Source organism: Bacillus sp. cl96 (assembly GCF_900100505.1).
Taxonomy (GTDB): domain Bacteria; phylum Bacillota; class Bacilli; order Bacillales; family Bacillaceae_G; genus Bacillus_A; species Bacillus_A cereus.
In genome coordinates this window covers 1-57,671 of the sequence record NZ_FNDM01000012.1, presented here as the reverse complement: position 1 = coordinate 57,671, position 57,671 = coordinate 1, and the positions used below count along the sequence as shown (strand labels likewise).

Genomic DNA, 57,671 nt, shown 5'->3' with positions numbered 1-57,671 from the left:
TGGATTCTCTGTTTCAACTTTAAATAATCCCTTCTTTGTAACTTTGAAAAAGGGGGCAGAAAAGAAAGCGAAAGATAGTGGCATCGAATTGATTGCTGTTGATGCGCAAAATGATGCAGCAAAGCAAACGAACGATGTTGAAGATTTAATTCAAAAGGGTGTCGATGTAGTTGTTATTAATCCGACCGATTCAGATGCTGTTGCTTCAGCAGTAAGTGCAGCAAACGCAGCAAATGTTCCTGTTATTACAGTAGACCGCGTTGCGAATTCAGGTAAGGTTGTTTCTCACATTGCATCTAATAATATCGAAGGTGGTCAAATGGCTAGTGATTACATTCGTGAATTAGTCGGCGAAGGAGCAAACGTTGCTGAGTTAGAAGGAATCCCTGGATCGTCTGCTGCTCGTGAACGTGGGAAAGGATTCCATAACGTAGCTGATAAGTCTTTAAAAGTAGTTGCCAAACAAGCGGCTGATTTTGATAGAGCGAAAGGATTATCTGTTATGGAAAACATTTTGCAAGCAAATAGCGATATTAAAGCCGTGTTTGCTCATAACGACGAGATGGCATTAGGTGCACTTGAAGCATTGAAGTCTGCTGGAAAAACAGATGTAGTAGTTGTTGGATTTGATGCAACAGAAGATGCTGTGAAAGCGGTTAACGATGGGCGTATGGCTGCAACAGTCGCTCAAAAACCAGAATTAATCGGAGAGAAGGCGATGCAAACAGCAAAAGAGATAACACAAGGTAAAAAAGTGGACAAATCTATTCCGATTGAATTAGAGCTTATTAAGAAAAATAAATAAATATAAAATGAAAATTAGGAAGGAAGAACAACAAATGAAATTCTTTATTGATACAGCAAACATTAACGAAATTAAAGAGGCAAATGAATTAGGCGTATTAGCTGGAGTAACGACAAATCCATCACTTGTAGCAAAAGAAGGCGTAGATTTCCACGAGCGCATTCGTGAAATTTGCAACGTTGTAGAAGGACCTGTAAGTGCAGAAGTAATTAGCTTAGAAGCTGATAAAATGATTGAAGAAGGAAAAGAATTAGCGAAGATTGCTCCAAACGTTGTTGTAAAAGTTCCAATGACAACAGAAGGTTTAAAAGCAGTAAAAGCGTTCTCTGATTTAGGAATTCGTACAAACGTTACATTAGTATTCTCAGCAGTTCAAGCATTACTTGCTGCTCGTGCTGGTGCAACGTACGTTTCACCATTCTTAGGTCGTTTAGATGATATCGGTCATAACGGTATGGATTTAATTCGTCAAATCGCAGAAATCTTTGCAATTCATGGTATCGAAACAGAAATCATCGCAGCATCTGTACGTCACAGCGTTCACGTAACTGACGCAGCATTAAACGGTGCACATATTGCAACAATCCCAGCAAACGTAATTGCTTCATTAGTGAAGCACCCATTAACAGATCAAGGAATTGAGAAATTCTTAGCTGATTGGGAAAAAACACAAGAGAAATAATAGAAAAGTAAGAATCCTAGTTTAATTGACTAGGATTCTTTTTTATTTAAAAGAATTTTCATGCAATTTTGCATATTGTCTTTTAAATTTGTTATATAAGATATTTAATATATATCACATAACTCTTTATTTTTAATATTTCGACATAAAGTGAAACTTTAATCAGTGGGGGCTTTGTTCATCCCCCCACTGATTATTAATTGAACCAAGGGATAAAAAGATAGAGGGTCTGACCAGAAAACTGGAGGGCATGATTCTATAACAAAAAGCTTAATGTTTATAGAATTATGTCTTTTTATATAGGGAGGGTAGTAAACAGAGATTTGGACAAAATGCACCGATTTATCTGAATTTTAAGTTTTATAAAGGGGAGAAATGGAATGAGAAGAAAAGCACCATTTAAAGTGTTGTCATCATTAGCAATTGCGGCAATTATCGGATGTACATCTGTAATGAGTGCTCCGTTAGCATATGCAGAAACGGTAGCAAAAGAGAAAGATAGTGTATCTACAACACCAATTGATTACAATTTAATTCAAGAAGATCGTTTAGCGGAAGCTCTGAAAGAAAGAGGAACAATTAATCCAGCATCTTCTAAAGAAGAGACGAAAAAAGCTGTTGAGCAATATATTGAAAAGAAACAAGGAGATCAGGCGAATAAAGAAATTCTTCCAGATGCTCACTCACAAGAAACATCTGATTTCACAAAAAAAGTAAAAGAGAAAAAGATGGAAGAAAAGGAAAATGTAAAAAAGGCTGAAAAAAATGTTAGCCTTGAGCAAAAGCCAGAACCAAATAAAAAGCAATTGAATGGGCAAGTTCCAACTTCAAAAGCAAAGCAAGCTCCATATAAGGGATCTGTTCGATCGGATAAAGTATTAGTGTTACTCGTTGAATTTAGTGATTATAAACATAATAATATTGATCAAACACCAGGTTATATGTATTCGAAAGACTTTAGTAGAGAACATTATCAAAAGATGTTGTTCGGTAATGAGCCGTATACTTTATTTGATGGTTCAAAAGTAAAAACGTTTAAACAATACTATGAAGAGCAGTCTGGTGGTAGTTATACGACAGATGGATATGTAACGGAGTGGCTAACTGTTCCAGGAAAAGCATCTGATTATGGAGCTGATGGTAGCAGTGGTCACGATAATAAAGGTCCAAAGGGTGCACGTGATTTAGTGAAAGAAGCTTTGTATGCAGCTGCTGAGAAAGGACTAGATTTATCTCAGTTTGATCAATTTGATAGATATGATACAAACGGGGACGGGAATCAAAATGAACCTGACGGTGTAATTGATCATTTAATGGTAATCCATGCTGGTGTTGGTCAAGAAGCTGGTGGCGGTAAATTAGGTGATGATGCGATCTGGTCACATCGTTCAAAATTAGCAGTAGATCCAGTAGCGATTGAAGGTACGAAATCAAAGGTAGATTACTTTGGTGGTAAAGTAGCAGCACATGATTACACAATTGAACCAGAAGATGGAGCTGTAGGTGTGTTTGCACATGAATTTGGACATGATCTTGGATTACCAGATGAATATGACACGAAATATACTGGAAATGGTTCACCAGTCGAAGCTTGGTCATTAATGAGTGGAGGTAGTTGGACAGGGAAAATCGCAGGAACAGAGCCGACTAGTTTTTCACCACAAAATAAAGACTTCTTACAAAAGAATATGGGTGGCAACTGGGCAAAAATATTAGAAGTAGATTACGATAAAATTAAGAGTGGTGTGGGAGTTCCTACCTATATTGATCAAAGTGTTACGAAATCAAATCGTCCAGGCGTTGTACGTGTTAACTTACCAGGTAAAAGTGTTGAAACGATTAAACCGGAGTTTGGAAAGCATGCATATTATAGTACAAGAGGCGATGATATGCATACAACGTTAGAGACACCATTCTTTGATTTAACAAAGGGAACAAATGCAAAATTCGATTATAAAGCAAATTATGAGTTAGAAGCAGAGTGCGATTTCGTCGAAGTACATGCAGTAACAGAAGATGGAACGAAAACATTAATTGATAGACTTGGGGAAAAAGTAGTCCAAGGAGATAAAGATACAACAGATGGGAAATGGATTGATAAATCATATGATTTAAGTCAATTTAAAGGCAAAAAAGTGAAACTACAATTCGACTATATTACAGATCCGGCTGTAACATATAAAGGTTTTGCGATGGACAATGTAAATGTAACTGTTGATGGACAAGTTGTATTTTCTGATGATGCAGAAGGACAGTCTAAAATGAATTTAAATGGTTTTGTTGTTTCTGATGGGACAGAGAAGAAAGCTCATTATTACTACTTAGAGTGGAGAAATTATGCGGGATCAGATAATGGTTTAAAAGCAGGAAAAGGTCCAGTGTATAATACAGGTCTTGTCGTTTGGTATGCAGATGATAGTTTCAAAGATAACTGGGTTGGGGTGCATCCAGGTGAAGGATTCCTTGGTGTTGTAGATTCTCATCCAGAAGCGCTAGTTGGTAATTTAAACGGAAAACCAGCATACGGTAATACAGGCATGCAAATTGCAGATGCAGCATTTTCATTTGATAAAACACCAGCATGGAGTGTAAATTCATTAACACGTGGTCAGTTTAACTATTCTGGATTACAAGGTGTTACAACTTTTGATGATTCAAAAGTATATAGTAACAAGCAAATTGCAGACGCAGGAAGAAAAGTTCCAAACCTTGGACTTAAATTCCAAGTTGTTGGACAGGCAGAAGATAAATCGGCAGGCGCTGTTTGGATTAAACGTTAATAACATAAAAGCACATTCTTCATATGAAGAGTGTGCTTTTTAATTTGTACAGTAAGTTATTATTTTAGTTTATCCCGCATTAACGGTCAGTAAGATCCCCACCTCAAAATTCAGTGGAAGTAAAGAAGTTAGTTGGGAGATCAACTGCCCGTAAAAGCCCGATTGGTTCAACTAATAATCAGTGGGGAGGAACAAAACCCCCACTGATTAAAGTTTCACTTTATGTAATACAAGTGTTTATTCATGTGTACTGTATCAAATTATGTGGGGAAAGGAAATATTTCCGAGGAAATTGTCGAAGTATCGTCAGTATTTATAAACTTTCTGTTTAAAAGAAGAGATGTATTATTGCCTTTACGGCTCAATTTATTTACATTGTTATTTGGTTATACACAAAAGTAATATATTGGGCAAAAAGAGTTCTATTCGATAGGGCTCTTTGGTTTTGTATTTGATATACAAATATTAACCTCGATTGTTTGGAAATGTATCTTCTTGTTTAGCGTCAGTTGGACTTTAACTGCAGTTTTTGTTTTTCGTTTATATGAAGAGCGAGATGAGCCATTACCTTTTATATTTATATTAATTGGCATTATTCCAACGCTTCCATTGTATTATGGATTATATAAATATGCATTTTAAAAAAGACAACGATGGATTATCCCATCATTGTCTTTTTTACTTTACTTCTTACATAAATCATCCCAGCAAATGTTAATAAAAATGCTGTCCCGATAATGAAGCTGATGCTAGGTGATGCTCCGATTGCGCCGACTGTAAAGGAGCCAGCAACAACTCCTAATGAGAAGAAGGCATAAAATAATCCGAATGCCTTTCCGCGATTATCGTCTGTAGTATTTTCAACAAGTAAAGCGTTAATAGACGGAAAGAGGATTGCGAATCCAATTCCATAAATCATCATTACGATAAAGAGCATACCTTTTGTAGCAAATAATCCGAGTAAAGATAATGCGAATGCCATAACTGCAATTCCGATTAGCATTAGTTTCGAACGATTAAATCGATCATAAATACGATTTGTTGGAAGCAAGAAGAAGAGGATAGCAGTTATACCAAATACACTTAACATCATGCCTGTTGTAGATGCTTTAAGCGCTAATGCCTCAACTTTTACTGGTAACATATAAGTGACAATTCCTTGTGAAAACATTAATGTGAAAGCACCAATATATGCTTGTAATAACGGTTCTGATTTTAAAAGTTCAACCATATCTTCTTTGTTCATCATTTGTGTTCTTGATGTATCTTTTCTTGATACGTTATTTGGTAAGAAGAATAGAGATACGATCGTACCAAGAGCCATTAAAATAGAAATAGTAATGAAGACCCACTCTACGCCAGCTGTTGCTTTCATAATACCGCTGAAAGCAGGTCCTACGATTGCGGCTGTTCCAACAGCAGCACCAGATAGAGCCATTGCTTTTCCTTGTCTTTTTGCATTTGTTTGTTTTGATAAAAATGTAAAGGCAGCAGGAATTAAAAAGCCATCACTAAATCCATGCATAAAGCGCACAACTAATAGTTGTTCACCACTTTGAACAACGGTGTATAACAAGACTATGAAACTCGTAATTCCCATGCTTATATAAAGGATTTTTTTTGCACCAAATTTATCGACAGCGGCTCCAGCAATAATATTACCGATCATATTAGCGAATGAGTACATACCGACAACTAGCCCGATAATAAGAGGAGTTCCTCCAAGGCTTTGAGCGAAAGTACTCATAATAGGTAATTGTGAAAATGTATCTAAAAATGCCACGATAACGATAAAGTAAATAAAATATTTCAAGCGATATTCACCTCTCCTATGCTATTATGGCACAATGCTAATTTCACCTGCAATGAAATTGAATTAACAGATGTGGAAAAAAGTACAAAGTGACAAAATATTGAACGTTATTTGTAAAAAATTAGTGGGGATGTGATTGTTTTTTTGAAATATATGGATAGAAGTATTATAATAGAATTGTAAACTTCACCAGGTTAAGTATATACATAGAGAGGGATGTATAAAATGAAAGCACTACTTTGGCATAATCAACGTGATGTACGAGTAGAAGAAGTACCAGAACCAACAGTAAAACCAGGAACAGTGAAAATCAAAGTTAAATGGTGTGGTATTTGTGGGACAGACTTGCATGAATATTTAGCAGGGCCTATTTTTATTCCAACAGAAGAACATCCATTAACACATGTGAAAGCACCTGTTATTTTAGGTCATGAGTTTAGTGGTGAGGTAATAGAGATTGGTGAAGGAGTTACATCTCATAAAGTGGGAGACCGCGTTGTTGTAGAGCCAATTTATTCTTGTGGTAAATGTGAAGCTTGTAAACATGGACATTACAATGTTTGTGAACAACTTGTTTTCCACGGTCTTGGCGGAGAAGGCGGCGGTTTCTCTGAATATACAGTAGTACCAGAAGATATGGTTCATCACATTCCAGATGAAATGACGTATGAACAAGGTGCGCTTGTAGAACCAGCAGCAGTAGCAGTTCATGCAGTACGTCAAAGTAAATTAAAAGAAGGGGAAGCTGTAGCTGTATTTGGTTGCGGTCCAATTGGACTTCTTGTTATCCAAGCAGCTAAAGCAGCAGGAGCAACTCCTGTTATTGCAGTTGAACTTTCTAAAGAACGTCAAGAGTTAGCGAAATTAGCAGGTGCGGATTATGTATTAAATCCAGCAACTCAAGATGTGTTAGCTGAAATTCGTAACTTAACAAATGGTTTAGGTGTAAATGTTAGCTTTGAAGTAACAGGTGTTGAAGTTGTACTACGCCAAGCGATTGAAAGTACAAGCTTCGAAGGACAAACTGTAATTGTTAGTGTATGGGAAAAAGACGCAACAATTACTCCAAATAATTTAGTATTAAAAGAAAAAGAAGTTATTGGTATTTTAGGATACCGTCACATCTTCCCAGCCGTTATTAAATTAATTAGCTCTGGTCAAATTCAAGCAGAGAAATTAATTACGAAAAAAATTACAGTCGATCAAGTTGTTGAAGAAGGATTTGAAGCACTTGTAAAAGATAAAACACAAGTGAAAATTCTTGTTTCACCTAAATAAGATAGAATCGAATAGAGTAGCCCTTTTCTAGAAATAGAAGAGGGCTACTCTTTTTCTATACTGAAAGGTGATAGACTTTCCTTTGACTCAATGTATTTTTGTTTGGAAGGGAGAATCTAATGCTTTCATTTTTGTTAACTTTAAAGCGAATGTTAAGAGCCTGTTTACGAGCGTGGAAAGATAAAGAATTTCAAGTATTATTTGTATTAACAATTTTGACTTTAATATCGGGTACGATTTTTTATAGTACAGTTGAAGGATTACGTCCTATTGACGCTTTATATTTTAGTGTGGTCACGTTGACGACTGTCGGTGATGGGAATTTTAGTCCGCGAACTGATTTCGGAAAGATATTTACAATCTTATACATATTTATTGGGATTGGACTAGTGTTTGGATTTATTCATAAGTTAGCAGTTAATGTACAATTGCCAAGTATATTATCGAATAGAAAAAAAGAGTAAAGCATTCAGATGCTTTACTTTTTTTTTACATTAGTTTAGACAAGCCTTAATAATAGTTTATTAAAATGAAAGTGTATTCATTCATTATATTCACTGTGTATAAAGTTATAATGATATGAACATTTGCATATTTTAATTTATTGATAGAAATTTCATGAAAGGTGGGATATTCTAGTCATAGGTTAACCGGACGACATCATAGGATCCTAACAAAATGTTTACAATAATTCAATTATAAAATGGAGGATTTTATATGAAAAAGAAAGTACTTGCTTTAGCGGCAGCTATTACATTAGTTGCTCCATTACAAAGTGTTGCATTTGCTCATGAAAATGATGGGGGACAGAGATTTGGAGTTATTCCGCGCTGGTCTGCTGAAGATAAACATAAAGAAGGCGTGAATTCTCATTTATGGATTGTAAACCGTGCAATTGATATTATGTCTCGTAATACAACACTTGTAAAACAAGATCGAGTTGCACTATTAAATGAATGGCGTACGGAGTTAGAGAACGGTATTTATGCTGCTGACTATGAAAATCCTTATTATGATAATAGCACATTTGCTTCACATTTCTATGACCCTGACAATGGGAAAACTTATATTCCGTATGCAAAGCAAGCAAAGGAAACAGGAGCTAAATATTTTAAATTAGCTGGTGAGTCTTATAAAAATAAAGATATGAAACAAGCGTTCTTCTATTTAGGATTATCTCTTCATTATTTAGGGGATGTAAACCAACCGATGCATGCGGCAAACTTTACGAATCTATCGTATCCACAAGGATTCCATTCTAAATATGAAAACTTTGTAGATACGATAAAAGATAATTATAAAGTAACGGATGGAAATGGATATTGGAACTGGAAAGGTACGAATCCAGAAGATTGGATTCATGGAGCGGCAGTAGTTGCGAAACAAGATTACGCTGGCATTGTAAATGATAATACGAAAGATTGGTTCGTGAGAGCTGCTGTATCACAAGAATATGCAGATAAATGGCGCGCTGAAGTTACACCAATGACAGGTAAGCGTTTAATGGATGCACAACGTGTTACTGCTGGATATATTCAGCTTTGGTTTGATACGTACGGAAATCGTTAAGTATTTAAAAAAGGTCAAATCTCAGAATAGAGTATTTGGCCTTTTTATCACTATACAATACATGGAGGTATGAAACGTGAAAGGTAAATTGCTAAAAGGTGTACTTAGCTTAGGTGTTGGTTTAGGAGCTTTATATAGCGGAACGTCAGCTCAAGCAGAAGTGTCTACAAATCAAAATGATACATTAAAAGTGATGACGCATAATGTATATATGCTATCAACAAACTTATATCCGAACTGGGGACAAACTGAGCGTGCTGATTTAATCGGGGCGGCAGATTATATAAAGAATCAAGATGTAGTTATATTAAATGAAGTGTTTGATAATAGCGCTTCAGATCGTTTATTAGGGAATTTGAAGAAAGAATATCCAAATCAAACAGCAGTATTAGGTCGTAGTAGTGGAAGTGAATGGGATAAAACGTTAGGAAACTATTCATCTTCAACTCCTGAAGATGGTGGCGTTGCGATTGTGAGCAAATGGCCAATCGCTGAAAAGATTCAATATGTATTTGCAAAAGGATGCGGGCCAGATAATTTATCGAATAAAGGATTTGTATACACGAAAATTAAGAAAAATGATCGTTTCGTTCACGTGATTGGGACGCATTTGCAGGCTGAAGATAGTATGTGCGGAAAAACTTCACCAGCATCTGTACGTACGAACCAATTAAAAGAAATTCAAGATTTTATTAAAAATAAAAATATACCAAATAATGAGTATGTGTTAATTGGTGGTGATATGAACGTAAATAAGATAAATGCAGAGAACAATAATGATTCAGAGTATGCATCTATGTTTAAAACATTGAACGCTTCTGTACCATCTTATACTGGACATACAGCGACTTGGGATGCAACGACAAACAGTATTGCAAAATATAATTTCCCTGATAGTCCTGCCGAATATTTAGATTATATTATTGCAAGCAAAGACCATGCGAACCCATCGTATATAGAGAATAAGGTGTTACAGCCGAAATCTCCACAATGGACTGTTACATCATGGTTCCAAAAATATACGTATAATGATTACTCTGATCATTATCCAGTAGAGGCGACTATTTCTATGAAGTAGTTTCAAAAAGTTTCTTCGTAAAGAAGAAACTTTTTTTATTTGCAAACAGGAAAATCATACTTTCTTTCCAATATGTATAAGACATATTGAAAAGAGGAGAGAAAAATGTGGATCGAGGAATTTTTAAAGAAGTTCCATTACCGTGTGCATTTTTGGATGAAGTGGCTTTAGATAGAAATATTCAATCGATTATAGAGTTAAGTGGAAATAAGAAGATTCGTATAGCGAGTAAATCGTTACGTTCTGTTCCGATTATGCAAAAGATTTTAGCTACAAATGATCGATTTCAAGGTATTATGTGCTTTTCACCTAGAGAGGTTTTATTTTTAATAGAACAAGGATTTAATGATTTATTGCTCGGATATCCTGCTTATGATGAAAGAGCTTTGTGTGAAATTAGTTTGCTAACAAAGAAAGGTTTCATTATAACTTGTATGGTGGATTGTGAAGAGCATATTGTGTATTTAGAAAAAATTGCTGAGAAATCTAAAGGATGTTTTCGTGTTTGTTTGGATATTGATATGAGTAGTCGTTTCTTTCAATTTCATTTTGGTGTACAAAGATCCCCAGTAAAAAATGTGCAGGATGCGTTGAAAGTAGTAGAAAAGGTGAGAAGGTCATCATATTTAATGTTAGATGGTGTGATGGGTTATGAAGCTCAAATTGCTGGGGTGGGAGACCATATACCGAATCAATGGCTGAAAAGTAAAGTGATTTCGTATTTAAAGCAGAAATCAGTGCTAGAAGTGAAAGAAAGAAGAGAACATATTGTAAAAGCAATACAAAAACTTGGTATTGAGCTAAGGTTTGTAAATGGAGGCGGAACAGGAAGCATAAAAACAACTGAGAAAGATAATTCAGTTTCAGAGATTACAATAGGTTCTGCTTTTTATTCTCCGAAGCTGTTTGATTATTATAAAGAGGTGAAATTTCATCCAGCGGTCGGATTTGCTTTACCAGTTGTGCGTAAACCAGTCCCGTTTATTTACACTTGCCTAGGTGGTGGATATATTGCTTCAGGAGCAGTTGGAAAAGATAAAGAGCCTGAAGTTTGGAGACCGAAGGGTGCAAAACTATTAGCTTTAGAAGGTGCTGGCGAGGTACAAACGCCAATTTTTTATAGCGGCGAGGAACGAGTGGATATAGGAGAGTCCATTTTGTTTCGTCATAGTAAGGCTGGTGAATTATGTGAGCGCTTTCCTTTTTTGTATCGTGTTAAAAAAGGAGAGATTGTTGGGGAGTATTCAACATATCGGGGGGATGGCCAATGCTTTCTATAAAGGGACAAAAGTGGAGGAATTGGACAGGGAATGTAGAAGGAACGCCGCATTATACGATGTATCCAGAAAGTATACAAGATGTAGTAGAAGTAGTGGGGCTTGCACGAAAAAAGGGGCGGAAAATTCGTGTTGTTGGTTCAGGACACTCGTTTACACCCCTTGTGCAAACCGAAGAAGTTTTAGTTTCTTTAGATGAATTGAAGGGCATTGTGAATATTGATGAAGAGAAGATGGTCGCTGAAGTGTGGGCAGGAACAAAGTTATATGATTTAGGGAAGTTACTTGAGGAAAAAGGCTATGCGCAAGAAAATTTAGGGGATATTGATTCACAATCTATTGCAGGAGCGATTAGTACGGGGACTCATGGAACGGGTATTACCTTTGGGGGTTTATCAACACAAGTTATAGAGATTACGGCAGTTTTATCTAATGGTGAGAGTATAGTTTGTTCGGAAACTGAGAACGTAGAATATTGGAGAGCGTTTCAGTTGTCACTTGGAATGTTAGGTATCATTGTAAAGATAAAATTAAAGGTTATTCCAGCGTATTCACTCGTTTATGAAAGTGAAAAACAGTCATTATCCACTGTAATGAACAAACTAGAAGAATATAAGAAGCATCGTCATTTTGAATTTTTCGTTTTTCCTTATTCTGATGAAGTACAAGTAAAACTTACGAACGAAACAACGAATACAGGCAGTGATTTGAAATGGCATAAATTAAAGGTGGAGTTACTTGAAAATAGGATGTTCTCTTTACTATCTAAAGGGTGTAAATGGTTTCCTTCTATAAGTAAAGGAGTGAGTCGATTATCAGCTAAAGCTGTACCAAACACAAAAATAATTGGCCCGAGCTATGAAGTATTTGCTACATCACGTACGGTACCATTTTATGAAATGGAGTATAGCATTCCTTCAAAGTATATGAGGACGGTTGTAGAAGAAATCTCAAATCTTATTGAAAAGAAAAAGTATAAGGTGCACTTCCCGATCGAATGCCGCTATGTGAAAGGTGATGATATATGGCTTAGTCCAGCCTATGGAAGAGATTCAGCGTATATCGCTGTTCATATGTATAAAGGTATGAAATATGCTGCTTACTTTGGCGAAGTGGAAAAAATTTTTCTGAAGTATGAAGGGCGTCCGCATTGGGGGAAAATGCATACATTATCGTATGAGCAATTACAAGATATATATCCAGAGTTTCATTCGTTTTTACAGGCGAGGAAGTCTCTAGATGAACTTGGAATGTTTTTTAATCCTTATGCAGAAAAGTTATTTATCCCGCTATTTGCCGGGCAGTAAGACCCCCACTGATTAAATTTTTACATTATGTATATAAAAAAGCTGACAAATAATTATTTGTCAGCTTTTTTTAGTGTAATTGCATTTCTTGTATGACTAATATGTTCATAAAATAGTAGTTTATCACGGCTAAATACATGCAGTAAAACATGAATAATGAATAGGCCGTTAATGATAAATAGGAATAACAATGTAATGAGTAATACTAAAGGTTCTGTATGATTTAACATAGAGCTACTAGAAAGAATATAATTGATTCCGCCTAACGCAAAATAAAATATACCGTAGCGAATAAATAGTTCTTTTAATGTAATACGATCTGATTTTCCTTTCAGATGAATGCGAAGCAATGCTTTCCCAATTGTTTTTCCATTCGTAAAGTATGGAATAAGAATAAAATAAATAAGGATTGAACACGTAATGAAAATGAGTTCATACATATTCGTGTAAGATTGCATATTAGAAACGAAGAAAGAATTTCCTTTGTTTTTAACGACAGGTACGACGATAGATAAGAAAATCCAATCAATTTGCATCGCGATAAGGCGACGAATGAATCCGACTGGTTTCGTTTCCAAATCAATATGACTATCTAACTCGTTTGTCTTCGGAAGGAAGTACGTAAATATTGGTGCAATGATAAAACCAATTACGCCACCTAATGTATTTAAAAACAAATCATCGATATCAAATAATCGGTATGCACAATTGTATATACCGTATAATCCAGTCACTTGTGTTAGCTCGAAAAATAGTGAAAGGAAAAAGGAAATGCAAATTGTTTGTAAGAAACTACGTCGGAAATAATAACGTAAGTAAATACCGAATGGAACAGTTAATAGAACATTAAATGCAACTTGTAAAAACGCAGACTCTTTTAATAAGTAGAAATAAGTAGCTGGTTTCGTTAAAACTGCCGATGTATGACTACTAATCTCTTGTATGAAATAAAATGGTGAGAGTTGCATGTGTTGTGTATTAGCTGGTTGTAGGCTACAAGTATCAAACGTTTGTGGTAACGGCAAAATAACAAGAAAATAGGCATTTAATAAGTAAAGTAATAATGAGTATAAAATAAATGAGCGCCATTTATTTAAATAACCGTATTTTCGATAATTAAATATTAAAAAAGGGATTAAAAGAAACATTGCTAAAAAGGGGAATAAAATAAATGCTGTTTTTACTGGAAATAAATATGCAGTCAAAGTAAAACTCCTTTCAATGAAAATTCGTTTATCATTATAGCGCTAAAAATATTTAAATACAAAGTTAAAATCTTTCGAAATAGAAATAATTACTAATTTTATAGGAATTAAGTTATAATAAATTTAATATGAGGATATTATGATGATGTAAGTTGAGAGAGGGTACAAGAGATGCGATATGAACTTTTTTCTGTAAGTGGGGATCATATTACGACTTTTGAAAGTGCATGGCGTTTTCAGGAGGGAGAACAGATTTTTGTTCATGATGATCAAACAAAAAGAAACTTTATTATTATTCGTCTGACGCATGATGTATTTCAACAAAATAAACATGTTATTCGTTTGTATTGTCAAGAGAAGAAAGTGTATGCATAAGAGAAGCCCTCTTACAGTAGGAAAAGTAAGAGGGCTCTTTATCCCGCTATTTGTGGGAAGCACAATTGGTGAGGATTAAAGTTTCACTTTATCATTTTGCCCCTTGTAAGGAATAAAAAGAGAAGGGTTAATGCACATAGGTAGCATTTGATTTGGAAGAAAGTATATAGCCTTGTATTTTGTGCTTCAAAGTTACATGGCCTTCTCTTTGAGAAAGCCATGTATGGTAATCTTGTTGTGTTTTCCATAACAGACGAATCATATATTCTGCCTTATCATTTGTACGATGAACATGTGAAAACTCTATGTTAATACAACCGTTCGTTCCAGGGGAAGGATAATATTGTTTAAGCCCATAAAGTAGCTCATTTTCATATTCGTACTTAATGTGAATGAGTTTAGTAACTATAAACATATAAACACCTCTTTTACGATAATAGTAGGAAAGATAGAATTACTGTAATAGTAAACTTAAATAATATTATACTATTCAGAAAATTCTAAGTAAATAATAGATTTTAACTTAATAGAGGTATAAAAAAGCGAGTCATTCTATTACACTAGATGACTCGCTTTCAATTTGTAAGTTTTACTTTATAAGAAAATAAGAGTAAGTACACCTACGATAATACAATAGAAAGAGAAATATTTTAAATTTCCTTTTGCCATAATGTTCATAAACCATTTTAGTGAAATATACGTCATGATAAATGTTGCGATGAATGCAACGACATATGGTACGAATAATGTGTCTAGATTTGGATCATTTGCAATGTCTGTAATGCTTAACAATAAGCCACCTAAGCTAACAGGAATGTATAGTAAGAATGAGAAGCGAAGTGCTGTTTCTTGCTTCATACCAAGTAACATTGCTGCTACGATTGTGGCACCAGATCGGCTTATTCCGGGAATCAGTGCGCAAGCTTGTGCTAATCCGACGATGATTGCATCTTTCATAGAAAGGTCGCCATCATTTTTACGACCGCGTAAATTTCTAATAATCCAAAGGCCGACAGCAGTAATAAGAAGGGAAATCCCAACCATCTTCACACCTTTTAAGTACTGATCGATGTAATCTTTAAATAAAACACCAATAACACCTGCTGGAATGGTTGCAATAACAAGATAAATAATAAAGAAGAAATCTGATTTTGCGTCTTCTGCTCTTGTAAATATATAAGAGAGACCATTCTTCGTTAGACGAATTAAATCATTTCTATAAATAAGTAATACAGCTAATAATGAAGCTGAATTAACAAGTAGTTCGAAGCTAAACCCTTCTATTTTTAGTCCTAGCAAATGTTGTGCTAAAACGAGATGACCACTTGAAGAAATCGGAATTGGTTCTGTTAGTCCTTGGAACAGACCGAGAATTAAATATTTTAAAACGTAGTAAAATTGTTCCATAATAACCTCCTTGTTTATTAGTTGAAAGAAACAACTTTTCCATTATAACAAAGATATGGATGAATATTGAAAAGAAATAAATATTCAAAATAAAATAAAAATCCCTTATAGCAGTATAAGGGATTTTTATTTTTAATTAAGAAGTTACTGTTTCTTGAAGACTTTTAGACAATTGAACATCGACTTTTTCAGCATCATGAATATGATTCATAATAGTAGTATTTAATTTTTGGAACATTTGTTGTGTGTTAGCGAATTCTCGTAATATGTCATCATTACAAGACTTTTGGTTTTCGATAGCCTTAATAACATTTGTAGCACCATTTTGTAACGTTTGAATCATAACTAAAATATTTTCAATTCTAGCATTTGTATCGGCGCTCATTTCTACACCTTCATCAACTAAATGTAAATTATCTTTTGTGTTATCATATGCTTTTTCAATTTCTTCTTGAATTTTTTTCGTTAAGTTGCCTATGTTTTTTGTACTTTCTGCTGTACTTTCTGCTAGTTTTCTTACTTCATTGGCAACGACAGCGAATCCTTTACCGTGTTCTCCAGCACGTGCGGCTTCAATACTCGCATTTAAAGCAAGTAAATTTGTTTGTGCTGCAATGTTTTGAATGACTTCTACAATTTGCTCGATTTCCTTTGAGCGTTCGCTTAGATGATTCATACTATTAGACGTGCGTTGGGATTGTTCACCTAATTTATTAATTACAATAAGTAAGCGGTGAACGGATTCTTTTCCTTCATTAGAGCAGTCAATAATTTCTGCAATAGACTGAATTAAGCTTTGTTCCTTTTGCAACATTTCATTATTTAACTCATTGGAATGTGTCGTACGTGTTGAAACATTTTCGAAACATGAACTTAATTGTTGAACTAAATTTTGAAGTGTATTGTGTTGGTTATTTACAAGTTGATGCTCTTGGACAACGCTTTGTACACGATCGTGGATAGTAGAAATAGTCTCTTGTTTTTCAATATCTTTTTGTTTTAATTCTGCTTCTAATTCTTGTATACGCTCTTCTAATTGAGCAATTGTATGTTGGAGTGATTTTTTTTGAGTAAACATGTATTTATTTCAACCGCCTTCGAAAGTTATATTTTCTCTATATTTGGATTTTAGCATCTTTTGTATTTTTTAAATATAGGAATTGTTAAATATTTAAGAATCTATTACATTTTATTCATAATTCTCTTTTTTTCGTCACGAAAAATAAACTGTATTTAATCGTTTTGTAAACAAACTGTAAAATAAATCATGTATAACTGTATAAGAAGGGAGTCGGATTATGAACTATTTTAAGCGAATCAGCTGTCTAGTATTAGCAGGAATTATTGGTCTTTCTAGTACAGTCGCTGTTAAAGCAGAGTCAAACGACGAGAAACTTAACAACATGCAACAGCAATTGCAACAAAACGATGCAGAAATGCAAAAGAAAGAGCAAGAGAAGCAAGCTGTTAGTAAAGAAATTAAAGGTATCGAAAACGAACTACATAATTTAAATAATACAATTGCAAAAAATAAAGAGGATCAAGCTGCTATTCAACGTAAAATCGATGAAACACATAAGCAGATTGAACAAAAAAAGGAAGAAATTGTCGTTTTAGAGGATAAAGTCCTTGCTCGTAAAGATATTATGAGAAAACGTATGGTTTCTGTTCAAAACAGCTCAAATACAAGTTTAGTAGTAGAAGTTGTAGTAGAGTCAAAAAACTTTGCAGACTTCTTACAACGTATGAACGCAGTTTCTACTATTCTAGAAGCTGATAAAGAAATTTTACGTCTACAAGAACAAGATCTTCGTCAAATTGAAGAAGATAAGAAAACAATTGACGAAAAAGAAGCATCTTTAGTAGTAGACAAACAAAAATTAGCAAAAGCGCAAGCTGAACTGCAAGATAACTTGAAAAAACGTCAAGATAACTTACAAACAGTTCAAGCTAAATATAATGAGGTTGCAAGTCAACTTAATTTAGCAGCGGAAGAAAAAGCTAAAATTGAATCAAATATGAAGGCAGTACAAGAAACAATTGCTCGTGAACAAGAAGCAGCAAGAATTGCGGCGGAAGAGCGTGCAAAAGCAGAAGCGGCTGCAAAAGCAGAGCAAGAAGCTTTAGCGAAAGCACAAGCGGAAATTGCTGAAAAGCAAAAGCAGGAAAAAGCTAATAAACCAGCTGAACCAGTTGCTAATAATAATTCGAAGGTAGAACCTACAAAACCTGCACAACCTGAACCATCTTCTAAGCCAACTGCTGGTGGGAAAGAAATTTATGTAGAAGCTACAGCTTATACAGCTGATCCAGGAGAAAATGGTTATGCGCCAGGTCAACAAGTATTTTCTGCATGGGGACCAGGTGGTAAAGGTTATAATCTAACTGCAAACCCAGGAATGAAATTAATTGCTGTAGATCCAAGTGTTATTCCATTAGGTAAGACTGTAAATGTTGAAGGTTATGGAGTAGCAATTGCAGCCGATACTGGTGGAGCTATTAAGGGGCATAGAATTGATGTTTTAATGCCAGATAAAGGTTCATCAAGTAGCTGGGGCAGAAGAACAGTTAAAGTTACAATTTTAAACTAACAAGTAATCCAACTTTACAATACGTAGAGTTGGATTTTTTTATAATAATAATGTTAAGTTAAGTTTACATTTTGTTAAGGATAGCATACAATAATGGTGAGAGGTGGTAAATTTGACCATTTTAAACAGAGTAAAAGAATTAAGAGCTCGTTTTAACTTTACGCAAAGTGTATTAGCAGAAAAGGTTGGAGTAACGAGACAAACAATTGCTGCAATTGAAAAAGGGGATTACGTTCCTTCGTTGTTATTAGCACTTACGATTTGTGATGTGTTTCAGTTAAAGATGGAAGACGTGTTTGTTTTAAATAAGGAGGGGGAAGAGGATGAATAGAATTGTTTTTTCTTATATCATAAACGTGCTTTATACTGCTTTAGCATGCTGGACATTTGTTGAATTTTATAGTGTCATTACAGAGTTAGCAGATATAATTAAAAACGAGAAATTCCCATTTGAAGTATGGTTTAATGGAGTACCATTCATTTTATTATTTATTGGAGCAATTATAGTTACAATTTTTTATAGAATTCAAAAGAAAAAATATAAGAATTTATCTTTTTGGATGTATCCATTATTATTTCCGCTAGAAGATGAACGTGAAAAAGCGATTACGGATAAAGCTTGTCGAACAACATTTGTATCGTTATGGTTTGTGTTACCTTGTGCAGTTGGATTTTTAACTTTTTCGCCTATTATTAATGAATATCTTCCTGGATACCCATTATATATTCTATTTTCTATTTTCTTTATTCAAATGACAGTATTTCACGTATCACTATACAGAAATAAATTAGCTTAAAAAGAAACCTTCTTGCATCGGCAAGAAGGTTTCTTTTCAAGCTAATACTTGTACATATAGCGATATTATTTTATCATTTTATATAGAGTAAGATTTTGTAAGGGAAAGGAACTGTGTATGAATAAGCAAAGAATTTATAGTATAGTAGCAATTCTGCTATTTGTTGTAGGTGGCGTGTTAATTGGAAAGCCATTTTATGATGGATATCAGGCTGAAAAGAAACAGACTGAAAATGTGCAGGCTGTTCAAAAGATGGATTATGAAAAGCATGAGACGGAATTTGTAGATGCTTCCAAAATTAATCAACCAGACTTGGCGGAAGTAGCGAATGCATCATTAGATAAGAAACAAGTAATTGGTCGTATTTCGGTTCCAAGTGTTTCAGTAGAACTGCCTGTTTTAAAAGCTTCTACTGAAAAAAACTTATTATCAGGTGCAGCGACAGTAAAAGAGAATCAAGTTATGGGAAAAGGAAATTACGCATTAGCAGGACATAACATGTCTAAAAAAGGTGTTTTATTTAGTGATATAGCTTCTTTGAAAAAAGGCGATAAAATTTATTTGTATGACAATGAAAATGAATATGAGTATGCGGTTACTGGTGTATCTGAAGTGACTCCTGATAAGTGGGAAGTTGTAGAGGATCATGGGAAAGATGAGATAACGCTTATTACATGTGTATCTGTAAAGGATAATTCTAAGCGTTATGTTGTTGCTGGTGATTTAGTAAGAACGAAGGCGAAGAAGTAAAAAAGAAGGTGAACTCTTTAAAGAGTTCACCTTCTTTTTTACTAATGTTGAGAAATAATAGAATATTTTGGTTTGTATTCAAATATTATTCTATTTATGTATAATAAAGTTAGGATTCTATATTTTGGGAGGAACAAGAGTGAGACAACAGGTGAAGAAACTTCTTTTAACAACGAGTATAGCGTTATTGGTAGCTCCGATTTCAGCTTATGCACATCCAGGGCGTACAGATGCTAATGGCGGACATACGTGTCGTACAAATTGTGAGAAATGGGGATTACAGTACGGGGAATATCATTATCACAATAAACCAGCTTCTAGTAGTGGCGCAACGAGCCCAGCTCCTAGCCAGAATAATAATAGTGCTGTAGAAGCTGAGAGACAAGCAGAAGCACAGCGCAATACCGAGGCGGAAAAACAACGTAATGCAGAAGCACAGCGTAAAGCTGAAGAAGAGAGACAACGTGTAGCCGAGGAACAAAGAAAAGCTGAAGAGGCACGTAAGCAAGAGGAAGCGCAGCGCCAAGCTGATATGGAAAAAGGTCAACTTGAAGGTCAAAAGAATGGAGAAACTGATTTTAAAGCAGGAAAAAATGATGCAGAAGTGCATGTAGCTGGAAAATCTGATGCATATAAACAAGCGTTTAAAGCGACTTATGCAGCCGTATGGTCTTTAGAAGAGCAGAAGAAAACGCATTTTGAAAAAGGAAAAGAACAAGGTTTAGCACAAGAGACGATGGACGATAGTCAAGTTGCTCCAGAGTTTAAGGTAAACTTTGCAGACGGATTCAAAGTAGGGAATAAAGAAAGAACAGAAAAAATTGAAAAAGAGCAAGCTGAGTTAGGGGAAAAGACAGGGAAAGAACTAGCTGAAAAGAATCCTGGAAATAGAGAGAAAGAAGTATACGTGAAGGCATATGAAACAGCGTATGAAAAAGGCTATAAGTCTACAAAAAAGGTAGTAGAAAAGGCTGGCTATAAGTATGCATTTGAAAACTATGATTTAAAAGTTCCTGCTAAGTATGAAAGAAATGAATTGTTAAAGAAATGGTTTACTGAAGGATTTAAATCGAATAAAAAAGCAGCGGAAATTCGAGAAGAAGGGTATAAAAAGGGAGACAGCTGGTTCTCATTCTTCTATAAGAGTTTCGTACCAAGTGAATATGAAGAACATAAAGAGCTGTACGAACAAGCAATTGAAAAAGGTAAAACAGCATAAAAAAAGATGAGGAGAAATTCCTCATCTTTTTTAATCCATCCATTTCACTAATTTCTTAGAAATTAATAATAAAACACAACCTAGTACAATTGCCACAGCGCCAATAACTGTGAATACTTCAGCGTATCCAAGTGAAGTTGTGAAGCTTGCAAGTTGTCCGCCTAAAATGTTGGCGATACCTGAACTTGCTAGCCATACACCCATTAGTAAAGATGCTAATTTTACCGGTGCAAGCGCACTAACCATTGATAGTCCGACAGGTGATAAGAATAGCTCACCTAACGTATGGAAAAGATACGTAAAGACGATAAACAGTAAGTTTGCTTTTTCTGTAATGTTATGTTCATCACTACCTGTTTTTAATGTAGCGATAACGAGAATGATATAACCGATACCGAGCAAGATCATACCAAGTCCCATTTTAGTTGGGATTTTTAAATCACCCTGCTTGCGAGTTGCAAGTTTTGCCCATAATGCAGAAATGACTGGAGCAAGCAAAATAATAAATAATGGATTGACCGATTGGAACCAAGATGTTGGAACTTCCCATCCGAACACAGAGCGGTCTACAAATTTGTTTGTATATAATGTTAATGAGCTACCAGCTTGTTCAAAGCCAGCCCAGAAGAAGACAACGAAGCATGTTAAAATGACGATAACAGCGGTACGTTGTTTTTCTTTTTTTGTTAATGGTGTATCTCCTACTGATGGTTGTCCAGCAGCTGTTTGTAAATCGCGAGTTGGTTTTTTACCGATATTACCAAGGAAGCGATTTGATAGTGTTGTAAATAAAATTTGTCCAATGATCATTCCGATTGAAGCGGCTAAGAAACCGTAACGGAATCCGTAATGTACAACGCCATCAACTGTTGTTTTGAATAAATTTTCTGATAAAAATCCGCAAACGAGTGGAGCTAAAAATGAACCGACGTTAATACCCATATAAAAAATGGTAAATGCACTATCACGTTTTGGATCGTTCTCTTCGTATAATTCTCCAACCAGTGTAGAGATGTTCGGTTTGAAGAATCCGTTACCGATAATAATAAGCGCTAATCCGAGGTATAGGCCTAATTGGTTTTGCAAGGCAAATAGTGTAAGGTTACCGATTGCCATTGTTATACCACCAATTGTGATTGCTTTTCGTCTACCTAGAAAACGGTCTGTTAAGTATCCACCAATCATTGGTGTGAAATAACAGGCTCCAGTATAAAATCCGTAAATAGAGAGTGCCCATGCGGGACTAAACCCAAGACCACCGCTTACTAAAGCTGTCGTTAAATATAATGTTAATAATCCTCGTAATCCATAGTAACTAAATCTTTCCCACATTTCTGTAAAGAAGAGTAAGTATAAACCTGGAGGATGTTTCTTTTTTCTTTGTTGTTCTCTTTCTAGTTGTATCGCTGATTCCATGTTATTTTCCTCCTGACACAAACAAAAACAAAGTTAATAATTTTGTACATTTAATATTTTACTTTATTAACTATTATAAGTCAATAAAGGTTGATTTTTCAGAAGAAATTGGAAAAGAGGAATAGCTATAGAATGGGTGTTTCTTTTGTGATAGACTATGGACTATGTTTTCTTTGTAAGGAAGCGGGTTATTGTATTTTTTTATATGTGAAATTGATTTCATAAAAGATGAAATTAAAGAAGGAGAAAGAAATGAAATTGTTACAGAAAAAAGAAATTTTACTTATTAGCCTTATGTTATTCTCTATGTTCTTTGGAGCAGGGAATCTTATATTTCCACCTTTCCTTGGGTATGAAGCAGGAGAACATGTTTGGATTTCATTAGTAGGGTTTATTATATCAGCAACAGGTCTTCCTATATTAGGTGTTATCTCCATTGCAAAAGCAGGAAGTTTTCAAACGTTAGCGGGTAGGGTTCATTCTTCATTTGCAATTATTTTTCCATGTATCGTGTATGTATTTATTGGACCTGGGCTTGGTATACCACGTGCGGGAAGTTTAGCTTTTGAAATGGGGCCAGGTCAGTTATTCCCTGAAGCAGGAAACGGATTATTATTGTTTTACACAGTTATTTTCTTTAGTATTGTTTACTGGTTAAGTTTATCCCCATCTAAATTAATGGGGTTGTTTGGAAAAGTCTTGACGCCGTTATTATTATGTATGATTGCACTCATTTTTATAAAGAATATGTTTACAACGGTAGGAGATATGAAAGAACCAATAGGGAACTATGGACAAGCTCCTATGTTTCAAGGGTTTTTAGATGGATATTTAACAATGGATGCGTTAGCTGCTTTAATCTTTGGAATTGTTATTGCAAATGCATTACGTGCAAAGGGTATTGAAGATGATAAAGGTTTAGCGAAATATATGAGTATTGCTGGAATTGGGGCAGGACTATTATTATCTATTATTTATGTCATCCTTGGATATGTGGGGGCAATTAGTGGCTCATTAGGAACATTTGATAACGGTGCGAAAGTGTTAGCACAAGTTATGATTACATTATTTGGACAGGGCGGAGTCGTTTTATTAGGTCTTATTTTTACTATCGCGTGTTTATGTGTTTCAATTGGACTTGTTACGTCTAGTAGTCAATTTTTTGCGAGTGCATTTCCGAAAGTATCTTATAAATTGTGGGCATTTATAGTAAGCGTTGTTAGTATGATTTTAGCTAATTTAGGGTTAACGCAAATTTTAAAAGTATCAGTACCAATTCTTGGATTTATTTATCCAATTGCGTTAACGCTTATTATTCTAGGGTTATTCCATCAGTATATTGGAAAGTATACATACGTATATGCAGTAACTGTTTTGGTTGTAGCGATATTTAGCGCAATTGACATTTTAAATAAAAATGTAATGATGAATCAGTGGACGGCAGCATTAAAATACATCCCGTTTTATACAGAAGGTGTTGGGTGGATTGTTCCAGCTATTGTAGGCATGTGTCTTGGTTTTATCATTAGCATTTTTCTAAATAAGAATAAATGAGTAAAAAGGTGTTTTCCTATTTTGGGAAGACACCTTTCTTTTTTTGGAAAAAATACTATTGAAAATGAATAGACTAAGAGTATGATAAAGATAATTGGTAATATATAGGTTTAATGAGAGTTACGAATAAGGGGGTAGCGTATGAAGAAGGATTTGGATAAGAAAATAGAAGCACTCGAAACGGCAATTGAAACAATTCAAGAAGCACTTGCTGAATTAAAAGTGAAGCAAAGGGAAATAGAAGTAGAAAACGCTCAGCAACATGTTAGTAAGGAAAAGAAAGAATATATTGAAACGGTAATGGAGGAAAAGCCAAAAGAAGAAATAGTTAAGATAAAAGAGCCTTTGCAAGAACCTGAGTTAAAACAAGTAGATATATCGGCTTTTAAACCAGAGCCATTTAATATTATTAAGTTTTGTCAGACGTGGTTACCGCGTGTATTTGTCGGTATTATGTTGCTTGGAGTGATCTGGTTATTTAAAGCAGGGGTAGATGCTGGTTTATTAACACCAGCGATACGAATTGTGTTTGGTATCGCATTATCTATCGGGTTGTATTATATAGGAGATATTCAAATTAAAAGAGAGCGGCAAGCGTTAGGATTAGTATTAGCTGGAGGAAGTATTACCGGGATTGTTCTAACGACGTTTGCAGCACATTATTTATATGGATTTATTCCAGCAAGTGTCGCGTTTCTCTGTAATATTGCATGGGTTATTTTAGGGATTTATTTAGCGAAAAGATATCAATCGGAATATCTCACTATTTTCGTAGCGGTCGGTGCGTTCTTCGTACCATTCTTGTTAAATAGTACGACTCCTAATCCTTATATTTTCTTTGGATATGAGACAGTATTAACACTTAGTTTATTATGGTATGCGTTGAAAAATCGTTATAAATACTTATATATGATTTCTTACGCTGTTGCTGCCATTGTCCTTTTCGTTTTCTTTGCTGTTATGTCAATGTTAGTAGAGAACTTGCAAATACAGTTAACGATTGTATATGGTTTGATTCATTTACTATTATTTTGGCATATGTTTACGGAGAGAAGTTTTATACTAGAACCACGTTTGGCGATATTTAGTGCGAATGCAGTGTTCTTTATACTAGCTATTTCAAAAATACCTGATTTTACAACATGGGGATTGATTACTAGTGCATTCGTACATGCCGCTATGTTCGTATGTGAATATAGGAAAAATAGACATTCTACATTTACAAATCTCTTATTTGGTTTCGCAATGGGAGCATTTAGTTTAGCAATTTTATATGAGTATAGTTTAGTGAATGCAGCGATTGTACTATTGTTACAAGGTTTCCTCGGCATGGTCACTTCTATTAAAGTAAAACAACAGATAAAATTGTATGTTAGTGCGACGGTTTACGCAATTGGAATGATACAGACTATTTTTAGCCCGTTTGATCAATTTATTTCGGCAGGCTTTGTTGCTCATCTTATTTTAATAGGAACGTTCTATTATTGCATGAGAGAAGCGAAAGAAGTATTAGCGAGCTTCGGCAAATATATGTATTCTATAGTGCTCTATTGGTTTATGATAATTGTATTTATTACAATTACGAGAATCGGTGAAGTTTTATCTACAGATGGAAGCGTAATTAGTGTATCAGTATCGTTATTATGGATGGTATATGCATTATTTGCGGTTTGGTTTGGAAGAAATAGAAATATGAATGAAATATTATATGCTGGTTTAGTCGTTTTAGTCGTAACGGTAGGGAAGTTATTCTTACTTGACTTACCAGAGGTATCGATGATGATTAGGGCAGTGTTATTCCTAATCGTCGGTAGTATAGGTATCGTTATTTCAAGAATGTTTTTCTCGAAGGAAGAGAAGTGAGAAGAAGGCAATCCATGTATGGATTGCCTTTTTTATTATTTCTTATTAATCGTTACAGTTTCATTATATTTCGTTGTTGTATTTTGGCGTAGACGAAGCGTTGCTTGTCCAGTTGTATTTGAATCAATCTGTACATTTACAACTTTCTCAGCAGAGCCTAAGCTGTTTGTTGTGAAAGAAAATGCACTACTATATCCGAAAGTAGATGGCCAAGTGCCGTTTGCATTTTGTACTTTAGCCACTTGTGTTCCACCAGTAGTGAAGATACCTAAAGAATAGTTGTTATACGTTGTATTAGGTAGTAAGTTATTTACTTGAATCTTCATTTGGAAAATTTCATTGTTTGGTAGAATGCTAGGGTGTGTAACGACGTAGTCGCTTGTTGTTACCGCACCGTTATAACCGTATGAACCTGGTTTAAAAGTATTTGTATTAAACCATTGATAACCTGCATTTGGTGCACTCCAAGGTTCAGGTTGTGGTTCTGTTGATAAGCTTGGCTGTTCAAATGTTTGTAGAGCTGTAGGTGAATCAAGTTGTAAACCATTTACTTGATCTAAACTTGTAAATGTCTCTTTATTTGATAACCAATTTACGATGTTTTCTAATAAAATCGCATCGTTTTCTTCTTTATAACCATCGTAAGTTTTCTTTGTTTGGCCAGAATCTTCACGAACGTATTTTGGCGTAGCATCTTCAACAGGAGAAGAGTCACCAATAAAGGCAGCTTTTCCAAGTCCTACTTTTGCGATAGCAGCATATGGGCCTTCTGCAATACCACCGCCATTATAAACGCCACTATCAACAGCGTTATTCCATTTTGATGGATTTTCTGGAAGGTAAACAAGTCCTTTTGCTAGTTTTGGGTTTGTAATTGCTAGAGTAGAACCAGCATGCATTGCTACAGACGAAACACCTTTTGTAATTCCGAAAGATTGTTCAGGCGATACAATTGTTTTCGCTGAAACATCACCAAGTGCATTGTAGCGGAAGCGAATACCGAAGTTGTCAGAGAGCCAATCAGAGCTTTCAACTCCTTGCATAGCTTGTGAATTAGCTTCTTCATTAGACATTCCTTTTGCTGGATTATCCCAAGCACCGCGTCTATATCCATTAAATACTTCAGAAGAGTCCCAGCGATTTTTATTACGATCTGCATTGTAATGATCAGCAATAAAGAAGATACTACCACCATTTTTTACATATTGTAACATAGCGTCCTGCTCAGATTTTTTGTAAGGAATATTAGCTTCTGGAACGATAAATACATTGTAATCTTTTAAGTCTTCGTACGTAATAGGTGTTGATTTACGAAGTTCCTTTACGTGATATCCGTTTTTTGCAATGCCGTTTCCGAAGTCAGAAAAGCCGCCGTCAATAACCCAGTCAGCTGTCCCAGCAGTTTGACCGTGTGTATTATCGAATAATACTTTCTTCCCATTGTTTTGATTTACAACTTTTGCAGCAATTTCAGGAGCTGGGTCTACAGAGCTTTCGGCATAAGTAGACGGTATGAACGAGGTCCCTATACTTAGTGTAATTGCTGTTGCTAAAGAAAATGTAATCCATTTTTTATTCTTCATAGAAGAATCCCCCTAATAATAAATATATGTGCTTTAATAATGTAATTTATTTTTCTGTAAAAATAAAGACGGAAAACATAAAAAATATTAAAAAATTGTAAAAATACCGTGAATTTTGTTGAGAAATATTTATATAGATATAAAAACATCCCTTCCAAGTAATAAGGAAGGGATGTTTTGCTTAACTAATTTTTGAGTTAGGTGTTTCATCAATCTTATGAAACCCTTTCATGTAATATACGATTGCTAAGCCGATAAGCCAAATTGGGCCGACAATCAATGCAATTCGTGTATCTTCTGAATACGCCATTATACCTAATACTAATACAAGGAAAACGAGTGAGAAATATGAGCTTAATGGGTATAAAGGCATTTTATACGATAACTTTTGTTTATTTTGAGTAGGCAAGCTTTTACGGAATTTAATTTGAGCGACTAATATAATTCCCCAAGTCCAAATTGCACCGAAAGTTGAAATGCTAGTAAGCCATGTAAATACCTTTGCAGGTACGAGATAGTTTAATATAACACCAATTAGTAAAACGATAGCAGTTGCTACAATTCCTTGGCTTGGAATGCCATTTTTATTTAAACGACCAAATCTTTCAGGAGCTTTTTTCTGCTGAGCTAATGTATATAGCATACGGCCTGTACTAAATAAACCACCGTTACAAGAAGAAAGAGCTGCTGTTAATACGACAAAGTTAATAATACCTGCTGCTTTTGCGATACCAATTTGTTGGAATGTTAATACGAATGGACTGCCTTTCTCACCAAGTTCGTTCCATGGATAAATTGCCATCATAACGAATAATGCCCCAACGTAAAAGAGTAGAATTCTCCAAAATACGTTATCGATTGCCTTTGCGAGTGTTTTCTTCGGATTTTGAGCCTCACCAGCTGTAACACCGATTAATTCAACGCCTAAATAAGCGAATAGTACCATCTGCATGGAGAGTAGTAACCCAGAAAATCCATTTGGGAACCAGCCACCATGTGTCCAAAGATTTGAAATACCAGTAGCGATACCACCGTTTCCGAATCCGAATAAAATAATACCAGCTCCGACTACTATCATACAGATAATTGTGACAATTTTAATGAGAGCAAACCAAAACTCAAGTTCTCCAAATACTTTTACCGATAAGAAGTTAAAAGCGCTCATTAATAATAGAGCAAGTAATGCCCAAGTCCAGCGCGGGATATCTGGGAACCAGTACTGCATGTAAATACCAGCTGCTGTAATTTCAGCCATACAAGTAACAACCCATAAGAACCAGTAATTCCAACCAGTAATATAACCAGCGAGTGGTCCAATATAATCATATGCATATTTACTAAAAGAACCAGCAACAGGTTGTTCAATTGCCATTTCCCCAAGCGCTCGCATAATGAAAAAAATAACGAGACCGGCAATCATATAGCCTAGCAAAATAGAAGGACCTGCTAGTTTAATGGCGGAAGCGGATCCTAAAAATAGCCCAACGCCAATAGCTGAGCCCAGTGACATTAAAGTAATATGTCGTTCTTTTAAACCACGATTTAAAGTTCCAGATTTGTTTGTGTGCTGCATAAGAAGAATCCCCCTTGTAGAGTGAACGATATTTGAATGCGTTTACTAAATATTTAACTATTTCAAATTATAAAACATTTCTATCTGTTATGCTACAAAAATAATCACAATGAACTGTACTACATCTGTACTTGTCAGACTTAAACTTAAAATTCTAACTATTAGGGAATATATTGACTCTTCTTTTTATTGATTGTTAAGATTAAGTATTATATTTTCTCACATACTAGTAAGAAAAAGAATGTGTGATAATAATTCAGGTGTAGGAAGGGTACATAAGCATGTTTCAATTACAAAAATATAATACTTCTGTGAAGCAAGAGTTTTTAGCTGGCATCACAACTTTTTTTACATTTGCGTATATTCTTGTCATCAATCCAAAAATATTATCTGATGCAGGTGTACCATTTGACCAAGCGTTTACAGCAACAATTATTGCAACCGTTGTTGGAACAGTAGGTATGGCGATTTTCGCGAATTACCCGATTGTTATTGCTCCAGCTATGGGAATGAATGCATATTTTGCTTATTCTGTTGTACAGAAGGCAGAAGGGATTACATATGTAGTTGCCTTTTCAGCTGTATTTGTAACGGGGATTATTTTTCTTTTATTATCTTTTACTTCGTTTAGGCAAAAGTTAATTTTAGCAATTCCTGATAGTTTAAAGCATGCAATTGCAGGTGGAATTGGACTATTTATTGCTTTTATTGGATTGCGCCTTTCTGGAATTATCGTGGATCATCCGTCTAATTTAGTTACGATTGGTGATTTTCATTCTCCAGCTGTTATTTTAACTTTAATTGGTTTAATATTAGCGGCGGTATTAATGACATTGCGTGTGAGCGGTGCATTATTTATTAGTATGATTGTGACAGGAATTATTGCCTTCTTTACAGGGCAATTGAAGTTTGCTGATAAAATTGTGGCGATGCCTCATTTACCAGAGGGTATCATCGTTTCAAACCCAATCAAAGCCTTTTCAGATGTAATTGAATACGGATTATACGGCGTTGTATTTTCATTTTTACTTGTACTTTTATTCGATACAACAGGAGCATTACTCGGTTTAATTAAACAAGCAGGCTTAATTACAGATAATACAGAGAAACGTTTTGGTAAAGCATTTATTGCGGATGCAATTGGCGGTACTACAGGCTCTATCTTTGGGACAAGCCCAACAGCAGCGACGATTGAATCGTCAGCTGGTATTGCTGCAGGTGGTAAAACGGGATTAACAGGTATTGTAGTAGTCGGCCTAACGATTATAACGGCATTCTTTAGCCCTGTTATTGCTTCTTTATCAAGTGTAGCCGCTATTACAGCTCCTTCATTAATTATTGTAGGTAGTTTAATGGCACAAAGTATTCGTGATATTAATTGGAATGAATTTGAAGATGCATTACCAGCATTTTTAATTTTCGTTGGTATTCCGTTAACGTCTAGTATTGCGAATGGAATTGCAATTGGATTTTTAGTGTATCCAGTCTTAAAAATTGTGAAAGGGAAAGGGATGGAGGTACATCCGTTACTCTACTTATTTACAATTTTATTTGGATGTCATTTATTCTTATAATATAGGAGAGGGGGCTTCTTATGAGGGGCTCCTTTTTTGTGTATAATAAAGTGAAACTATAATCAGTCACGCAAAATATAAATTACTTAATGGAATATATATGTTACAATATGGATGGAGGGGGAACATGAATGGCTGTAAGTAAAATAAAAGTCGCGCGTGTTCAGTTAGATTTAACACAGCAACAATTAGCAGAAAAAGTAGGCGTTACAAGGCAAACGATTAGTTTAATTGAGAAGGGCAAATACAATCCGTCTTTAGATTTATGTTTGAAAATTTGTTATGCAGTAGATAAAACTTTGAATGATTTGTTTTGGGAGGAAAAGGAGTGATTCGATGAAAATTGTGAAAGATGAACGTTTAATGATTGAGGGGTTAAAACATATTAGATTAGTTTTCATCTTACAAAATATTTTCATACTAGGTATTGTTTTTTATCGCTACGTTTTGCAAGATGCAGGATATGAAAGTGTTTCGGATTTATTAATGGTATTTATGGGTGGGATTGTAGTTATTAACTTTTTAAATCTGAAAAATTCAGTGGAAGTGTATGAGCATACAGGGGGAGTATCACGTAGCTATTTCATGAAACTATTATTAATTCCTGTAAGTATTGTTATTGGGATTTTAGCTATTTGTATCGTTGTAACACCAGATATTTCGATAAAGGAAATTAGTATGACAGGATTTATTATGTTTGCTTGTTTTTTAGTTCCTAGTCTGTTTATATACATATATATGAAAAAGATAAAAAGTGAAGATTGAAATATAAGAAAAGCTTTCCCGTATTGCGGAAAGCTTTTCTTATATTCTTTTATACAGTACTTTATGAAGGCCAATTGGTTCAATTTCAAAGATTTCACCATGTTCTTGGAAGCCTAAGCGCTTGTAATAGTCAGCTACAGTAATTCGGCCATTACACCATAGCATATTTGCTTGACGCTCTTGTAAGATTTGTTCTGCTTTCTGAATTAAGGAGCTTCCAGCGTGGTTGTTTCGAAACTCAGGCAATGTGGCCATTCCTCGTAGACGATAATGCATACCTGCTTGTAAGTCGGGATGCATTTCCTTTGAGAAAGAAGCGATACTAATAAGTTGATCGTTTATAAATGCGCCTAAGTGGAAGGTGTCTGTTTCATAATCGGAAGGGTATTTACAATCTGCTAATGTTTGATTGGGGCGTAAAATTTTTTGACGTAATACGTAAGTTTCAGATCCCTCAATATTTTTCACGGTAATCATATTAACATCCTTTCTTATAACGCTTTTTCTGTTAATTGTATAAAGAAATAGGCAGGTGCGGCGAGAAGTCCGAGTATGCTAGCAGTTCCGAGAAGGAGTGAAAGTAGGAGGCAAGAATATTTTATTCCATTCGATTTTTTCCATCCGTAACTACAAATCTCAATACTAACACCGATGAGAATAATGGCAACGAGTATTTCGGCTAATAATAAGAGAGCTAAAGTTATAATAGACATAATGTAATCCATCCCCATAATATGTGATAGTAACATTTTACCATATGAAATGGAAAAAATGCCCCTCAATTATGTGAGGGGCATTTTTTTATTCTAATATGTTTTTTAGTGTATCGATATGTTCTTTTGAGCCTGTTACAAGTAATGTATCACCGTGTTGTAGTCTTGTATCCCCATGTGGGATTAATGCTTTATTTCCACGATAAATTTGAATGACTAGTACATCACCTAAAAACGGAAGGCGACGAAGTGCAACGCCGTTATATTTATTGCTCCGTAGTTCAACTTCACGGACTGTTTCGTTTGCTGTTGTAATTAAGCGAACGAGACTAGGTTTATCAATAAGCGCACGTAATAAAATACGTGTAGAGTTAATTGTTGAGAATACAGCGATATGTTCTTGCGTTGCTTTTTCTTGTAGAAGTGGATCTTCTACACTTGCAATAACATGTTCAACACCTAGCTCTTTTGCATGTTCTGCCAATAATAAGTTTTGTTCATCATCACTTGTTGCAACAACGACGCGATCTGCATCAAATGCTGTTTGTTCAGTTAATGATGCGATTGTGATGTCATCTAATTTCACGATAGGGAAGTCATGTGATGTCGCTTCTTCATCATTTATTTTGTTTTGACGCATCATATATAGCGTTACGTCATAATCTTCTCGTTTTAAATCTAGTGATAACGGAAGGGTAATTCTGCTCGCGCCAATAATAGCTACTTTTGGTTTTGGTGTTTCTACTTTTGGGAACATTTTTTTAAACAATATAGGTGCAAAAATACAAGTAATAACTGCGCTTAAAATAAGAGAGGCAGATAAACTTGGACTGATGATCTCCAGTTTTTCACCAATTTGTGCAGCCGCAATAACTAAAGAAAGTGTCGATGTTAATAAGATTGCACTTCCAAGTACGATATTACGTGGATACCATTTTCTTAAGACGAGTGATGGTAAGAGTTTCGAAATAAAGAGTCCTACAATTAAGATTGGAATCATTAGCATGCTAGAAGGTTCTTTGAAAATAGACCACACCTCTAGATTTACACCAACCATTACGAAGAAAATAGGGATGAAGAAACCATAGCCGATAGAATCAAGTTTTTCCACCATATCTTCATTTGGTGATAATAACGATACAAGTACACCTGCTAAGAAGGCGCCTAAAATATTTTCTGCTCCAACAGATTCCGATAACCCAACTAAGATTAAAATGAGTGCAAAAACAGCTCGTGTATCAATTTGTACACTACCAGCTTTTAAACTATCTAAGTATGGAATGTTTTTAAAACGTTTTGCAACGAAGTAAATAACAATACCAGCGCCGAATAGAAGAAGAAGAAGCCACATGCTTTGGCCGCTTTCGGAATTTAATCCGACGAATACAGCGAGTAAAATCATTGTAACTAAATCCGCAATAACAGCGACTAATAAAATGATTTGCCCAATTGCTGTTTTTCCTAAGTTATTCTCTTTTAATGTTGGTACAACAACACCTAAAGAAATAGTTGAAATAATTAAAGTCATGAACATTGCATTATCTACGAATCCTAGCCATACGAATAGTAATGATAGGGCATAAGATAAGATGAAAATAAATAAGAAGATAATGCTTGCTGCCTGAAATGTATTTGGTTCGTTTGTCGTATTTTTTTTCCCTTTTTGTTTAAAGATAGAAAAATCAATTTCTAAACCGCTTAAGAACATGAGGAAGATAAATCCTAATGTTGATAAAACTTGAAGCCATATATCTGGCTCAATAATATTAAACCCACTTTTACCTACAAAGATTCCTGCAATAATTTCTGCAACGACCACAGGAAGTGCTTTTAATTTAAAGCGTTGTAACAAAAGGGGAACGAAAAACGCGATTGCAACGACAACCATAAGTGATAGAACAGAAGTATGATGTTCCATTGCGTTCTCTCCCTTCAAATAAATATAGTACCTATTTAGCCATATAATAGGTAGAAAAGCAACGCATATGGATTCGATTTCATAAAGAAAGACTTTTCTTAACATTTGTCATAATAAGTATATTTTTCATGATTATGCTGTTAATTCCGTAATGTGGATGTAATAGAGGGGATAAAAAAAGACTGCTGAGGAATCTCAGCAGTCTTTTTCATGTACATTACATTGAGAAGAAGATCCATACAGTTAAACCAACTGTTGCAGTTGCAACGAAGAAACTGTATATCATTGTAAGAATTTGAACTCTTCCTTCTCCTTCTTTTAAATGCATGAACATAATTAATTGTAACAATGCTTGCGCAACAGCCATTATGATAATAGTTGTTAAGACTGTTGAAAGTGGCAATGTTGTGTAAAGTGCCACGTATAACGCTAGAAACGTTAATGCAAGCGATAAAATAAATCCGAAAACGTGTGACCAAGGGAATCCGCTATGCGCATGTCCGTTTGCTTGATTGTTGTTTTGAGCCATTTACGCCACCATCCCGTTCAAGTAAACTAGTGTGTAAATAAAGACCCAAACAAGATCAAGGAAATGCCAGTATAAGCTGATAATGAATACTTTACGAGCTGTAACTGGTGTTAAACCTCGTTTTAAAATTTGGATAATAACACAAATTGCCCAAATGATACCGCCTGTTACGTGGGCTCCATGCGTTCCAAGAAGAACGAAGAATCCAGATAAGAAAGCACTTGTTTGAATTGTTGCGCCTTCACCAATGTACATAATGAACTCTTCGATCTCGAAGAATAGGAAACCTGCACCTAAAAGTAATGTAAGGACGAACCATCCAAGCATCGCTTTTTGGTTATGCTTACGCATTTCATGAATTACGATACCGCATGTAAAACTACTTGTTAAAAGTAGTAATGTTTGAATTAAAAGCGTTTTAAGTTCAAACAATTGCGCTGGTGTTGGGCCATCTGCCGTACGACCAGCAAGGACTAGATAAGAGGCGAAAAGTGTTGCGAACAGCATAATTTCAGCCCCAAGAAAAATCCAGAATCCTAGGATATTCAATCTGCTTTGTTCGGATTGATATTCCAAAGGTAAGCTTTTATCTAAAGCCGCCATGTCATTTCACCTCTCATGCTATATGTTCTGTTTTTTTAATTTCATCAACACTGATATAGTAGCCTTCATCATAATCGAATGAACGATAGATTAAGCAAGCTAAAATACCAATACCACCGATTGCTGCAAGCCAGAACCAGCTAAATACTAATGCGAAACCTGCAAGACCGAAGAATCCAGACGCAATAATAGGCACACCAGAGTTACTTGGCATGTGAATTGGTTTAATATCTTCTGCTGCTGGTGTAACTGTTTCTCCGCGTTTTTTCATGTACCAGAAAGCATCAGCTTCTTTAATTTCAGGAAGCTTCGCGAAGTTGTAATGTTGTACAGGAGAGTGAGTTGCCCATTCAAGTGTACGACCACCCCATGGATCTCCAGTTGTGTCACGTTCACCGTGACGTGCACTCCAAATTACGTTGTAGCAAAGAAGTAGGAAGCCGATACCCATCATTACCGCACCAACAGATGCGATTTGGTTTAGCCATCCCCATCCAAGACTTTCAGAGTAAGTGTACATACGACGAGTCATACCGTCTAAACCTAAGAAGTACATTGGGAAGAAACAGATGTTGAATCCGCTCATAAAGATCCAGAATGTCCATTTACCTAGGCGTTCATTTAACATATGACCAGTCATTTTTGGATACCAGAATGTGAATCCAGCAAGCATAGCGAATACTGTACCTGCGATTAATACGTAGTGGAAGTGAGCGATTAGGAAGTAGCTGTTATGGTATTGATAATCAGCTGCTGCCATTCCAAGCATAACCCCTGTAACCCCACCGACTACGAAGTTTGGAATAAATGCCAATGACCAAAGCATTGGAACTGTAAAACGAATACGTCCTTTATACAGTGTAAACAACCAGTTAAAGATCTTAACCCCGGTTGGAATCGAAATCGCCATTGTCGAAATCGAGAAGAATGAGTTAACCGCTGGACCTGCACCCATCGTGAAGAAGTGGTGAAGCCATACGACGAAACTTAGTAAAGAAATTGCAACCATTGAGTATACCATTGCACTGTAACCGAATAGACGTTTACGTGAGAATGTACTAATGATTTCAGAGAAAATACCGAATGCCGGTAAAATAACGATATATACTTCAGGGTGACCCCATACCCAGAACAGGTTGGCCCATAACATTGGCATACCGCCGCTCGCCATCGTAAAGAAGTGAGCATCGAATAGACGGTCAAATGTCATTAATGCAAGAGCAACTGTTAATACTGGGAAAGCGAAAATAATGATAATTGTTGTAATTAAGATTGACCAAGTAAACATTGGCATTCTCATTAAAGTCATACCAGGTGTACGCATTTTTAAGATAGTAACAAGGAAGTTAATACCGGTCATTAGCGTACCGAGACCTGAAATCTGTAATGCAATTGCGTAGTAGTTATTTCCTACGCCCGAAGTAAACTCTGTACCTGCCATTGGGAAGTAAGAAGTCCACCCGGCGTCTGGAGAACCACCGATTACGAAAGCGATGTTGAATAACATTGCTCCGACAAAGAATAACCAGAAACTTAAAGCATTTAAGAACGGATATGCAACGTCACGAGCACCAATTTGTAATGGTACTACAAGGTTCATTAATCCCATAACGAATGGCATTGCCATGAAAAGAATCATTACTGTACCATGTGTTGTAAAGATCCCGTTATAGTGTTCAGCGTTTAAATAAGTTGTTTCTGGGAATGTTAACTGTGCACGGATCATTAAACCATCCATACCACCACGGAATAACATGATAACCGCAGAAATAATATACATAGCTCCGATTTTTTTATGGTCAACAGTTGTTAACCATTCGTCCCAAAGCCATTTCCATTTTTTATACTTTGTTAGTACGAAAATGATTGCTAATGTCACAAGAACGATAGAAGCGTCTGCACCGTAAATAATCGGGTCACCTGTGACAAAGAATTCATCAAGCTTCACTGTGTTCACTCCAATCTGTTGGAATAATAGCTATTATTTTTTGTTTTTGTAGTAGTTGTAATCACAATATTCAAGTGATTTTGGATCTACATAACTTAAGTGGTGACTAGAGAATGTCATACGACCAACTACACCAGGTTTAACAATTTCGTTGTACTTAGCTTCTGTTAGTTTAGGAGCAGTTTCTTGTACTTCTTTAACCCACTTGTCATATTTCTCTTTAGTTTTTGCTTCAACTTCGAACTCCATGTGTGTGAATCCTTCACCAGAGAAGTTCGCACTACGGCCTAGGTAAGAACCTGGCTTATCAGCTTGTAAATAAAGATCCATAATCATGCCATCCATTGTGTACTTCATACCACCAAGTTCTGGTACCCAGAAAGCATTCATTGGGCCGACAGAAGTCAGTTTGAATTGAATTGGTACACCAGCTGGGATGTTTAAATAGTTAACGGTTTCAATTTTTTCCTCTGGGTAACTGAATAACCATTTCCAGTTTGCAGATGTAACATAAATTTCAACTGGTTTAATATGTTTGGACTCTTTCGGAACCTCTTCCGAAGCATAAGTTGCTTTTACTGTTGGAATCGATAATGCGATAACGATAATAACAGGAACAAGCGTCCAAATAATTTCTAGTAATGTGTTACCGTGTTGTTCAGGTGGCTCATAGTCCATATTCTCTGGTTTTTCACGATAACGAATCAAGATGACTGTAAACAGAATGAATACAATTGCGATAATTAATGACATAAGCAAGAATGACCAAACAATTAAATCATACTGTGCTTTTGCAACAGGTCCTTGCGGATTTAATACTGCGAGTTTTTTATCACAGCCACCGAGGAACAGAAGTAATGATAACGGAAGAAGCGAAGCCAACTTCCAAAACGCTTTCTTTAGTTGCACGATTGAAAATCTCCTTTCTCCTTGGATTGAAACTATGCCAATAAAACAATATAAACCTATTAATTTATAGAAGGCAATAGTTTTTGATATATTGTTAAAAAATAGACACAAATGCACACTTTTTAAGGTGAATATCATTTGTAACTTGATTACATTGTAAACTATTTTCCAGAGAAAAACGTGATTGTGAAAATTTTAAGATAAATAAAGTTATACCAGGATATCCAAGAAATAGAAAAAAGCTATCTTATCATAAGAAAGATAGCTGAATATTTTGTATATTTAGTTTATTTATCGTATGACAGTTCGTGGCTGTTCAAGTGTGACAATTTTTTTATATTTAACTTGATATAAAATGTAACAAATAATCATAAATGGAATGCCACAATAAAGAGCAATTCTTTGATCTGGAATGAAAGCCAAACTAACAAATGTAATGAAATTCAGCGAAAACGCTATGATTGGAACTAGTGGATAGAGCGGTGTACGATATTTTAAATCATTTATGTTGCCACCGTTTTTCACGAAATTTCTACGGAAGAAAAACTGTGAAGCGGCGATTGACATCCAAACGACAACGGCAGCCATTGCTGCAATAGATGTTAAAACTAGAAAGACAGTATCTGCCGCAAATACACTTGTTAGTAAGGACAGGCTAGCGAAAATTAGGCTGAAAATTAATGCATTTAGCGGTACACCTTTTTTAGTTAATTTCGTAAATGCTGGACTTGCCATTCCTTGTTTTGCCATCGCCCACAGCATACGAGAATTTGCGTAGAGACCAGAGTTAGCAACGGATAATACAGCTGTAATAATAACAAAGTTCATAATGTCTGCTGCATATGGGACACCGGCTACATCAAATACAAGTACAAAGGGACTTTCGACTAGATTAGCCTCTTGCCATGGGAGTAAACCTACAACAACTGATATCGCTAAGACGAAGAAGAAGAGAGTTCGCCAAATTGTGTTTTTAATTGCTTTTGGAATTGTTTTTTCAGGATTTTCACTTTCGCCTGAAGCGATTCCGATTAATTCTGTTCCTTGGAAGGAGTAATTTACTGTAATCATCGTAAGAAGAACAGCTAATGCACCATTTGGAAATAGCCCGCCATTTTCAGTGAAATTATGAAGCATTGGAGCTGGCTTTCCATTAAAGTCTAGTAGACCGAACATAACAGCGCCGCCAAGTACGATGAAAATAACAATTGTTGCGACTTTTACACTTGCGAACCAAAACTCTGCTTCTGCATATGCTTTTGCTGATAAAGCGTTTACGAGGAAGAGTGCTGCTGCAAATGTAACGCACCAAATCCAGGAAGAAACGTCTGGAAACCAGCGTTTCATTAAAATACTTACAGTTGTTAACTCTACGCCAACTGTAACAGCCCAATTTAACCAATACATCCAACCGACAACAAATCCAAAACCAGGTGAAATGAATTTGCTTGCATAACTTTGGAATGAACCTGCTTCTGGCATAGCGACGGATAATTCACCAAGACATAACATCGTTAAATACATAACAAATCCACCGACTAAAAATGCGAGAATAGCACCACCAGGTCCGGCATTATGGACAATTTGACCAGATCCCATAAATAACCCGGTTCCGATAACACCGCCGAGTGCAATCATAAATAGGTGTCTACTTTTCATTGTTCGTTTTAAATCTGTTTGTTCAATTTGTTGATTCATATGCCCCTCACCCCGTATTTTCTTGAATGTGTGAACTTCGTTTTATTCTGAGTTTTTAATCATTAGTGGGGGATGCAACACACACTCGGTTTATTTGCTATGAAATGAATGGAGTATGTAAAAAAACGAACTATGACTAAATACTCTAAGAATGTTTGTTAACATGGTGATATCTTCACTATGTTAACAATTTTGATTTTAGCAAAATATTCTGTAAATGTATATTTATTTTTCTTTTTATTAAAAATAATTAGAATTTTTATAATTAATTCTATGAGCGATAATTCACATGATCTTTCTAGCAAACTAGTAAGAAGAAGGGTACAATGATAAGAGGTGTATCTGTAAAATAATAATTAATGGAGTTTTGTTTATAATGAAAAAGTTAAAATATCTTTTTGTTTTTGGGATTATACTTGCTGCTGCATTTTTTATAGGAAAAGATAAAATCATGCAAAAGGCACAAGTTCTACGCTTAGAGTTTCTATCTGAAATGAAAGAAGCAGCTATGATTGAAGATGTTCCGTTTATTAAACAATTACCAGAATTGCCTAGAGGGTGTGAAGTGACAAGTTTAGCTATGTTGCTGCAATATAAAGGTGTACAAGTAGATAAGATGCAACTTGCTAGCGAAATTCATCGTGTTCCATTTGAACAAAATGGTTTGCGTGGAAATCCTTACGAGGGATTTGTGGGAAATATTTATACAAAGGCAGAGCCTGGATATGGTGTATACAATAAACCAATCTTTGATTTAGCAGAAAAATATGTTCCTGAAAAAGTAATTAATTTAACAGGTAGAGACATGCAAGATATATATAAAGTAATTAGTTCTGGCTCTCCGGTATGGGTCATTATTAATACGACGTTTAAGCCACTAGCTGAAAGTAGTTTTGAAACATGGAATACGAGTTCAGGCGAAGTGAAAATTACATATTATGAGCATAGTGCAGTAGTAATTGGATATGATCAAAACTTTGTATATGTAAATGATCCTCTTAAAAATAATCCACGTTTGGCTGTTCCGCGAACAGAATTTGAGAAAGCTTGGGAGCAAATGGGAAAACAAGCAATTACTATTTTATAATAATGAAAAAGTCATCTTTGGGATGGCTTTTTCTTTTTGGTTTATTAACACTGAAAATTCAGAAGATTCTTTTAAAAGTTAACGATTCACGTTATAATAACATTTAACTTGGTGAAGAAGGGGAGAAGAGAAATGGATGTTGCAAAGGAACTTGTTTTGTCAAAAAATCAGTTAGTTGAGTGGAGAAGGCATTTTCATAAGTATCCAGAGTTATCTTTTCAAGAAGAGAAAACATCGCAGTTTGTGTTCGATATACTTCGGAAATTCCCATATTTAGAAGTGTCACGGCCGACTAAATATAGTGTGATGGCAAAGCTAGTAGGTAAACATCCGGGCAAAACAGTTGCGATTCGAGCCGATATGGATGCTCTTCCTATTCATGAAGAAAATGAGTTTGATTTTATTTCTACATATAAAGGTGTAATGCATGCATGTGGTCATGATGGACATATAGCGATATTACTTGGGGTTGTACATAAGTTGGTAGAAGAAAGAGAGAAGATTAAAGGGGAGATTCGTTTTCTATTCCAACATGCTGAAGAGAATTTTCCTGGTGGTGCAGAGGAGATGGTTGCTGCAGGTGTAATGGAAGGTGTGGATTATATTATTGGTGCTCACCTTTGGGCGTCGTTAGAGGTTGGGAAAATAGGTGTTATTTATGGTCCTGCAATGGCTGCACCGGATGTTTTTAAAATTAAGATAGAGGGAAAAGGTGGACATGCTGGAATCCCTCATGAAACGGTGGATAGTATTGCAATCGGAACACAAGTCGTTTCGCAACTTCAGCAAATTGTATCTCGCCTCACGAATCCATTAGATTCTCTCGTAATATCTGTTACGCAATTTCATGCTGGGACAACTCATAATGTAATACCAGAGCAAGCTGAGATTGAAGGGACAGTAAGAAGTTTAAGACATGAATTACGAGGTGAAACAGAGAAGAAGATTGAGCGGATTGTGAAGCATATTACGGAATCTTACGGAGCGAAATATACATTTTCATATGAATATGGATATCGACCAGTTGTAAATGATTATGAAGCTACAGAGCTTATTGAACAAACGGCATTACAACTTTATGGAAGGGATAGAGTTGTTCGTTTACAGCCGACGATGGCTGGAGAAGATTTTTCAGCGTTTTTACAAAAGGCACCGGGGACATTCTTTTTTATCGGAGCGGGAAATAAAGAGAAAGGTATTATATATCCTCACCATCACCCTCGTTTTACGATTGACGAAGATGCATTACCGATTGGAGTGGAAGTCTTTGTATCAGCCATTATGAACTTTATAAGTAAAGGAGAATGAGATGAAGAAAATACACATTCTAGCGCTTATCCCAGTTCTTTGTTTAGTAGTTGGGCCAATATTTGCGAATTCAGTTACTCCTTACGTATTAGGGATGCCATTTTTATTATTTTGGGTATTATTATCAGTGTTTATTACATCTTTTTGTATGGGGCTTGTGTACGTGTTTGATCCTGCTAATAAGGAGGATGTAAAATGACTGCATTACTTATCATTATTTTATTTTTGTTTCTCGCACTATTTTTAGGGATTCGGGCACAACATGGAAAAGGTATGAATTTAGAACAATGGTCAGTTGGAGGAAGAGGATTTGGCACTATTTTTGTTTTTCTCCTTATGGCAGGTGAAATTTATACGACGTTTACATTTTTAGGGGGAAGCGGCTGGGCGTATAGTAAAGGAGCACCTACCTTTTATATTTTGGGATATGGTGCTTTAGCTTATCTTTTATCGTATTTTTTATTGCCACCCATTTGGAAGTATGCGAAAGAGCATAACCTTGTTTCACAGTCAGATTTTTTTGCGAAGAAATATAGAAGTAAAGCGCTTGGACTTATTGTTTCGATTGTTGGTGTTGTTTCCATCATCCCATATCTTGTTTTACAGTTAAAAGGACTGGGAATTATCGTTTCAGAAGCTTCTTACGGAAGGGTGTCACCTGTTGTTGCAGTATGGATCGGTGCTATTGTTATAACTATATATGTAATGGTTTCAGGTATACATGGTTCGGCTTGGACGGCTGCTTTGAAGGATATTATGATACTGTTTATCGTTATGTTTTTAGGTATATATTTGCCGTATCATTATTATGGAGGATTTCAGCCGATGTTTGAGGCTGTAGAGGCAGCGAAACCGGGATTTTTATCTTTACCTGAAGAAGGAATGAGTATTTCTTGGTTTGTTTCTACTATTATATTAACGGCCCTCGGTTTTTATATGTGGCCTCATACATTTGCTTCTGCTTTTTCTGCAAAAAATGAAAAAGTATTTCGTAAAAATGCAGCAATTATGCCATTGTATTCTTTAGTTTTACTTTTCGTATTTTTTGCAGGATTTGCTGCTATATTGCAAGTTCCTGGGTTAAAGGGAGCGGATGTAGATCTTTCGTTATTCCGTCTTGCTTTACAAACTTTTGATCCTTGGTTTATTGGAATTATTGGTAGTGCGGGAGTATTAACGGCATTGGTTCCAGGGTCTATGCTTGTTATGGCGGCTTCTACACTGTTAGCAAAAAATATTTACCGAACGATAGTCCCGTCTGCTTCAGATAGACAAGTTGCTAAGATGGCAAAATTATTTGTGCCTGTAGTAACGCTCGTGGCAGTTTTATTTACATTTAAAGGAGGAGAAACAATAGGAGCACTTCTATTAATGGGATACAGTATCGTTACACAACTTTTCCCTGCACTTGTATGTAGCTTGTTTCCACGTCAAATTATTACGAAGCAAGGGGCGATTGCAGGAATGGGAGTTGGGCTATTAGTGGTCGCATATATTACCTTATCTGGTTCAACTATAGCCACGATGTTTCCGAGTTTCCCGCAGTATATAAAAGATTTGAATGTAGGTATAGTCGCATTGTTAATTAATATAATTGTGATGTTTGTAGTTAGTGGATTTACAAAAGGTGTATTTATAAAGAAAAACACTATAATAGTAGAAAAGTAATTCGTTTATCCTGCATTAACGGGCAGTAAGACCCCCACCTCAAAATTCAGCGGAAGCAAAGAAGTTAGGTGGGGATTAAACTGTCCGTAAAAGCCCGATTGGTGAGGGTTGATTAAAGTTTTACTTTATTAGAGCTATCTTTGAAAAGAGATAGCTCTTTTTTTGTATATATTTCCTTCTATTAGCGGAATCTAACTAAAAACGTGTTGAAAAGGAAGCTAGGTGGGGAAATTGTTAGAGCTTGAAGGTAACTTATTTGAAGTTATGAAAGAAATTAGGGATGAGTTAGGTTCACCTAATGATTTAACAATTAGAGAAGTTGCTCTTGCTGGGAGTTTTACACGTTGTGCGGTTGTGTTTTTATGTGGATTGACAGATAAGGATAATGTTTATAAATATGTCATTCGCACACTGCAATACGAAGAAATTATAAATGAGGAAGCTGTTGTTCAAACGTTATTGGATCGTTTTATTTCTATCGCAGAAGTGGGCGTAAAGACGAAGTTTCCAGATATTATGAATGCGATATTAGCGGGAGATACAGTTATATTAATTGATAATATTCAAACCGCTATCGTTATTAATAGTAGGGCCTGGGAGAAGCGAAGTTTAGAACCACCAGTGACAGAAGATTTAATACGCGGACCGAGAGTTGGATTAAATGAAGATATTAATGTGAATAAAATGTTAATCCGACGCAGTTTACGCGATCCAAAGTTGAGGTTCCAATCTTATATTATGGGGAAGCGATCGCAGAAAGAAGTAACCCTAGTATATATAGAAGATATTATTAATCCTCACATTGTAAAAGAGCTAGATCGCCGTCTTCAATCAATAGTGACAGATGTCGTTTTGGAAACAGGTACGATTGAACAATTAATTCAGGATAATAATTTATCCCCATTTCCACAGTTTTTGAATACAGAGAGGCCTGATAATATTATAGCCTCATTAGCGAAAGGGAAGGCGGCAATTTTAGTAGACGGATCCCCGTTTGCTCTTATTGCACCACTTGTGTTTGTTGATATTTTTCAATCTGTAGAAGATCATTACGAGCGCTGGGTGATTGGAACGTTATTAAGATTTTTACGTATGGGTTCAGGCATAATTGCGGTTTTGTTACCAGCTATGTATGTAGCACTTGTATCTTATCATCAAGGACTTATTCCTTCTAAACTGGCTTATTCAATTGCAGGTGCGAGGGAAGGTGTTCCGTTTCCTGCATATATTGAAACGTTAATGATGGCCTTGACTATGGAATTAATACGAGAAGCTGGAATCCGATTGCCGAAACCGATGGGACAAACGATAGGGATTGTAGGAGGTCTTGTAATTGGAGAAGCTGCGGTAAATGCAGGGATTGTAAATCCGTTTTTAGTTATTATTATTGCAGTTACTGCGATTGCTACGTTTTCGCTTCCTGTATATAGTATTACGATTACGTTCCGAATTTTACTTTTCGTCTTTGTATTAGCTGCAACGGCTTTTGGGCTGTATGGAATCATTCTAGCTCTGATCGCACTTGCTATTCATATTACAAATTTAACAAGTGTTGGTATACCGTATACAACTCCAATTGCTCCTGCATTTTATAAAGATTGGAAAGAAGAATTTATTCGCATGCCAAAATCGATGTTGAAAGATAGACCAGAGTACTTACAAACAAAAGATTCTACAATACGTCCAAAGGAGCGAAAATAAGTGAAACCATTTGAGTATGGCGATGAAGAGATTGGATCTCGTGAAATTGGGTTTGCGGTATCATCGACCATTATTGGTATAGGGGCATTGTCTATGCCAAGAGATATCGCTAACCAAACTTTATTTTCGGACGGTTGGATTATCTTGCTTTTGGGTGGATTGATCTGCGCAGTTTTAGGTTGGTTTGTGACGAGGGTGGCTATCTTATTTCCAAAACAAAATTTTGTTCAATATACGAGTGCGCATTTGACGAAGCCTGTTGCATACACAATTAGTAGCATTTTAGTATTAACGTTTGCTGCTTTGACAGCATATGAATCGCGAATGATTTCAGTTATTTCTCAAACGTATTTATTTAGTGATACACCGATACAACTACTGTCTTTCTTCTTCTTATTAGTTGTTATTTATGGCATAGCAGGATCAAGAGCAGCCTTATTAAGGTTAAATGTTATATTCTTACCTATTGTTTTAATTGCGATAGTGCTTCTTTCTTTATTAAATATAAATTTAGTGGAAATCAATAATTTACTACCAGCTTTTCAAACGAAAGTAAGTCAATACGCTGTTGGAGTTAAAAATTCTATTTTTACGTTTATTGGATTTGAAGTAGCTCTGTTTTATGCGGTGTTACTGAATGATAAGACAGCGAAAAAAGCGCCGATGGCAGTTGCGAAGGCGGTGATGGTAAACGTGTTGTCATACATTTTAATTTATGTAACTTGTATTAGTGTTTTTACGTATATGACAACACGTGGATTGACATATCCAACAATTGAATTAGGGAAAGAAATTGAAATTGGTGGAGGGTTTTTAGAAAGGTTTGATGCGATTTTTTTTACGACTTGGATTATTACAATTTATAACACTACAGCAATGTATTATGACGTCGCATCTTTATTATTTTGTGCTATGTTTCCGAAAGTGAAGAAACATATTTTTATTTTCGTAAGTGCCCCAATTATTTTTATGGTGAATATGATACCTAGTAGTTTGAATACTTTATCAAGTTATGGAACTTATTTAGCTTGGATAGATATGGGGTTTGTCGTGTTAGCACCTTTATTGGTTTTTATTGTATATAAAATAAAAAGAAGGAATGGTAGAAATGAAACACCTTCTTAAAATTATAATAGTTATGTTTTTTGTTGGACCTATTAGTGGGTGTTCTGAGTTACAAGAAATAGAAGAAAGAGGATTTGTAGTAGGTGCAGCCTACGATATTGTGAAGGAAAAGAAAGTGAATCCAATTATGAAAGGGACTTATCAGATGGTACTCCCCAGTAAATTGTCTCAACAGGGTGGACAAGGGAGCGGAGATAGTGAAAATTATATTAACGTAAGTGCGAAAGCAGATAGCGTCTTTGAGCAAATAAGAATAATTGCTAAGAAAATTAGTCGAACATTATTTTTTCCGCATATACAAGTTATTATTTTTTCGGATGAATTACTAGCGAATCCGTATGTTTTGCAAAATACGTTAGACGTATATTTTCGTGATCATGAAATGAGAAGAAATATTCGTTTGTTCGTTTCGAAGAAAAATGCAGAATCTATTTTAAAACAAAGTGCAAAACCTGAAAACTTACCGGCGCAGTACATTGATATGTTAGCTGAACATCCTCCGAAAAACGCTCAAATGATTGAGGCGGCGAGAATTGGTGAAGTACAAGGGAAAATGATTGCAGATCGAAGTTTTGCACTACCTCTCTTAGGGTTAACTAAACAAGGTGTACAAATGGAAGGAGCGGCATTGATCCGTGGAAAGGATAATAAGTGCGTTGGAACTTTGAGTGGAGAACAAACATTAGGAATGAACTATATAATAGGTAAAAAAATTGAAGGTTTCTTTACTGTTCGTAAAAAAAATCAGCTTATTACATATGAAGTTCATAAATTGCGTCGGAAGATTAAGGTGTCTACGGAACATGCTACAAAACCGAAGTTTGATATTCACGTGTTTACAGAAGGGACATTAGCTGAGCTGCATTTTAATGAACCAAAACAAGTGATGAATGAAAAGGTTTTAAAGAAAGAGCTTTCAAAGGAAATGAAGAAGCGTATTGAAAAGTCCATACAGCTTGTTCAAAAAAATATAAGGTAGACGTATTAGAACTAGGAGAGGTATATAAGAGGCATAATTATAAAGAGTGGAGAAAAATCAGTAAGAATTGGGATCAAGGCCAGAATTATTTTAGTAATGCTGAAATTACTGTTTACGTTCATCCGACGATTGAACATTCAGGTTCAGCTTTACCGAAGAAAGTGAAGTAAGGTGATATAAATTGTTTACTGAATTGGGAATTAGTTGCACAATATTAATGGCGGTGCTTCCCGGAGCTATATATTTCATTCATAAAAAACTCACAACGTATGGAGCGCAGCCGTGGAATACTGATGTACAAAAAAAGAAACCTGAATGATTTTCAGGTTTCTTTCGGACAAAGCATATGTGAAGGGGGATGCCTTCTATGTATGCTTTGTTTTATACAAGCCCTAACCAATGTACCAATTGTGTAGAGAGGAATGTAACAACAATGGCGATAACGGTAGGGATTGCAAACGATAAGAATGTCCATTTTGCACTTTTGGTTTCTTTGTATATGTTAACCAGTGTTGTTCCGCACGGGAAATGAAGAAGTGAGAACAACATTGTGTTTAACGCTGTTAACCAAGTCCAACCATTTTCTAGGAATAGATTTTTAATTTGATTAAAATCATCTATTTCAGTTAAAGCCCCAGTTGATAAGTAAGACATTAATAAAATTGGGATTACAATTTCATTAGCAGGTAGTCCAAGAATGAATGCAGCTAGAATAAACCCGTCAAGTCCTAACATTTTAGCAAATGGATCTAGGAAATTTACAAAATACATAAGTAAGCTTGTGTCACCGATAAAAATGTTAGCAAGTAACCAAGTTAATGCAGCTGCAGGGGCAGCAACAACTATAGCTCGTTTTAAAACGTAGATTGATTTATCGAGTGTTGCGCGAACAATTGTATTCCAAACTTTTGGCTTGCGGTACGGAGGTAACTCAAGTGTGTAGTGAGTTGGAACCCCTTTTAAGGCTGTTTTTGATAGTACCCAAGAAACAGTTAATGTCATAATAACACCAAGTACAACCATTCCAACTACAACGCCAGCAGTAACCAATGTTTGCATACTGCCTGTATAACCAGCAGCCATAAATAGTGAAGCCATTAAAATTAACATAGGCCAGCGACCGTTACAAGGAACGAAGTTGTTCGTTAAAATTGCTAGCATACGTTCACGTGGTGATTCAATGATACGTGTTGACATAATGGCTGCTGCATTACAACCAAATCCCATTGCCATTGTTAAAGATTGTTTCCCGTGTGCGCCGGATCGTTTGAATAAGCGGTCCATATTAAACGCGACACGTGGTAAGTATCCGTAATTTTCTAATAGCGCGAACATAGGGAAAAAGATTGCCATAGGTGGTAACATAACGCTAATAACAGCACCGATACCACGGAACAAACCAAGTATTAAAATGCCATGTAACCATTCAGGTGCATGCGCTGCTTGGAACCAAGATGTTAAATATCCTTCGGCCCATCCGAAGAATTCGGCAATCATATCAGATGGTACGTTAGCGCCTGCAATTGTAAGATAAAAAATAATAGATAAAATACCGAGCATAATTGGGAATCCCCAGATTGGAGATGTGAAAATTTTATCTAGTTTTTCGGAACGATATAATTTATCAGTATTTGTATATTGGACAGATTCTTTACATATGCTTGCAGATGTTCGGTAAATATCTCCGACTATATCATCTCGTATATCTTCTTTTGAAAGTGTTTGTGCATGTTGAATAATATAGTCTAATGGAAGAGCTTTACTGGCTGAGTGAGATTCCATTAATTACGACCTCCCTTACAAGTGGTTCATTATGGTGTTTTTGAAGTGTAGTTAAGAAATTTTTATCTCCATCTAATATACGTAACGCAATCCAACGTGCTGGATACGTATCACCGAACACTTTATAAATTTGTGGTTCTAATTCCTGAATCATATTTTCGATTTTTTCGCTGTAAGTAATTTTAATTGGTGTTGGAATTAGTTTTTTATTTGCTACTTTTGCAATAACATTTAGCAAATGACCAATACCTACTCGGTTACGTGCTGAAATTTTAACGACAGGTACACCAAGTGATTTTGCTAATTTCTTTTCATCGATAACAATCCCTTTTTTCTCGGCTTCATCAATTAAGTTAATGCAAATGACTACATTGTTTGTCATCTCCATCACTTGAAGTGCTAAATTTAAATTTCTTTCCATAGCAGTTGCGTCTATAACAACTACAGTTACTTCTGGTTTTTCAAATATAATATAATCCCTCGCTACTTCTTCGTCTGCGGAATTTGAGTATAGTGAGTAGGTTCCAGGTAAATCTATTAATGTATAATTACTTCCGTTATGTTCATATTCTCCTTCAGCTTTTAAAACAGTTTTTCCCGTCCAGTTTCCAGTATGTTGTTTTAAGCCTGTTAAAGTATTAAATAATGTACTTTTCCCTGTATTCGGGTTACCAGCTAAAGCGATACGATGTTTGCTCATCTGAAATCATCTCCTATTAATACCCCGAAAATAAGGGAGCTTTCTTCTTTACGCAGTGCAATAGTTGTGTTACTCACTTGATAAGCGACCGGATCTCCAAGTGGACTGCGTTGCAATACTTTAATCGTCGCCCCCGGGATAAATCCCAAATCTAATAAGCGTCGTTTCATAGTTCCTTCTAATTGTATCTTCTCAATTTGTACAAACTCTCCTATTTTAAATTCGGAAAGTGGTTTTATATTAGCCGATACCATAAAAGTTACCTCATCTCTATATTTTTAGTTTGAGTTTAAAAAGTTTCCTAAGGTAAACTTTTTGTTAGTAATATAGTAGACTACATTGGATTATGTTGTCAATTAGTACTTTAAAAATATTCATTTATTTTTAGAATTGTTCCAATTTATTTAGTTGTACTAAAAAATATTACTGAAATTATTTTTAATGTGCATAAATTAGGTGTGTGAAAATTACAAAATACAGCGGAATTGTAAATGTAACTTTAACGAAAAGGGAAAAAGAGAGAAAAACATTTACATTGAATTTACATTGTTAAGAATATATTTACATTGCAGTGTAGTTAGTGTGGTTTTTGTTTGGTTATTTAACTATAAATGTTGGGATTTCTAGCTTTTAAGGATTATTATCGTCATTTACTTAAAATTAAAAATTGCTTAACACTCACATAATATTGTTGTCCTACAATGAATTTGTGTTCGAAAGAAAATGAATTCGAAAAGTGATAATCCAAATGGGGGTACAAGACATGGTTATGAAAAAAGGTATTAAATTTTCTTTAGCAGCTTTAGTGGTAGCAGGAGCATTAGTTGGTTGTGGGAAAGCAGAAGATACAACTAGTAAAGACACTGCTAAAGGAAGCGATAATACAAAACAAGAATTATCAGGTACGATTGCAGCGGCTGGTTCTACAGCTCTTCTACCTCTTGCGGAGGAAGCTGGAAAGAAATTCATGGAGAAAAATTCAAAAGTTTCTATTCAAGTTCAAGGTGGCGGTAGTGGAACTGGGATTAACCAAGTAGCATCTGGTGCAGTACAAATTGGTAATTCAGATGTTCCGTCCGGAGATAAAATAAAAGATGCTGAAAAGGCGAAAGAATTAGTAGATAACAAGGTAGCGGGTATTGCATTCGCTCTTGTCGTAAATAAAGATGTAAAAGTTGATAACTTAACAATGCAACAAGTACAAGATATCTTCACTGGAAAAGTAACAAACTGGAAAGAAGTAGGCGGAAAAGATGAAAAAATCAATGTAATTAATCGTCCGGCTTCATCTGGTACACGTGCTACATTTGAAAAAACGATTATGAAAGACGCGAAAATTAATGATGGAACTGGTACAACACAAGATTCTAACGGTGCAGTAGAGCAAGCGATTAACTCTACTCCTGGTTCGGTGAGTTATTTAGCAATGTCTTACATGGTGGGCGAGAAAAAAGGCGCACTACAAACAGTGAAAATTGATGGTGCTGAACCGAAAGTTGAAAACATCGCGTCTGGTAAATATCCATTCTGGTCTTACGAATATATGGTAACAAAAGGTGAAGCGAAGGAAGCGACGAAAGCTTATATCGATTATGTAAAAGGTAAAGATTTTGAAAAGCAAGTAGAAGATATGGGCTACATTCCAATGTCTAAATTAAATAAGTAATAAAATTTTATGGGGCTGGCTGCAAGGCCAGTCCTGTTCATTTCAATCTGTGAAGTGGGGTCTGTCCTGTGATGAAGGGGAAAAAGCAAATTAATTACGTGAAAAGTGAATATATAGGAAGATCACTTGTTACGTTTTGTGGTATTTTTATTGTTTTAATTACATTAGCTATTATTGCGTTTATTTGTGGTAAAGGTATTCAATCTTTTACACAAAGTGGTATCTCATTTACTGAGATGTTAACATCGACAAAATGGAATCCAAATGCTGATCAAGGATCCTTCGGGGCTTTAATTTTCATTGTAGGTTCAACGGTGGTTTCGTTAGGTGCGGTTATTATTAGTGCACCAATTGCTATAGCTCTTGCTATATTCATGAATTTAATTTCGCCAAAGTTTGGAAATAAAGTATTGAAGCCTGTTCTAGAATTGTTAGTTGGTATTCCTTCGGTTGTATACGGATTATTAGGTGTTACGATTTTAGTACCACTATTACGTGATTCGTTTGGGGGAGTAGGCTTTAGTTTAATTGCAGGTATTGTTGTATTAAGTATTATGATTTTACCTACTATTGCTAGTATCGCTTCTGATGCAATACGTTCTGTTCCATTTGATTATTTAGAAGCTTCTTATGGTCTAGGATCAACGAAATGGCAAGCGATTAGCCGAGTGATTGTTCCTGCTGCGAAAAAAGGGATTTTAACAGGTGTTGTTTTAGGCTTAGCGCGTGCTTTCGGTGAAGCGTTAGCGGTTCAAATGGTAATCGGGAATACGATTAAATTACCAGAAGGAATATATAGTCCGACAGCGACGTTAACTGGTATTTTAACAATGGACATGACGAATACATTGAACGGAACTGCTTGGAACAATGCGCTATGGACTTTAGCGATGATTTTACTTGTTATTTCATTCCTGTTTATTTTAGTAATTCGAGCGATTGGGCAAAGAGGTGAGCGATAATAATGAATGCAAGAACGGTAAATAAAGTTTGGACGGGTATCTTTTATGCGGTTGCGGCTTTAGTTGTAGCTTTGCTAGTGTTCTTAGTATTTGAGATTTTACAAAAGGGATGGGGATTTTGGGATCCTAATTTCTTGTTTGGAGAACCAAGCAATACAAGAGCTGGTGGTGGGATTGGTCCGCAGTTATTCAATTCCTTCTACATGCTTGTTATAACGCTTATTATATCTATTCCTCTTGGATTAGGTGCTGGAATATATTTAGCGGAGTACGCAAAACAAGGACGTTTTTTAAATTTTGTTCGTCTATGTATAGAGACGATGGCGTCTTTACCTTCTATTGTTGTTGGTTTATTTGGTTTGTTAGTGTTCGTTACAATGACAGGTTGGGGATACACAGTAATGGGTGGTGCTCTTGCTTTAACTATTTTAAATTTACCAGGTTTAACGCGTGTTTGTGAAAATGCGATTTCAGAAGTTCCTCAGAATGTAAAAGAGGCAAGTCTTGGATTAGGTGCAACGAAGTGGCAAACAATCGCTCGTATTATTATCCCATCGTCATTACCACAAATTATTACAGGGATTATTTTAGCGGCGGGTCGTATATTTGGGGAAGCGGCAGCATTAATTTACACAGCGGGTTTAACATCCCCGATTTTAAATTCAGCAGCGGATTTCTCAAGTCCTGCGCATCCTTTAAATCCGTTTAGACCAGCTGAAACATTAGCGGTTCACATTTGGAAATTAAATTCTGAAGGAGTTATTCCAGATGCGAAGTTGATTGCGACAAAATCTGCAGCTGTATTAATTATTATGGTATTACTATTCAATGTTATTTCACGCTTGATAGCATCTATATTACACAAGCGCTTTACAGGAACGAAAAGAAAAAGTAAAACAACGAAAAAGGTAAAAGCGGCATAAATTATAAAGAAGAACTCTCTATTTATAAGTAGGGGGTTCTTTTGTATTTTAATATAGAAGGAATGGATGTAATGATTGTTGAATTTGTGATTAATTATAAAGAAGAACAGATGTAATTTAGATTGTGGGTTCTAGTAAACCTATAGAGCAATATGTGGAAAAAATGATGGATTATATGACTAAATAGAGAAAAGGCGTTATCTTCATTTGTGAAGATAACGCCTTTTGTTTTTAAATATCAGGTGTTTCTGTAGAAGTGCTTATTTTCCTACGGGAGCGTCTTTTTCTCCCGATTTTATCTAGTAGTTCATACATAACTGGAACGACTACTAATGTAAGAGCAGTTGAGACTGCCAAACCGCCGATGACAACGACGGCTAAACTTTTTGATACCATACTTCCTGCTTGGGATTGGCCAAATAGGAGTGGGAGCATAGCAACGATTGTTGTAATAGCTGTCATAATAATTGGGCGTAGTCTAGTAGAACCTGCTTCAAGTAAGGCTTCTCTAGTTTCCATTCCATGTTCCCGATTTTGTTGGACTCTTTCTATTAATACAATAGCGTTTGTAACAACAATCCCGATTAACATTAATGCGCCGATCAAGGAATTTACATCAACAGGTGTTCGTGAAATGATTAATCCTAAAATACCACCGACAGCAGCTAATGGTAAGGAGAATAGGATTGCAAAAGGAGCACGTGCTTGCCCGAAGGTGATAACCATAATTAAATATACAATCCCGATTGCAATCCCCATAATTTTGAATAAATCTGTAAAATTCTCTTGCATAGATTCAGTAGCTCCTGCGATATTTACTTTTGCACCACCAGGTAAATCTAAGTCAGTCATCGCTTTATTTACTGCTGTGTTTACTTTACTCAAATCTTCATTTGAAGCTTCGGCTGTAATTTGGATTGTTTCTTTTCCGTCTTTATGGAAAATTTCTGTTTGTGTTTGTTTTTCTGAAATAGTTGCAATGTCTTTTAAAGGTATTGGTCCATTAATAGGTGATAGTATGTTTGTATTTAAAATATCTTCTTGTTTATTAATGTTTTCTTTTTTGTGTTCTATCATAATAGTAGCTTTTTCATTATTAATTGTAATTTCGCCAATAGGTGATTTCTTCATAAGGAATGCTACTTGTTGCGCAGCTATTTCTGGTGTTAAACCTAGTTGTTCAGCCTTTGTTTGATCAATATGAATTTGCCATTCTTTCTTAGAGTCTTCTAAATTTGTTTTTACTTTAGAAAGATCATCCATGCTTTTTAGTTTTGTTTCAACGATAGTAGCCGCTTCTTTTAAATCCGCTTCGTTAGTAGCTGTTACGTTAAATTGTAAGTTATTGCCGCCGCCAGAGCTTGAATAACTTGTTTTTATATAATCAAGTTCAGCAGGCTCAAAAGTTTTATGTTCCTTTTTTAACTCTTTAATATATTGATCAATATCAGAACCTTTTTTAAAGACTACGAATATACTAGCGAGGTTATTTTTAGTTGTTTGCCCCCATTGTGCATCTTCTGCGCTAGATCCCATTCGTAAAATAACGTCTGTTATATCTGAATTAGAAAGTAATTTCTTTTCAAAATCAAATGCTTTTTGTTTTTGAGATTCAGCATTATAATGGGCTGGAAATGTCATGTTAATAGATAACATTGTGTCGTCTTCAGATTTTATGTTTGCTTTCGGTAGTAATATATAAGCTGCAATTGATCCTACAAATAATAAAAATGCAGTAAGTAGAATAATGAATTTATGAGAAAGAGCCCACTTTAATGTAGCGACATATCGTGATGAAGAACTTGGCTTTCGATGCTTTGTTTTTTTGAGTAGTAAAAAAGCCATAAGTGGAACAACTGTTAGTGCAACGATTAAGGATGATAATATAGAATATACAACTGCTAATACCATAGGTAACATTAATTTTCCGATTGCTCCTGATACGAGGCCGATAGGTAAAAAAACAGCGACCGTTGTTAAAGTAGAAGAAGTAATTGCGACTGCGACTTCTTTCGTTGCATCGAGAATGATATCTTTAGAGAAAGAATCTTTTTGTAAACGGCGGAAAATATTCTCGATGACAACGATACTATCATCGACGAGACGTCCAACCGCAACAGCTAAACCACCGAGGGTTAAAATGTTAAGCGTAATGTTAGATTGATGTAGTAAAAAGAGTGTTAATAAAATGGATAATGGAATACTGACAACAGCGATGAGTGTTGTTCGGAAGTTACGTAAAAAGATTAAGATAATTAGAGTTGCAGCGATTGCTCCAAGTATTACTTCTTTTCCCATGCTAGTAACAGCATTTTCAACTTGTTCATGGGTTGAAGCCAAAAGTTTAATGGAAAATTGATCTTTATATTCCTTATCTATCTCTTTAACTTTTTTATCAATCTCTTTTCCAATGGCAACTGCATTTTTACTCGGTTCTTTCATGATGATTAATCCTGTGCCTTCTTCTCCGTTTATATGTGAGATTGTATCGTAGTGTTGTTTGATTTCAATTTGAGCAATGTCTTGCAATTTCACTTGGGGTGCCACAGTGATGTTTTTAATGTCATTTACATTTTTTATGTCCCCAATGACGCGGAGGTTGTATTCTTCCTGATTAACAGTAATTGCCCCAGCTGGAGTAGAAGTTTCTTTTCCTTGTAAAACAGTTAGTACCTGCTGTGATGTTACGTTTTTGTTTTTTAATTGGTTCGGATCAAGTACGATAGATAATTCAGAGGTGGATTTTCCGAAAAACATAACGTTGGCAACACCATCAATGTTTTCGAGTTGTGGTACGATTTCTTTTTCAATTTGTTTTTCATCTGCTTTTGAAAAACCGTTTTGTTTCTGGATAGTAATTTGAGCGAGTGGAATCATAGAAGTGTTTAATTGACTAACTACGGGCTTGGTTACATCTTTAGGTAATTTAATTGTATTGACGGCTTTTTCGACTTCGCGTGCTGCATCTTTCATGTTTGCTTTTGATGTATACGCAATGTCGATACGTGATAATCCCTCGTATGTAGAAGAAGTAATGGTGTCGACGTGTTCTAAATTGCGAAATTGTTTTTCGAGAGGATTAGTTACATCCTTTGTCATCGTTTCAGCGTCGAGTCCTTGAGATAAGGTTGTGACGGTAATTGCTGGATTGTCGATACTCGGTAAAAATTCCATAGGTAATTTAGAGCCGGAATAAACACCGAGTATGGAAATGAGAAAAATCATGATGATAATGGCAGCTCGGTTTTTTAATGAAAACTTTGTTAACCTATCCATAAAATAATTCCTCCATTGGTTTATTTATAGTTGAGTGCGTCCTTTCTTACTATATAACAAAAAATGGATATTTTTCATTAATTAAATGTAAAAAAATTCTAACAATATCCTTAAGTTTGTATTAGGATTGGAATGTTGTTAATTTGTAGGGGGGAAATTTTTGAATGAGAAGGGAGGGGATAATGCGCGCGAGTGGCTGTTTAATGTAGACGGGATTTTTTCTTAAGGCTAATTTATATAGTTATTTTATAGAAGGATAATGATTATAAGCTTTAATATAGAAGAGAATGAAAATTTGGGAAGGTATTGTGAAATACAATTTGGTTGAACGGAGTGTATTAGCATACAATTAGAATAACTATTTTCAGTAGTAAGGATAATAGTTACTTCTATAGAAGAAAGTAGGGTAGATAATTTTTTTTATTTTTATAAAAAAACACTTGTTATTTAAAAGTTGTGATGGTATATTAATAAACGTCGCTGATGCGGAAACGCAGAAAACGACAAAAAAGAAATTTTAAAACTTAGTTGACATCGAAAAATTAAGATGTTAATATGATGAAGTCGCTTCTGAAGCGGCGGACAAGTTCTTTGAAAACTGAACGAAACAAACAACGTGAAACGTCAATTTTTATTTTAGATGCTAGACAAACTAACTTTATTGGAGAGTTTGATCCTGGCTCAGGATGAACGCTGGCGGCGTGCCTAATACATGCAAGTCGAGCGAATGGATTAAGAGCTTGCTCTTATGAAGTTAGCGGCGGACGGGTGAGTAACACGTGGGTAACCTGCCCATAAGACTGGGATAACTCCGGGAAACCGGGGCTAATACCGGATAACATTTTGAACCGCATGGTTCGAAATTGAAAGGCGGCTTCGGCTGTCACTTATGGATGGACCCGCGTCGCATTAGCT

The 57,671-nt window shown here is 35.5% G+C and carries 50 protein-coding genes, 1 rRNA gene and 3 pseudogenes (1 of these 54 running past the window's edge); 34 read left to right on the top strand and 20 right to left on the bottom strand.

The features are described 5' to 3' along the window. The 4 genes and pseudogenes from rbsB to BLT20_RS31140 all read left to right on the top strand — a co-directional run. Nucleotides 1-805 carry the 3' portion of a ribose ABC transporter substrate-binding protein RbsB gene (gene rbsB, locus BLT20_RS22695; RefSeq protein ID WP_000758976.1) on the top strand. Its footprint begins 122 nt before the window's first position, so the window shows 805 of its 927 coding nt (coding positions 123-927); its start codon lies beyond the left edge, outside the window; it ends in the stop codon at nucleotides 803-805. 34 nt (nucleotides 806-839) lie between these two features. Continuing rightward, nucleotides 840-1,487 (top strand): fructose-6-phosphate aldolase, encoded by a 648-nt coding sequence (gene fsa / locus BLT20_RS22690; RefSeq protein ID WP_000667670.1) that lies wholly within the window; start codon nucleotides 840-842, stop codon nucleotides 1,485-1,487. Between the two features lie 380 nt (nucleotides 1,488-1,867). Beyond that, nucleotides 1,868-4,267, top strand: a complete 2,400-nt coding sequence (gene inhA2 / locus BLT20_RS22685) for a M6 family metalloprotease immune inhibitor InhA2 (RefSeq protein ID WP_001252988.1) — start codon at nucleotides 1,868-1,870, stop codon at nucleotides 4,265-4,267. Between the two features lie 429 nt (nucleotides 4,268-4,696). Next, nucleotides 4,697-4,909 (top strand): annotated as a pseudogene (locus BLT20_RS31140) (hypothetical protein); the annotation flags it as partial. 16 nt (nucleotides 4,910-4,925) lie between these two features. Here the strand turns inward: BLT20_RS31140 and BLT20_RS22675 are convergent. Continuing rightward, a complete protein-coding gene (locus tag BLT20_RS22675) occupies nucleotides 4,926-6,080 on the bottom strand; it encodes an MFS transporter (protein WP_000873271.1) in 1,155 nt (384 codons plus the stop codon). Between the two features lie 225 nt (nucleotides 6,081-6,305). Here BLT20_RS22675 and bdhA point away from each other — a divergent pair, with 225 nt between their 5' ends. The 6 genes from bdhA to BLT20_RS22645 all read left to right on the top strand — a co-directional run bounded on the left by bdhA (nucleotide 6,306) and on the right by BLT20_RS22645 (nucleotide 12,589). Further along, nucleotides 6,306-7,358 (top strand): (R,R)-butanediol dehydrogenase, encoded by a 1,053-nt coding sequence (bdhA, locus tag BLT20_RS22670; RefSeq protein ID WP_000645827.1) that lies wholly within the window; start codon nucleotides 6,306-6,308, stop codon nucleotides 7,356-7,358. A gap of 119 nt (nucleotides 7,359-7,477) precedes the next feature. Further along, entirely contained in the window at nucleotides 7,478-7,822 is a 345-nt protein-coding gene (locus BLT20_RS22665; RefSeq protein WP_000948211.1) for a potassium channel family protein, read from the top strand. A 253-nt stretch (nucleotides 7,823-8,075) separates the two neighbouring features. Further along, on the top strand, nucleotides 8,076-8,927 hold the full coding sequence (gene cerA, locus BLT20_RS22660; protein ID WP_000730997.1) for a phospholipase CerA: 852 nt from the start codon (nucleotides 8,076-8,078) through the stop codon (nucleotides 8,925-8,927). Nucleotides 8,928-9,003: 76 nt separating this feature from the next. Further along, nucleotides 9,004-10,005 (top strand): sphingomyelinase C, encoded by a 1,002-nt coding sequence (gene sph / locus BLT20_RS22655; RefSeq protein WP_000676803.1) that lies wholly within the window; start codon nucleotides 9,004-9,006, stop codon nucleotides 10,003-10,005. A gap of 107 nt (nucleotides 10,006-10,112) precedes the next feature. Then, nucleotides 10,113-11,285: an amino acid deaminase/aldolase gene (locus BLT20_RS22650; protein ID WP_000373761.1), complete on the top strand. Its 1,173-nt coding sequence runs from the start codon at nucleotides 10,113-10,115 to the stop codon at nucleotides 11,283-11,285. Beyond that, nucleotides 11,273-12,589: a D-arabinono-1,4-lactone oxidase gene (locus BLT20_RS22645; RefSeq protein ID WP_000948957.1), complete on the top strand. Its 1,317-nt coding sequence runs from the start codon at nucleotides 11,273-11,275 to the stop codon at nucleotides 12,587-12,589. The genes BLT20_RS22650 and BLT20_RS22645 overlap by 13 nt, the downstream gene beginning before the upstream one ends. A 53-nt stretch (nucleotides 12,590-12,642) precedes the next feature. On the opposite strand, the gene BLT20_RS22640 is transcribed toward BLT20_RS22645, so the two are convergent. Beyond that, nucleotides 12,643-13,794, bottom strand: a complete 1,152-nt coding sequence (locus BLT20_RS22640) for a VanZ family protein (RefSeq protein WP_061685394.1) — start codon at nucleotides 13,792-13,794, stop codon at nucleotides 12,643-12,645. 171 nt (nucleotides 13,795-13,965) lie between these two features. Between BLT20_RS22640 and BLT20_RS22635 the strand changes: the two genes are divergently transcribed. Then, nucleotides 13,966-14,169, top strand: coding sequence for a hypothetical protein (locus tag BLT20_RS22635; protein ID WP_001268332.1), 204 nt, complete (start codon nucleotides 13,966-13,968; stop codon nucleotides 14,167-14,169). 127 nt (nucleotides 14,170-14,296) lie between these two features. Here the strand turns inward: BLT20_RS22635 and BLT20_RS22630 are convergent, their stop codons facing one another. The 3 genes from BLT20_RS22630 to BLT20_RS22620 all read right to left on the bottom strand — a co-directional run bounded on the left by BLT20_RS22630 (nucleotide 14,297) and on the right by BLT20_RS22620 (nucleotide 16,390). Beyond that, the gene (locus tag BLT20_RS22630) at nucleotides 14,297-14,584 is read right to left on the bottom strand and encodes a hypothetical protein (protein WP_000471238.1); all 288 of its coding nucleotides are present in this window, start codon (nucleotides 14,582-14,584) and stop codon (nucleotides 14,297-14,299) included. Between the two features lie 179 nt (nucleotides 14,585-14,763). After that, the gene (locus tag BLT20_RS22625) at nucleotides 14,764-15,576 is read right to left on the bottom strand and encodes an undecaprenyl-diphosphate phosphatase (protein ID WP_000434794.1); all 813 of its coding nucleotides are present in this window, start codon (nucleotides 15,574-15,576) and stop codon (nucleotides 14,764-14,766) included. Nucleotides 15,577-15,712: 136 nt separating this feature from the next. Then, nucleotides 15,713-16,390, bottom strand: a complete 678-nt coding sequence (locus tag BLT20_RS22620; protein WP_000939456.1) for a methyl-accepting chemotaxis protein — start codon at nucleotides 16,388-16,390, stop codon at nucleotides 15,713-15,715. A 484-nt stretch (nucleotides 16,391-16,874) separates the two neighbouring features. On the opposite strand from BLT20_RS22620, the gene BLT20_RS22615 reads away from it, so the two are divergent. From BLT20_RS22615 to BLT20_RS22595, 5 genes are all read left to right on the top strand, one after another. Further along, nucleotides 16,875-18,167 carry a 3D domain-containing protein gene (locus BLT20_RS22615; protein WP_001105780.1) on the top strand — a complete coding sequence of 431 codons (1,293 nt, stop codon included), beginning with the start codon at nucleotides 16,875-16,877 and terminating at the stop codon, nucleotides 18,165-18,167. Between the two features lie 112 nt (nucleotides 18,168-18,279). Beyond that, nucleotides 18,280-18,498: a helix-turn-helix transcriptional regulator gene (locus BLT20_RS22610; RefSeq protein ID WP_000154019.1), complete on the top strand. Its 219-nt coding sequence runs from the start codon at nucleotides 18,280-18,282 to the stop codon at nucleotides 18,496-18,498. Continuing rightward, on the top strand, nucleotides 18,491-18,964 hold the full coding sequence (locus BLT20_RS22605) for a DUF2178 domain-containing protein (protein WP_001080043.1): 474 nt from the start codon (nucleotides 18,491-18,493) through the stop codon (nucleotides 18,962-18,964). The genes BLT20_RS22610 and BLT20_RS22605 overlap by 8 nt, the downstream gene beginning before the upstream one ends. Nucleotides 18,965-19,081: 117 nt before the next feature. After that, nucleotides 19,082-19,714 carry a class A sortase gene (locus BLT20_RS22600; protein ID WP_001041730.1) on the top strand — a complete coding sequence of 211 codons (633 nt, stop codon included), beginning with the start codon at nucleotides 19,082-19,084 and terminating at the stop codon, nucleotides 19,712-19,714. A gap of 139 nt (nucleotides 19,715-19,853) precedes the next feature. Beyond that, the gene (locus tag BLT20_RS22595) at nucleotides 19,854-20,933 is read left to right on the top strand and encodes a YHYH domain-containing protein (RefSeq protein WP_001249820.1); all 1,080 of its coding nucleotides are present in this window, start codon (nucleotides 19,854-19,856) and stop codon (nucleotides 20,931-20,933) included. Nucleotides 20,934-20,963: 30 nt separating this feature from the next. On the opposite strand, the gene BLT20_RS22590 is transcribed toward BLT20_RS22595, so the two are convergent. Continuing rightward, complete coding sequence (locus BLT20_RS22590; protein ID WP_000443143.1) at nucleotides 20,964-22,349, bottom strand: peptide MFS transporter; 1,386 nt, start codon at nucleotides 22,347-22,349, stop codon at nucleotides 20,964-20,966. 252 nt (nucleotides 22,350-22,601) lie between these two features. Here BLT20_RS22590 and brnQ point away from each other — a divergent pair, with 252 nt between their 5' ends. Together brnQ and BLT20_RS22580 are read left to right on the top strand one after the other, a co-directional pair. Continuing rightward, complete coding sequence (gene brnQ / locus BLT20_RS22585; protein WP_000771687.1) at nucleotides 22,602-23,903, top strand: branched-chain amino acid transport system II carrier protein BrnQ1; 1,302 nt, start codon at nucleotides 22,602-22,604, stop codon at nucleotides 23,901-23,903. A 141-nt stretch (nucleotides 23,904-24,044) separates the two neighbouring features. Further along, nucleotides 24,045-25,766, top strand: a complete 1,722-nt coding sequence (locus tag BLT20_RS22580) for a DUF2339 domain-containing protein (protein ID WP_000710911.1) — start codon at nucleotides 24,045-24,047, stop codon at nucleotides 25,764-25,766. Nucleotides 25,767-25,801: 35 nt separating this feature from the next. Here BLT20_RS22580 and BLT20_RS22575 read toward each other — a convergent pair whose 3' ends face one another. Next, entirely contained in the window at nucleotides 25,802-27,349 is a 1,548-nt protein-coding gene (locus BLT20_RS22575; protein ID WP_000791509.1) for a DNA-binding protein, read from the bottom strand. A 181-nt stretch (nucleotides 27,350-27,530) separates the two neighbouring features. Next, nucleotides 27,531-28,922 (bottom strand): amino acid permease, encoded by a 1,392-nt coding sequence (locus BLT20_RS22570; RefSeq protein WP_001164900.1) that lies wholly within the window; start codon nucleotides 28,920-28,922, stop codon nucleotides 27,531-27,533. Between the two features lie 281 nt (nucleotides 28,923-29,203). Between BLT20_RS22570 and BLT20_RS22565 the strand changes: the two genes are divergently transcribed. The 3 genes from BLT20_RS22565 to BLT20_RS22555 all read left to right on the top strand — a co-directional run bounded on the left by BLT20_RS22565 (nucleotide 29,204) and on the right by BLT20_RS22555 (nucleotide 31,261). Next, on the top strand, nucleotides 29,204-30,496 hold the full coding sequence (locus BLT20_RS22565; protein WP_000487189.1) for an NCS2 family permease: 1,293 nt from the start codon (nucleotides 29,204-29,206) through the stop codon (nucleotides 30,494-30,496). A gap of 131 nt (nucleotides 30,497-30,627) precedes the next feature. Next, nucleotides 30,628-30,828 (top strand): helix-turn-helix transcriptional regulator, encoded by a 201-nt coding sequence (locus tag BLT20_RS22560; protein ID WP_000301182.1) that lies wholly within the window; start codon nucleotides 30,628-30,630, stop codon nucleotides 30,826-30,828. Nucleotides 30,829-30,832: 4 nt separating this feature from the next. Next, nucleotides 30,833-31,261 (top strand): hypothetical protein, encoded by a 429-nt coding sequence (locus BLT20_RS22555; protein ID WP_000706637.1) that lies wholly within the window; start codon nucleotides 30,833-30,835, stop codon nucleotides 31,259-31,261. 39 nt (nucleotides 31,262-31,300) lie between these two features. Here BLT20_RS22555 and BLT20_RS22550 read toward each other — a convergent pair whose 3' ends face one another. The 8 genes from BLT20_RS22550 to BLT20_RS22515 all read right to left on the bottom strand — a co-directional run bounded on the left by BLT20_RS22550 (nucleotide 31,301) and on the right by BLT20_RS22515 (nucleotide 39,579). Then, entirely contained in the window at nucleotides 31,301-31,738 is a 438-nt protein-coding gene (locus tag BLT20_RS22550; protein ID WP_000633769.1) for a GNAT family N-acetyltransferase, read from the bottom strand. Between the two features lie 14 nt (nucleotides 31,739-31,752). After that, nucleotides 31,753-32,010 (bottom strand): DUF4022 family protein, encoded by a 258-nt coding sequence (locus tag BLT20_RS22545; RefSeq protein ID WP_000926991.1) that lies wholly within the window; start codon nucleotides 32,008-32,010, stop codon nucleotides 31,753-31,755. A gap of 52 nt (nucleotides 32,011-32,062) precedes the next feature. After that, nucleotides 32,063-33,892 (bottom strand): monovalent cation:proton antiporter family protein, encoded by a 1,830-nt coding sequence (locus BLT20_RS22540; RefSeq protein WP_000399966.1) that lies wholly within the window; start codon nucleotides 33,890-33,892, stop codon nucleotides 32,063-32,065. A gap of 217 nt (nucleotides 33,893-34,109) precedes the next feature. Next, nucleotides 34,110-34,421 (bottom strand): cytochrome aa3 quinol oxidase subunit IV, encoded by a 312-nt coding sequence (gene qoxD / locus BLT20_RS22535; RefSeq protein ID WP_000068425.1) that lies wholly within the window; start codon nucleotides 34,419-34,421, stop codon nucleotides 34,110-34,112. Further along, complete coding sequence (qoxC, locus tag BLT20_RS22530) at nucleotides 34,422-35,024, bottom strand: cytochrome aa3 quinol oxidase subunit III (protein ID WP_000729317.1); 603 nt, start codon at nucleotides 35,022-35,024, stop codon at nucleotides 34,422-34,424. Nucleotides 35,025-35,037: 13 nt separating this feature from the next. Then, nucleotides 35,038-36,972: a cytochrome aa3 quinol oxidase subunit I gene (gene qoxB / locus BLT20_RS22525; RefSeq protein ID WP_141769988.1), complete on the bottom strand. Its 1,935-nt coding sequence runs from the start codon at nucleotides 36,970-36,972 to the stop codon at nucleotides 35,038-35,040. 33 nt (nucleotides 36,973-37,005) lie between these two features. Further along, on the bottom strand, nucleotides 37,006-37,881 hold the full coding sequence (locus BLT20_RS22520) for a cytochrome aa3 quinol oxidase subunit II (RefSeq protein ID WP_001176165.1): 876 nt from the start codon (nucleotides 37,879-37,881) through the stop codon (nucleotides 37,006-37,008). A gap of 291 nt (nucleotides 37,882-38,172) precedes the next feature. After that, nucleotides 38,173-39,579 (bottom strand): amino acid permease, encoded by a 1,407-nt coding sequence (locus tag BLT20_RS22515; protein WP_001075755.1) that lies wholly within the window; start codon nucleotides 39,577-39,579, stop codon nucleotides 38,173-38,175. Between the two features lie 376 nt (nucleotides 39,580-39,955). Here BLT20_RS22515 and BLT20_RS22510 point away from each other — a divergent pair, with 376 nt between their 5' ends. The 8 genes and pseudogenes from BLT20_RS22510 to BLT20_RS30815 all read left to right on the top strand — a co-directional run bounded on the left by BLT20_RS22510 (nucleotide 39,956) and on the right by BLT20_RS30815 (nucleotide 47,766). Continuing rightward, nucleotides 39,956-40,666 (top strand): C39 family peptidase, encoded by a 711-nt coding sequence (locus tag BLT20_RS22510; protein ID WP_000734490.1) that lies wholly within the window; start codon nucleotides 39,956-39,958, stop codon nucleotides 40,664-40,666. A 132-nt stretch (nucleotides 40,667-40,798) separates the two neighbouring features. After that, complete coding sequence (locus BLT20_RS22505; protein WP_000382128.1) at nucleotides 40,799-41,974, top strand: amidohydrolase; 1,176 nt, start codon at nucleotides 40,799-40,801, stop codon at nucleotides 41,972-41,974. Between the two features lies 1 nt (nucleotide 41,975). Continuing rightward, nucleotides 41,976-42,173 carry a DUF3311 domain-containing protein gene (locus BLT20_RS22500; RefSeq protein WP_000719833.1) on the top strand — a complete coding sequence of 66 codons (198 nt, stop codon included), beginning with the start codon at nucleotides 41,976-41,978 and terminating at the stop codon, nucleotides 42,171-42,173. Further along, nucleotides 42,170-43,642, top strand: a complete 1,473-nt coding sequence (locus BLT20_RS22495; RefSeq protein WP_000125944.1) for a sodium:solute symporter family protein — start codon at nucleotides 42,170-42,172, stop codon at nucleotides 43,640-43,642. Before BLT20_RS22500 ends, BLT20_RS22495 begins: the two co-directional genes overlap by 4 nt. 222 nt (nucleotides 43,643-43,864) lie before the next feature. Continuing rightward, nucleotides 43,865-45,343 (top strand): spore germination protein GerLA, encoded by a 1,479-nt coding sequence (gene gerLA / locus BLT20_RS22490; protein WP_002023287.1) that lies wholly within the window; start codon nucleotides 43,865-43,867, stop codon nucleotides 45,341-45,343. Beyond that, nucleotides 45,344-46,468 (top strand): spore germination protein GerLB, encoded by a 1,125-nt coding sequence (gene gerLB / locus BLT20_RS22485; RefSeq protein ID WP_000802003.1) that lies wholly within the window; start codon nucleotides 45,344-45,346, stop codon nucleotides 46,466-46,468. It begins immediately after the preceding gene. Further along, nucleotides 46,452-47,617: pseudogene (locus BLT20_RS22480) on the top strand (Ger(x)C family spore germination protein). The gene gerLB and the pseudogene BLT20_RS22480 overlap by 17 nt, the downstream one beginning before the upstream one ends. 11 nt (nucleotides 47,618-47,628) lie before the next feature. Continuing rightward, a complete protein-coding gene (locus tag BLT20_RS30815) occupies nucleotides 47,629-47,766 on the top strand; it encodes a hypothetical protein (RefSeq protein ID WP_000493725.1) in 138 nt (45 codons plus the stop codon). 62 nt (nucleotides 47,767-47,828) lie between these two features. Here the strand turns inward: BLT20_RS30815 and BLT20_RS22470 are convergent, their stop codons facing one another. From BLT20_RS22470 to BLT20_RS22460, 3 genes are read right to left on the bottom strand one after another with little or no spacing between them, the layout of a single operon-like run. Next, nucleotides 47,829-49,229 carry a nucleoside recognition domain-containing protein gene (locus BLT20_RS22470; protein ID WP_000443605.1) on the bottom strand — a complete coding sequence of 467 codons (1,401 nt, stop codon included), beginning with the start codon at nucleotides 49,227-49,229 and terminating at the stop codon, nucleotides 47,829-47,831. Continuing rightward, nucleotides 49,207-49,929, bottom strand: coding sequence for a FeoB small GTPase domain-containing protein (locus BLT20_RS22465; protein WP_000033865.1), 723 nt, complete (start codon nucleotides 49,927-49,929; stop codon nucleotides 49,207-49,209). Before BLT20_RS22465 ends, BLT20_RS22470 begins: the two co-directional genes overlap by 23 nt. After that, nucleotides 49,926-50,183, bottom strand: a complete 258-nt coding sequence (locus tag BLT20_RS22460; protein ID WP_000252982.1) for a FeoA family protein — start codon at nucleotides 50,181-50,183, stop codon at nucleotides 49,926-49,928. Before BLT20_RS22460 ends, BLT20_RS22465 begins: the two co-directional genes overlap by 4 nt. Nucleotides 50,184-50,692: 509 nt before the next feature. Between BLT20_RS22460 and BLT20_RS22455 the strand changes: the two genes are divergently transcribed. The 4 genes and pseudogenes from BLT20_RS22455 to BLT20_RS31370 all read left to right on the top strand — a co-directional run. Then, the gene (locus BLT20_RS22455; RefSeq protein ID WP_000245108.1) at nucleotides 50,693-51,595 is read left to right on the top strand and encodes a phosphate ABC transporter substrate-binding protein PstS family protein; all 903 of its coding nucleotides are present in this window, start codon (nucleotides 50,693-50,695) and stop codon (nucleotides 51,593-51,595) included. 71 nt (nucleotides 51,596-51,666) lie between these two features. Then, a complete protein-coding gene (gene pstC / locus BLT20_RS22450; protein WP_000676676.1) occupies nucleotides 51,667-52,557 on the top strand; it encodes a phosphate ABC transporter permease subunit PstC in 891 nt (296 codons plus the stop codon). A 2-nt stretch (nucleotides 52,558-52,559) separates the two neighbouring features. Then, the gene (pstA, locus tag BLT20_RS22445; protein WP_000994141.1) at nucleotides 52,560-53,480 is read left to right on the top strand and encodes a phosphate ABC transporter permease PstA; all 921 of its coding nucleotides are present in this window, start codon (nucleotides 52,560-52,562) and stop codon (nucleotides 53,478-53,480) included. A gap of 121 nt (nucleotides 53,481-53,601) precedes the next feature. Next, nucleotides 53,602-53,667 (top strand): annotated as a pseudogene (locus tag BLT20_RS31370) (ATP-binding protein); the annotation flags it as partial. Between the two features lie 44 nt (nucleotides 53,668-53,711). On the opposite strand, the gene BLT20_RS22440 reads toward BLT20_RS31370, so the two are convergent. Next, on the bottom strand, nucleotides 53,712-56,756 hold the full coding sequence (locus BLT20_RS22440; protein WP_000375549.1) for an efflux RND transporter permease subunit: 3,045 nt from the start codon (nucleotides 56,754-56,756) through the stop codon (nucleotides 53,712-53,714). Between the two features lie 658 nt (nucleotides 56,757-57,414). On the opposite strand from BLT20_RS22440, the gene BLT20_RS22435 reads away from it, so the two are divergent. After that, nucleotides 57,415-57,671: ribosomal RNA gene (locus tag BLT20_RS22435) — 16S ribosomal RNA — on the top strand; the annotation flags it as partial.

What these genes read in the sequence shown, in the direction of transcription:
- BLT20_RS22560 (WP_000301182.1), top strand. Translation starts at nt 30,628, where the DNA reads ATGGCTGTAAGTAAAATAAAAGTCGCGCGTGTTCAGTTAGATTTAACA.
- BLT20_RS22470 (WP_000443605.1), bottom strand. Translation starts at nt 49,229, where the DNA reads ATGGAATCTCACTCAGCCAGTAAAGCTCTTCCATTAGACTATATTATT.
- BLT20_RS22575 (WP_000791509.1), bottom strand. Translation starts at nt 27,349, where the DNA reads ATGAAGAATAAAAAATGGATTACATTTTCTTTAGCAACAGCAATTACA.
- BLT20_RS22570 (WP_001164900.1), bottom strand. Translation starts at nt 28,922, where the DNA reads ATGCAGCACACAAACAAATCTGGAACTTTAAATCGTGGTTTAAAAGAA.
- BLT20_RS22635 (WP_001268332.1), top strand. Translation starts at nt 13,966, where the DNA reads ATGCGATATGAACTTTTTTCTGTAAGTGGGGATCATATTACGACTTTT.
- qoxD (WP_000068425.1), bottom strand. Translation starts at nt 34,421, where the DNA reads ATGGCTCAAAACAACAATCAAGCAAACGGACATGCGCATAGCGGATTC.
- BLT20_RS22600 (WP_001041730.1), top strand. Translation starts at nt 19,082, where the DNA reads ATGAATAAGCAAAGAATTTATAGTATAGTAGCAATTCTGCTATTTGTT.
- BLT20_RS22625 (WP_000434794.1), bottom strand. Translation starts at nt 15,576, where the DNA reads ATGGAACAATTTTACTACGTTTTAAAATATTTAATTCTCGGTCTGTTC.
- BLT20_RS22590 (WP_000443143.1), bottom strand. Translation starts at nt 22,349, where the DNA reads ATGGAATCAGCGATACAACTAGAAAGAGAACAACAAAGAAAAAAGAAA.
- BLT20_RS22550 (WP_000633769.1), bottom strand. Translation starts at nt 31,738, where the DNA reads ATGATTACCGTGAAAAATATTGAGGGATCTGAAACTTACGTATTACGT.
- BLT20_RS22440 (WP_000375549.1), bottom strand. Translation starts at nt 56,756, where the DNA reads ATGGATAGGTTAACAAAGTTTTCATTAAAAAACCGAGCTGCCATTATC.
- qoxC (WP_000729317.1), bottom strand. Translation starts at nt 35,024, where the DNA reads ATGGCGGCTTTAGATAAAAGCTTACCTTTGGAATATCAATCCGAACAA.
- BLT20_RS22495 (WP_000125944.1), top strand. Translation starts at nt 42,170, where the DNA reads ATGACTGCATTACTTATCATTATTTTATTTTTGTTTCTCGCACTATTT.
- BLT20_RS22580 (WP_000710911.1), top strand. Translation starts at nt 24,045, where the DNA reads ATGAAGAAGGATTTGGATAAGAAAATAGAAGCACTCGAAACGGCAATT.
- BLT20_RS22465 (WP_000033865.1), bottom strand. Translation starts at nt 49,929, where the DNA reads ATGAGCAAACATCGTATCGCTTTAGCTGGTAACCCGAATACAGGGAAA.
- BLT20_RS22455 (WP_000245108.1), top strand. Translation starts at nt 50,693, where the DNA reads ATGGTTATGAAAAAAGGTATTAAATTTTCTTTAGCAGCTTTAGTGGTA.
- bdhA (WP_000645827.1), top strand. Translation starts at nt 6,306, where the DNA reads ATGAAAGCACTACTTTGGCATAATCAACGTGATGTACGAGTAGAAGAA.
- BLT20_RS22665 (WP_000948211.1), top strand. Translation starts at nt 7,478, where the DNA reads ATGCTTTCATTTTTGTTAACTTTAAAGCGAATGTTAAGAGCCTGTTTA.
- BLT20_RS22605 (WP_001080043.1), top strand. Translation starts at nt 18,491, where the DNA reads ATGAATAGAATTGTTTTTTCTTATATCATAAACGTGCTTTATACTGCT.
- BLT20_RS22620 (WP_000939456.1), bottom strand. Translation starts at nt 16,390, where the DNA reads ATGTTGCAAAAGGAACAAAGCTTAATTCAGTCTATTGCAGAAATTATT.
- BLT20_RS22460 (WP_000252982.1), bottom strand. Translation starts at nt 50,183, where the DNA reads ATGGTATCGGCTAATATAAAACCACTTTCCGAATTTAAAATAGGAGAG.
- BLT20_RS22510 (WP_000734490.1), top strand. Translation starts at nt 39,956, where the DNA reads ATGAAAAAGTTAAAATATCTTTTTGTTTTTGGGATTATACTTGCTGCT.
- BLT20_RS22555 (WP_000706637.1), top strand. Translation starts at nt 30,833, where the DNA reads ATGAAAATTGTGAAAGATGAACGTTTAATGATTGAGGGGTTAAAACAT.
- BLT20_RS22645 (WP_000948957.1), top strand. Translation starts at nt 11,273, where the DNA reads ATGCTTTCTATAAAGGGACAAAAGTGGAGGAATTGGACAGGGAATGTA.
- BLT20_RS22615 (WP_001105780.1), top strand. Translation starts at nt 16,875, where the DNA reads ATGAACTATTTTAAGCGAATCAGCTGTCTAGTATTAGCAGGAATTATT.
- fsa (WP_000667670.1), top strand. Translation starts at nt 840, where the DNA reads ATGAAATTCTTTATTGATACAGCAAACATTAACGAAATTAAAGAGGCA.
- BLT20_RS22515 (WP_001075755.1), bottom strand. Translation starts at nt 39,579, where the DNA reads ATGAATCAACAAATTGAACAAACAGATTTAAAACGAACAATGAAAAGT.
- inhA2 (WP_001252988.1), top strand. Translation starts at nt 1,868, where the DNA reads ATGAGAAGAAAAGCACCATTTAAAGTGTTGTCATCATTAGCAATTGCG.
- pstA (WP_000994141.1), top strand. Translation starts at nt 52,560, where the DNA reads ATGAATGCAAGAACGGTAAATAAAGTTTGGACGGGTATCTTTTATGCG.
- BLT20_RS22500 (WP_000719833.1), top strand. Translation starts at nt 41,976, where the DNA reads ATGAAGAAAATACACATTCTAGCGCTTATCCCAGTTCTTTGTTTAGTA.
- cerA (WP_000730997.1), top strand. Translation starts at nt 8,076, where the DNA reads ATGAAAAAGAAAGTACTTGCTTTAGCGGCAGCTATTACATTAGTTGCT.
- BLT20_RS22630 (WP_000471238.1), bottom strand. Translation starts at nt 14,584, where the DNA reads ATGTTTATAGTTACTAAACTCATTCACATTAAGTACGAATATGAAAAT.
- BLT20_RS22545 (WP_000926991.1), bottom strand. Translation starts at nt 32,010, where the DNA reads ATGTTACTATCACATATTATGGGGATGGATTACATTATGTCTATTATA.
- pstC (WP_000676676.1), top strand. Translation starts at nt 51,667, where the DNA reads ATGAAGGGGAAAAAGCAAATTAATTACGTGAAAAGTGAATATATAGGA.
- BLT20_RS22565 (WP_000487189.1), top strand. Translation starts at nt 29,204, where the DNA reads ATGTTTCAATTACAAAAATATAATACTTCTGTGAAGCAAGAGTTTTTA.
- BLT20_RS22540 (WP_000399966.1), bottom strand. Translation starts at nt 33,892, where the DNA reads ATGGAACATCATACTTCTGTTCTATCACTTATGGTTGTCGTTGCAATC.
- brnQ (WP_000771687.1), top strand. Translation starts at nt 22,602, where the DNA reads ATGAAATTGTTACAGAAAAAAGAAATTTTACTTATTAGCCTTATGTTA.
- BLT20_RS22505 (WP_000382128.1), top strand. Translation starts at nt 40,799, where the DNA reads ATGGATGTTGCAAAGGAACTTGTTTTGTCAAAAAATCAGTTAGTTGAG.